Source organism: Marinilabilia salmonicolor JCM 21150 (assembly GCF_000259075.1).
GTDB lineage: Bacteria > Bacteroidota > Bacteroidia > Bacteroidales > Marinilabiliaceae > Marinilabilia > Marinilabilia salmonicolor.
The window spans coordinates 1-57,671 of record NZ_AJKI01000031.1 but is presented as its reverse complement, the minus strand read 5'-3'; the positions used below and the strand labels follow the sequence as shown (position 1 = coordinate 57,671).

Genomic DNA, 57,671 nt, shown 5'->3' with positions numbered 1-57,671 from the left:
TACAGCTCCAGGTGGGAAATTATAGAAGGTGTAAAAAAGATAGCCCTCGAAATTAAAGATAATAAATTGGATCCTTCCGAAATAAATTCTGATTTATTTGGTCAATATTTGGAAACTGCAAAGATGCCTGATCCCGAACTTCTAATCAGAACCAGTGGGGAGTTGCGCATTAGTAATTTCCTGCTTTGGCAAATTGCTTATTCAGAATTATATTTCTGTGATGTATTGTGGCCTGATTTTCGCAAGGAACATTTTTTCGAAGCGCTACTCGATTATCAGAGTAGAGAAAGACGCTTTGGGAAAATCAGTGATCAGGTAAAAAAATAAAAAAATAGTAATGATTAAACACTCGCTCGTACTTTTCTTCCTTCTGTTGATTTCTTTTATTGGTGTGAATGCTCAGGAGGGTGTTCCCGAAATATCCTATTCAGGGTCTCCTAAAGAATATATTATTGCAGAGATTAATGTCACAGGTGACCTTAATAATGATCCTGCGATTTTGGCAAATCTGTCAGGGCTCAGGGTTGGACAAACCATTTCGGTGCCGGGAGAAGATATCTCCGATGCAATTAAAAAATACTGGGAATACGGACTTTTTTCCGATGTAAAAATATCTGTGGATAAGATTGAAGGGAAAAACATCTGGCTGAATATTTATTTGCAGGAGCGACCCCGTCTTTCAGAAATCAATTTTTCAGGATTGAAAAAATCTGAAATTGAAGATATTTCAACAAAAATATCGATGATGAAGGGCTCCCAGGTTACTCCTTACCTGATCGACAGGGCCAAAAGATATATTAAACAGCATTTTGTAGATAAAGGATTTTTTAATGCAGAGGTGTCTATTGTGCAGCGTGATGATCAGGATAAGCCCAATCATGTTTTTCTGGATATTGATGTTGATAAAAAAGACAAGGTAAAGGTTAATTCCCTTGAATTTGAGGGAAACACCGTATTCTCTGATCATAAACTGAACCGGTTCACAAAGAAAACCAATGAAAAAGGGAAGATTCTGAACTTCTTCAGAACTAAAAAGTTTGTGAAGGATGAATATGAGGCAGACCTGGATCGAATCATAGAAAAGTACAATGAAGAGGGATACCGGGATGCTTATATTGTATCGGAGGATGTAAGTCGGAATGAAGATAACACTGTTGATATTAAGATTAACATCAGTGAAGGGAATAAATACTATTTCGGAAATATTTCATGGGTCGGAAATACAGTTTATCCGGGCCCTTATCTGAGTGAGAAACTGCGAATTGAAGAAGGTGATGTGTTTAATCAGACAAGGCTTGATGAGCGTCTGTTTGTCGATGACGATGCGGTGCATAATCTCTATATGAACAGTGGATATTTGTTTAGCAACATAGAACCTGTTGATGTTAAAATTCATAACGATACAGTGGATCTTGAAATGCGTGTTTACGAAGGGCAACAGGCTACCATAGATCAGGTGATCATCAAAGGAAATACAAAAACGCACGAGCATGTAGTTCGTCGTGAACTCAGAACCAAGCCGGGTGAGTTGTTTGATAAATCAGAGTTGATCCGTACAGTCCGGGAACTTTCACAGTTGGGGCATTTCGACCCGGAGAATATTAATCCCGTGCCATTGCCCGATCCCGAAAAAGGAACCGTGGATCTGGAATACAATCTGGTTGAGAAAGCCAATGACCAGGTAGAATTATCCGGTGGTTGGGGCGGCGGAATGTTCGTCGGCTCCCTGGGATTGAAATTTACCAATTTCTCAGTACGGAATATTTTTAATAAGGAGGCATGGAGACCTCTTCCCACAGGAGATGGACAAACACTTTCACTGAGAGCTCAGACCAACGGGAAATACTACCAGTCGTATAGCTTTTCATTTACCGAGCCCTGGTTGGGCGGAAGGAAACCTAATTCATTAAGTGTATCAGTGTATCATTCTATTCAGACCGGAACCAATAGCAGTTATTACTATGGTAGTAATCCATACAGTAGTTATGGTAGCTACGGCAGCTATGGCGGTTACGGCGGTTATGGCTATGGGTATCAGCCACTCGAAGAGGATCCTGATGAACACCTCAAAGTAACAGGTCTTTCTGTTGGTTTTGGAAAACGCTTGCGTTGGCCAGATGACTATTTTCAGTTTTATACCCAGTTGAGTTACCAGCGTTACGATCTTAAAAACTGGGCCTACTTTCTGATGGAAAATGGTAACAGTAATAACCTTAACTTTAAGGTGATGTTCTCTCGTAACTCTATTGACAATCCGCTTTATACCCGAAACGGATCTAATTTTAGTCTTGGTTTGGAGTTCACACCTCCCTACTCTTATTTTGATGATTTAAACTATTCGGACGAAGAAATGCCGGATGAAGAGCGTTACAAATGGGTGGAATACCATAAATGGACATTTAAGGGAAATATGTTTAAGTCCCTTGATAATGTTGGTAAACTGGTCATGATGACTAAAGTGGAAGGTGGATTCCTGGGATACTTTGATGAGAATAAGAAATCACCTTTTGAGAAGTTTGTGCTGGGAGGAGATGGCATGTCAGGTTATAGTTATTATGGTAGCGAAACCATTGGTTTGCGGGGTTATGAAAATGCCTCTCTTACTCCATACAGTCCGGAAGGCCGTCAGGATGGTAATATATACAATAAACTTGCCCTTGAGTTGAGGTATCCTTTAACGCTTCAGCCATCTGCTACAGTTTATGGATTGGTATTTGCCGAAGCAGGTAATTCATGGTCAGAGTTCAGAGATTATAACCCGTTTGGGTTGAAGCGGTCCGCAGGTTTTGGCGTTCGGATATTCCTTCCGATTTTCGGATTGATGGGAATCGATTGGGGATATGGATTTGATGAAGTTTCCGGACGTCCTAATGCCAATGGAAGTAACTTCCATTTTGTGATTGGACAGAATTTCTAATTAGTTTCTGTCCATAAAGTACCACTTGCGTCGTTACGCTTACCGCCAAAATACTCATTTACGATTAGTAAACTCCGTTTTTGGCGGCTTCGCAAGCCTAGCAATTGGCACTTTCTGACCAGAAACAGGACTAAAAGCAGACTTTACTTAGTTTATCCGGTTACAAAAACGCAAAAAATAAAAATGGTTTGGTTTTTGTGTGTTCTGTATAAAGAACTTAATTAAGGACTTAAAATTGAGAGCAATGAAGAAGTATTTTGTTATATTCGTGGCTGTTGCAGCTATATTTTTTAGCTCGGCCAATGTTTCGGCTCAACGTTATGCCTTTGTTGATATGGAATACATTATGTCCAATATTCCTGCTTATGAGGCTGCTCAGGAACAATTAAACCAGGCCTCGGAACAGTGGGAGCAGGAAATACAATCGGTTTATGCCGAAGTTGAAAAACTGTATAAAAATTACCAGAAAGAGAGCGTATTTCTTTCGGGCGAAATGAAGACCCAGCGTGAAAATGAAATTATCGGATTGGAAAACCGGGCCAAACAGCTTCAAAGGCAATATTTTGGACCTGAAGGAGAACTGGTAAAGCGTCAGGAAGCATTGTTGCAGCCCATTCAGGAAAAGATAAATGAAGCCATCCGCAGTGTTGCTGACAGGGATAATCTGGATGCAGTCTTTGATATGGCCGGTAATATGGGAATTCTGTATGTGAAGCCAAGACAGAACATCAGTGATGAAATCCTTAGGGAACTTGGTTTCAGTAATTAAAAATGTCAGTATTAAAAATCAAAATAGAAAAGTAAAGAAAAGTTTATTATGAAAAAAGTTACAACTACATCTCTAATAACCGTACTCCTTTTTCTGAGCATCGGACTGAATGCACAAAATCTGAAATTTGGCCATGTGAATGTTCAGGAAGTGATGCAGGTAATGCCTGAGTTTAAGCAGATGCAGCAGGATTTGGAAGGAGAATATGACCGTTTGGAGAATCAACTTGCCACGATGCAGGAGGATTATAAAAAGATGGAACAGGAATATATGGAAACTGCCGAATCACTCAGCGCTGTTGTTCGTCAGCAAAAAGAGCAGCAACTGATGGAGACTTCACAAAAGATTCAGGCTTTTTACCAGTCCACACAACAGCAGCTTTCCCAAAAGCAACAACAACTGCAACAGCCTATTATGGAAAAATTGCAGAAGGCCATTGGTGAAGTGGGCGATGAAGGCGGATTTATTTATATATTTGCTGCCAACTCAGGAGCTACTGTTTATCAATCTGAACAGAGCGTGGATGTAACCTCACAGGTGAAAACCAAACTGGGTATTAATTAGTGTCCGTCTATAAACTAAGCAAAATTTGTTTCTAGTCATGTGTTTGTCAAGAAAGAATCAGTTACAAGGCTTGCGAAGCCCGAAAATACGCAGTTTACTTGAGTAAATGAGGAATTTTCGGGCAAGCGTAACGCAGTAAATGGTTCTTTATGGACAAACACTAATTAATTATATTAAACAGAATTAATCGAAATAAGATGAAGGTATTTAAACTATTTGCCCTTGTATTGCTTGTTGCTCTGTCTTCGGCTACGTCTTCTGCACAGGATTTGAAATTTGGTCATTTGAATGTTCAAAAACTGATTACCGAACTTCCGGAGAAGCAAACTGCTGATAAAGAATTGCAGGCAGAAGCAAAAAAACTGCAAAGCCAGTTGCAGGTAATGAGTCAGGAACTTGATGATAAATATTCAAATTATATGGCTCAGCGTGACTCACTGTCACAATTGATTCGTTCTACCCGCGAAAAGGAAATTCAGGACTATGATCAGCGTATCCAGAATTTCAATAAGTTGGCGCAACAATCATTGTCCCAAAAAGAGCAGGAGTTGCTTCAGCCAATTATTGAAAAGGTTGAAAAAGCGATACAGGCAGTGGGCGAAGAGCAGGGATTTATCTATATCTTTGATGTTAGCTCACAGGTGATTCTTTACAATTCCGACCAAAGTGTGGATTGTGAGGAGCTTGTTAAATCTAAACTGGCAACGATGTAATTGTTGTTTTGAAAAATATTCAGAAGACCGGTAAATTTTATTGCCGGTCTTTTTTTGTGCTTTAGCCTGATTAATTCATAAATTATCTGTTGCTATGTTCAACCAACGGCAAAATACTGGTGTGCTCAAGAAAATTGACTTGCAAATAATTGATTATTTCCTCTCTTTATTGGTTGCGTCGCGACCAATAAAGAGAAGGGGCGTGGGGGATAACTCTAAACCCTGGGCTATTGCTCTCCGGCTTTCAGCTTTCAGCCTGTTTACGCCTTACCTGTTTTATGTATAAGGTAGAATAGAATTAGTGTAAAACTTATTTTATAACTTTATGCATTGGTCAACGGTTAGAATGATTAAAAATCCGGTGTTGAATTCGGCCTTTTTATTCAGGTTGATCCACAGCATATATTTATCAAAAGAAAGATTTAAACAGCAGTATGGAATTAAATAAAGGTCCTGTAGGCGTTTTTGATTCAGGGTACGGAGGATTAACCATATTAAATGAGTTTCTCCGTGAGTTTCCTGATTATGATTTCATTTATTTGGGAGATAATGCACGTACCCCATACGGAACCAGATCGTTTGAAATGGTTTATCAATATACACGGCAGTCGGTGATGCGTCTGTTCGAAATGGGTTGTCAGTTGGTAATTCTTGCCTGTAATACTGCTTCGGCAAAAGCTTTGAGAACCATACAACAGAAAGATTTGCCTGCTTTCGACTCTTCACGTCGGGTGCTCGGGGTGGTAAGGCCCAGTGTTGAAAAAATAGGGGAGGTTTCCCGGAATGGTCATGTGGGGGTTGTTGGTACTTCAGGAACTGTACAATCTATGTCTTACCCTCTGGAAATACAAAAATTATTTCCCGGAACGGTGGTGTCTCAGCAAGCCTGTCCCATGTGGGTACCTTTGGTGGAAAATGATGAAAGAAATACTCCGGGGGCAGATTTTTTTGTAAAAAGAGATCTGAACAAGCTCTTTGAGCAGGATTCCTCGATTGATACGGTGATTCTCGGATGTACGCATTATCCACTTTTAACGCCCGTTATTGAGCGTTTTTTGCCGGCAGATGTAAGGGTGATGTCTCAGGGGCAGATTGTCGCCAAAAGCCTGCAGGATTATCTTCAACGACATCCCGAAATGGACCAAAGATGCACCCGCAATGCCACATGTGAATTTTTCACTACTGAAGATCCTGCAAAATTTGATGAGGCTTCTGCCGTATTTCTTAACCAACCGGTTGCTTCCCGGAGAATAGATTTGTAGTGTAATGAACCTTAATTTGTCGAACTATAATTTTTGATGATATTTTTGCTTTTTCAAGTCAAGCTTTACAGCCATAGTGAACTGCGGTGAAAAATCTTAACGCAGGAAAAATAAAACGGCACAAAAATTAGTTTGGGAAATTAGGAGGCTTTACACTAGTGGCAAGTCAAGTGAAAAATGTCGGGTAAGCCGCCGCTATTTTTCATCTTGTGCAAATCAACAAAAAAGTAAGCATAGCCATAGCTCCGTGAGTCTTTTTTTTGAGAAGCACAACGTAGAAAGAGCAAGGTTTGGCCCGTCAGACTATGCTTGACTTGACACTAGGCTTACTCTTCTTTATACCAACCCGAATACATCAGGTAATTGTTGGCAATCTTGTTAATCATTTCACTGGTTTGTTCGGGCTCAATATCTTTTACTTTTTTTGCAGGAACACCGGCATAGACGCTGTTGGGCTCTACTTTGGTGCCCGAAAGGATCAATGAATTGGCAGCAATGATCGAGTTGGAACCGATAACGGCGTGATCCAGAATGGTCGCACCCATGCCTACCAGTACATTATCTTCAATTTTGGCTCCATGAATGGTGACATTGTGCCCCACAGATACGTTGTCTCCAATTTCAATGGTTGATTTCTGATATAGCGTATGTAGCACAGAGCCATCCTGAATATTCACTTTATTGCCAATGCGAATACTGTTGACATCGCCTCTTAGCACTGCGTTGAACCAAACACTGCAATCGTCACCCATCTCCACATCGCCTACTACAGTTGCGTTATCTGCTAAAAAAACGTTTTTCCCGATCTTAGGGGTGAATCCTCTGACTGATTTTATTAATGCCATGATTTATGATTATTGTAATAAGATTAAACTTAAAGTTGTAAAAAAATGCTAACTTGTAAGGTGTATTTCCGTTTGGAGTGCAAATATAAATCAACTGTTGAAAAACACCTCAGAATGGTAAAAAATCTGATTAAAATCAACTTCATGTAATCATATACTCTATAACTTTACTTGAAATTTACTAGTTAAACCCCGGGACACGATGAAAGGTTCTGGTGTTTTTTTTATTTAACACTTCCTTTTTATCCTGTAGTTTTTTCAGGAGGAAAAGGAGGAAATCCGAAACGTACTTTGTTATGGCAAAGAGATCAAAAGTAATTGAAAGAGAAGAGGTTGTTGTCCGGTTTTCGGGCGACTCCGGCGATGGGATGCAGCTGACCGGTTCACTGTTTTCCTTTTCTTCCGCAATTTATGGTAACGATATATCCACTTTCCCGGATTTTCCCGCGGAAATCAGAGCTCCTCAGGGCACCATCGGAGGGGTATCCGGTTTTCAGGTGCATTTTGGGCACAGTGAGGTATATACGCCGGGTGACAATGCCGATGTGCTGGTGGCGATGAATCCGGCAGCATTGAAAGCCAATCTTGAATGGTTGAAGCCCGGTGCTACCATTGTTATCGATGTGGACAGTTTTGACGATAAGAATCTTGCCAAAGCAGGCTATAAAAGCAATGACCCCATTGAGGAGGATAATTTGTCGGGCTACAATATCATTAAGGCGCCCATTACCGCAATGACTAAAAACAGCCTCAAAGATATGGGGCTCGACAATAAAACCATTCTGCGCAGTAAAAACATGTATGCTTTGGGGTTGGTGTTTTGGTTGTTTAACCGTCCGCTGGAGAATACTGAAAAGATTCTGAGGGAGAAATTCAGTAAAAATCCGGAGGTAGCCGAAGCCAATATTAAGGTTTTGGAAGCAGGCTATAATTACGGTGTAATTATTCAGGCAGGTACCCCTTCTTATCATATTTCGCCTGCTGATATTCGCAAAGGAACCTACCGAAATCTGAATGGAAATAAAGCCATTGCCTGGGGTTTTTTGCTGGCAGCTGAAAAGAGCGGGCTGGAATTGTTTCTGGGCTCTTATCCCATTACTCCGGCCACAGAGATCTTGCAGGAACTTTCGGCCAGAAAAGATTTGGGCGTGAAAGTTTTTCAGGCTGAAGATGAAATTGCCGGAATATCTACTGCCATTGGTGCCAGTTTTGCCGGCGACCTGGCTATAACTACCACCTCTGGTCCCGGCCTGGCACTTAAAGGCGAGGCATTGGGATTGGCGGTAATGGCCGAATTGCCGTTGGTTGTCGTGAATGTTCAGCGCGGGGGGCCAAGTACAGGACTTCCCACCAAAACGGAACAATCGGATCTGATGCAGGCGCTATATGGAAGAAACGGCGAGAGTCCGCTGGTTGTGATGGCTGCCAGTTCGCCTGTCAATTGTTTTGATTATGCTTTTTATGCGGCAAAGGTTGCCATTGAGCATATGACTCCCGTAATCTTGTTGTCTGACGGATTTTTGGCCAACGGAACGCAGCCCTGGAGAATACCAGAAGAGGGAGAGTTTCCCGAGATCAAACCTCCTTTTGTGGAGAAGCCTGCTGAAGAGTGGAATGTTTATGAGCGGGATCCTGAAAAACTTAACCGTTATTGGGCTTTGCCGGGAAATCCGGGGTATCAGCACCGCATAGGCGGCCTGGAGAAGGATTTTCTTACCGGAGCTGTTTCTTACGATCACCATAATCACGACAAAATGGTGAAAATGAGAAAGGAGAAAGTTGACCGGATTGCTGATTTTATACCTCCTCTGGAGATTCTTGGCGATGAAGATGCCGATTTGTTGATTGTTGGATGGGGCGGAACTTTCGGACATTTATATACTGCTCTTGAAGCCTTGCATGATGAGGGGAAAAAAGTTGCTCTTGCTCACTTTAGCTACATTAGTCCGCTTCCCAGGAACAGCTATGAGGTGTTGAAAAAGTATTCCAAAATTGTGGTTTGTGAATTGAATCTTGGTCAGTTTGCATCCTATTTGAGAAGTCAGTTTCCCGATGTCGTGTTGCATCAATACGACAAAGTAGAAGGACTGCCATTTACCGTGGCGGAGTTAAAAGATCATTTCAATAAACTATTGGAGGAATAAATCATGGCTGAAAACACAAAACAAGCTTTTCTACAATATAAGAGCGATCAAAATGTAAGATGGTGTCCGGGGTGTGGTGATCATGCGATACTAAATGCATTGCAGAAAACCATGGCCGAACTTGAGGTACCCAATGAAGATCTTGCGGTTATATCAGGAATCGGATGCTCGTCGCGTTTGCCTTATTATATGAATACCTATGGGTTTCATACCATCCATGGTCGTGCTTCGGCAATGGCATCAGGCGTGAAAGTTGCTAATCCAAAGTTGCAGGTTTGGCAGATTACCGGGGATGGTGATGCTTTGGCCATTGGAGGAAATCACTTTATCCATGCCATTCGTCGCAATATCGATCTGAATGTCATACTCTTTAACAATCAAATATACGGTTTAACCAAGGGGCAGTACTCACCCACATCCAAGCGGGGCTTTATATCTAAAACTTCTCCTTTTGGAACTATTGAATATCCTTTTCGTCCCGGAGAGTTGACCATTGGTGCGCGTGGGTATTTCTTTGCCCGTACCATTGATAAGGAGATAAAACTTTCGGTACAAGTGATGAAGGCTGCTGCCAAACACAAAGGGACTTCCATTGTAGAGGTTTTACAGAATTGTGTCATTTACAATAACAATACTCATCAGGAAATAACTGATAAAAAGTACAAAGACGACCGTACTATTGTATTGGAACATGGGAAACCCATGATTTTCGGAAAAGAACGGAATAAAGGGCTGATGCTGGATGGAATTACCTTAAAGGTGGTGACTATTGGTGACAATGGGATAACCGAAAAAGACATTCTTGTTCACGATGCGCATTGTGAAGATCCTACGATCCATCTGAAACTGGCAGATATGGAATATCCCGATTTCCCCGTTGCGCTGGGGGTTATTCGTGATGCTGCGGCTCCGGTTTATGATGAGTGTGCTCAACAGCAGATTGAAGAGATTAAAGAAAAGTCGAAAATAAAATCATTCCACGATCTGGTAACTACCGGTGATGTGTGGGAGGTGAAATAAATGTTTATTCCCTGGAAGCGGCGTTGCTCTTGAAAGGCACGCCGCTTTTCTTTTGGCATCAATTAGTATCTGTCCATAAAGTCACGTTTGCTTCGTTACGCCATTCCCGAAAAGTACTCATTTACTCAGGTAAACTCCGCATTTTCGGGAATGCCAGGCCCCCGAAGAAAAATCGGGGCAGGCTTTGCAAACGCAACTTTCTGAACCGACACAACTCCAATTACCATTTTCCCCGACTCTATAGACGGACTCTAATTACTGCTCTGTGATTTCTTTAATTGTTTCTCAAAAAGATTTACAGCATGAGCAATTTGATCCTGTTTTCCCAATACATAAACAATGTCGTCTTTACAAACTTCCGTTTGTGGTCCGGGATGGTCGATGAGTTTGTCACTGCGTTTGATGGCTACAACTGTGACGCCGAAGGTGGATCTGAAGTCCATTTCGGAGAGGGAGTGGCCTGCTATAGGCGATTCTTCCGCTACCCGCAGGGCTGAAATTTCCAGATTGGGGAGTTGGCTGAGGATAGATTTTCGTGGACGTTTTTTCAGGTCCCGCACCAGACCGTAATTGTTTTTTCTGATTTCTCCAATCGTTACTTCTATATCATCTTTAGGCATCAGGAATTTGTTCAATACCCGTTCAAACATTTCAATGGCCGTTTCAAACTCTTCCGGCAGTACCTGGGTGGCACCTGCTTTGTACAAATCATCCGCATCATCAATTTGCTTGGTTCTTACAATAATCGGAGCACGTCGATTCAGGTGTCTTACTTTTTCTGTAATAGAAAGTGCGGTAACCAGATCGCCAACGGATATTACGATCACGCCTGCAGTGTCTGCATGAGCTTTTTCGAGAATGGGGAGATTCTGAGCATCTCCGTAAATTACCTTTTCGCCTTTTTGTTGCCTTTCTTTGACAATTGCCGGATCAAAAATCACTGACAGATAAGGTATCTTTACATGTCGGGCCATTACGGACATACTCAACACTCTGGGATCTTTACCAATAAGTAATAAATGATTTTTCAGATTGGGGATTTCAATTTGTTTTAAGGGGAAGAGACCTTCCACAAATCTTTTGGGCAGCGGAAGTTTCATCACGGCACTGGATAGCGGTCGGGCTACCATTATCAGAAAAGGAGAAAAGCTCATGGTAACTACTGCAACAGCGAGAAAGAGCTGGTAGTAATATTCTGAGATCAGGTTGTAGCTGTCTCCCATTTTTACCAGGATAAAGGAGAATTCACCCACCTGAGCCAGTGCCAATCCTACAAGAACAACGCCCCGAAGGGTGTGTCCCAATATAAAAGCGGTTCCGCTGGCGATGATCATTTTTATAAGTATTACAATCAGTACTGTTGAAAGTACGATGGGGAGATTATCCATTACAAATTGCAGATCAAGCAACATTCCGATGGAAACAAAAAAGAAAGAAGAGAATGTGTCTTTGAATGGAATAATGTGCCCAAAAGCATTGTGACTGTATTCTGACTCTGAAATCATCAGGCCGGCCAGAAAGGCTCCAAAGGCGAGTGACATTCCCAGTTCCGCTGTGAGAAAAGCAACGGAAAGACAAATGAGCAGAATACTCATTAAGAAAAGCTCCTGGTTTTTTGTCATTGCAATGGCATGAAGGAGACGATTCATAAACCATTTATTGCCAAAAATGACGAAAAGAATGATTCCCAGAGACTTTATACCCATCCAGAAAATTTCATTCAGAATATTGGTGGATTCACCTCCGATAATAGGGGTGAATAATAACAATGGCACCAGGATTAGATCCTGAAAAATAAGCACTCCCAAGACGGTTCGGCCATAATTGGAAGTAATCTCTGATCGGTCCTGTAAAATTTTTAAAACAACGGCAGTACTGCTCAGGGCTGTGAGGAATCCAACGAACAGGGCGCCCTTTAGGTCGAGATCGTACATCCTGGCAATGACCATGACCAGCAGCGTAGTGAGTGAAAACTGAACCAGTCCTCCCCAGAAAACTGTTTTTCTGATTTTAATGAGATGTTTGAGCGAGAATTCCAATCCAATGGTAAATAGCAGCAAAACCACACCAATTTCCGCCAAGACTTCAATGTTCTCAACACTGCTTATAACTCCCGTCAGATGTGGGCCGGCCAAAACACCGGTCAGCAGATATCCGACGATGGAAGGAATTTTGATTTTTGTAAAAACATAATTTACCAGTGTGGAGAGTGCAAAAATGATGAGTATGTCCTTGAGTATCGTGAATTCCATATGCCTTAACTGAGTAGTTTTTGCCGGTATTCTGGAAGCCCCGCGGTGATGTGGCCCTTGTGTCGGAAATGCGATGCGTTGATCCTGTCCTGCCGGATTATGAACAAAGATATTGATTTTGTGAATTCCGGGGGCATCAAAAATGAATAAAAAAAGGTTGCTCCAAACCGGGGCAACCTTTTATCTCCTCACAAAAGGCTTTATTATGCTTTAAAATTGAACTTCAGACCTTTGGCGATCTCTGTGGCCAATTCTTTGTCGGCTTTGGCAAAATGCCCCAGCTGCCTGTTGATGATTTCATCACGTTTCGGGCCGTTAATCTGACTCATTGCACCTACAATGTTTGAGATGGTGTTTTTCTTTTCCTGGTCGTTCATTACCTCTCGGAACAAAAGCCCCGGTTGGGTGTAATGATCGTCATCATTCTCATTGCGGTCGTAAAAGTCTGCAATGTCTGATTCCAGTTTCATAGGAGGTACTTTGTATGATTTATCGGCTTCAATATCATCAAAACTGTTGGGATGATAATTGGGGGCGCTTCCATGGTTCCCATTTACCGTCATTGCGCCGTCCCGCTGGTAGTTGTGAACGGGGCAGATAGGCCGGTTAACCGGTATCTGTTCGTAGTTGGCACCCAGTCGGTATCTGTGGGCGTCAGGATAGGACAGAAGTCGTCCCTGCAGCATTTTGTCGGGCGATACATCCAATCCGTCAATCAGGTTGGAGGGGTTGAAGGCTGCCTGTTCCACCTCTGCAAAATAGTTGTCGGGAACTTTATTGAGTTCCATAACCCCCACGTCAATAAGTGGATACTCTCCATGTGGCCATACTTTGGTGAGGTCAAATGGATTCCACCTGAATGATTTTGACTGTTCTTCAGTCATTACCTGAATTTTAAGGGCCCATTTGGGGAAGTCACCGCTGTCGATGGCATTTATCAGATCCCGTTGTGCGTAATCCGGATCTTTGCCTTTTAATTCCTCGGCTTGCTGTTCGTTGAGGGTATGATTACCCTGTAGTGTTTTGAAATGATATTTTACCCAAACCCGCTCATTTATATCATTAACCATAGAGAAGGTATGACTGCCATAACCATTCATTTTTCGGTAACCGTCAGGAGTTCCGCGGTCACTAAAGAGAGTCATTAGCTGATGCAGACTTTCGGGGTTCAGACTCCAGTAGTCCCATCGCATTGTTTGACTTTGCATATTTGTGCGTGGATCCCGCTTTTGGGTATGTATGAAATCTGCAAACTTCTTGGGATCTTTGATGAAGAAAACCGGAGTGTTGTTTCCTACCAGGTCCCAGTTGCCGTCTTCGGTATAGAATTTTACTGCAAAGCCACGCGGATCTCTTTCTGTGTCTGCACTTCCTTTTTCTCCTCCTACCGTTGAGAAACGAGCTAAAACTTTACATTCATTTCCGACTTTGCTGAAAAGTTTTGCGCGCGTGTATTTTGAGATGTCATTGGTTACTTTAAAAGTTCCAAAAGCACCGGATCCATTGGCATGAACCACGCGTTCCGGAATTCTTTCACGGTTAAAGTGTGCCATTTGTTCATGAAGAAAATAATCCTGAAGTAATATCGGACCTCTCGGACCTACGGTCATACTGTCCTGCTTTTCACTGTATGGACGACCGGAAGCAGTGGTAAGTTTTTTCTTTGCCATAGTAATGGTTTTTCAAAAAATTAAACTTCTAAGTTAATTGTATAAAATACATGTTTATAAATTTAAAATCAATTTAAATTATTAATAATCACGGATATCTAAAAGGTTTTGCACTGCAGGTATATAGCAGGATGTGAGTTGATTGTTCTTTTTTGTGTTGGAGGTGATGGTTGGTGGAAGATGATTTTTAATGGGGAATTTTGGTAAATTTAACAATTATTAAGAATGTCCTGAAAAACTCATTGTCCTGAAAAAGTATGTTTTGTTTCTATTGTCTTTGTTTATTGTTTTTTCTGCGTGTGAAGATGAAGAGCAACGGCCGATTAATCCATTGCCTTCTGAATTGAGCGATGCAGGCTGGGTCGTACAGGCATCAAGGCCTGTGGGTCAGCAAAGTTGGAAAGAATTTAATTATGTTTCTATTTGGGCCGGGAGTGAGTATTATACACTCGAGCAAGCTGATGGCCTGGTATCTGAAGGTAGCTTTAACTGGTATGTGGATGACGGAGTGCAAAAGCTTAAGCTTCAAAGTAACGACCGGGATTTTGATATGGAGTTTGAGGTTATTAGATATGACCAACACCATTTAATTGCCCGAACAGATTGGGGCGGAACTTATGAGGAGTGGATTTTTTATAGTCGTCAGGAAAATCTTGGGGGACTGGTTGTAGATCAAAGAACGGCTGAGCCTTTGCAGGATGTACTAATATTAGTGAAATCCCATGATGATGTAAATGGTCAGCTTAGGACAGATGAGTTTGGGTATTTTGGAATGGAACGTTATGAGTTTGTGGGGAGCGGAATGAACGAGGTGAACAAACTTCAAATTTTAAAGACAGAATTTGAGGACATTGATGAGTATGTAGGCTTTGGCCAGTTTTACTTCTTCGAAATGCAGCAGGGAGAAAGTGGGTTGAATTTCGCCACTATTTCCGGACGGGTTACTGATGAAAAAACCGGAGCGGGGATTCCCGGGGCTGAGGTTTCTTTTGGCGAAGCAGGAAATGTAGTGACTGATTATGACGGCTATTATGAAATCAGCGTACCCATTGATGAAACAGAATTGGCAGCCCTTGCAGAAGGGTATGATCCGGTGTCTCAATCTGTAACTCTTGAAGGAATGCAGGAATACAGTCTTGATTTTATATTGCCTTTGTCCGGAGTTGTGTTGGGAGGTGGAATTGATGTTGTTGGGGGCGGAAATGCTACAGGTGCAACCCTGAGCCTGTTGGATGAGAATCAGCAGGAAGCCGGCTCAATGGTGGTAGATGTCAATGGTAATTTTTCTATGGAAGGAGTGCCCGATGGGCTTTATGTTGTTTCTCCATCACTTGCGGGGATGCAGTTCGTCCCCTCTCAGCAGTTTGTTCAGGTTTCAGGAGATGATGTTTCAGATATACATTTTCTTGCAATGGCAGAAGGGAAAACCGGAATTGGCGGGCAGGTTACTCAATGGGAGAATGATGAAGTTCCCCTAAGCGGTGTTGTAGTGACTTGTGGTGACCAGACATTTACTACCGGGGCTGATGGTTATTATCTAATGGAGCTAAACTCAGCGGGTAGTGTCACTGTGAAAGGAGAGAAAGAGGGACGTATTGATCGTTATAAGGATGTAACAATTCATGATGGAAATCTTGTTGAACAGGATTTGTCAATGGCGACTTTTGATGAAGGTACTCAATTGACCATTACCGGTAATGTATCTGCAAATGGAGAACCGGTCGCTAATGCAGTTGTTGGTGTTTCAAACAATGAAGAAACCAACACGGATGTGAATGGTGATTACAGTCTGACCATTACTGTATATAATGAGACCATTATTCAATATGTAGAGTTGTATTGTGAAAAACCGGGTTATAGTTCGGAATCAGTATTTTTAAGCTTTTATCCTGAAATTCCTGCCAGTCATGATTTTTGGCTGAAAGCGGAATAACCTTTTGAGAACAAAACTTTTTAGCCCGCATTACGTATGGATGTAATGCGGGTTTTTTCTGAAGGATGTGTTATTATTTTGCTGGTCGTTGAATAACATTATGATGACAAAGAATGAATTTGGTTTAGGCGTTAATGGTAATGATTAGTCCTGTAAAAGTTATTCTGCGTTTCATTATTGTCCATTTATCAAAATGTAAGGTAATTCTTTTTTGTTTACATCTGTTTTTTGCAGACAATGTTTAACTTAACGGCAAATTTCAAAGGGCCTTGCGGATTGTAAAGTGATAAACAGGAAGTTTAAGCTGATGTTTTTGTTTTATTGCTCCGGGAGTGATGAGGCAAAAATTAGCTTTAAAATATGAATCATTATCAGGTGGATTCCATTTGGTATGATTAAAAGAATTGATTAACCAAACCTGGCTGAATGAAAAATTATTTACTATTTGTCACCCTTTTAGTGTTCCTTTTTTCGGGATGCGGAAAAGATGATTCAGAGCCTAATGCTGCTTTACGGGAGAGTTTTAAAGGAAAAGAACTCCGGTTGATGGCTTCACGGGAGTCGGGGAACTCTGAGTGGACCGCTAAGTCCGGTTTGTCGGTCTCCATAGGTGATGATGGATTACTTTATACTTTATATCGGGACGAGGCAAATTTGTGTGGAGGAACTGTTGATTGGCGTTCGGAAAATGGGAAAAAGAAGGCCTATTTTAAGAGTGACAGTGCTGCCTGTTCATTTAATATTACCATTTTTAATTATGATTCCGAACACCTTACCGGGGAACTTCTATGGGAAGATGACCTGCAAGAATGGTTGATGGTAGCCACTTCGGATAAATTGAAGGGATTGGTGGTTGACCGCGACGGAAATCCCTTGTCCGGCGCCAGTGTGGTTGTGAAGTCCTTTCATGATCAGGTGGGTGTGATGGAAACTGATGAATATGGTTATTTTGGTATTAATGCGGAAGCTGGCGGTTTTGTGAATTTGCAGGATGCAAACAATATAGTTGTTTACAAAGAAGGATATGAAGACCTAAGCAGAGAGGTCTCTCCCGGAGGGGACTATTTTATTGTCCTTGATGAAGGGGAGAGTGGCTTGGATGAAGGCACTGTTTATGGTTATGCAACCGATGCGGGGAGTGGAAAACCACTGGAAGGAATTACCGTTTCCTACGGCAATGGGAGTGAGTTGGTTTATACAGATTCACAAGGGTATTATGAACTTTCGGTTCCCACATCAGAGAGTTCGGTGTACGCGTTTGGGGAGTACCATGAAAAAAAAGCAGTAAATGTTACTATTGCAGAGTTTACCGATGTTCGGGTGGATTTTTCACTGACTCCTTCTGGGTACTCTCTGAGAGGAAATGTCTTAGATATTTATGATGCCGCTGTTCCTGATGTTCAGGTGATTTGTAAAGATAAGAATGGAGTCATTGTTGACACTTATACTACTTCATCCGATGGCGCTTTTATATTCGAGCATTTGGAAAATGAGGTTTTTCTGGTATCCGTATCTGTAGCCGGGATGCAGTTTTTCCCGGCACACCAACTGGTGCCAATGCTTGGTGCAGATGTTTCAGGCGTTTCGTTTACCGGTATTGCCAATGGGACTACCGGAATAGCAGGAAATATCACCAGTTCGGACACCGGGTCTCCGCTGGAGGGTGTCCTGATAGTTTGTGGAGGCTCTTCCACCTTCACTGAATCAAATGGTTATTTTGTTATGGAAGTTGATGGGGCCGGCAGTATGTCGGTATCTTTGGCTAAAGATGGTTTTGAGTCTCGTTATTTGCAAGTCCCCATAACTTCCGGCCAGGTGGTTTATATAACCGTCTCACTGACTCCCTCTCCATAAAGACACTGAGAACACTGCCTTTTAACTCTTGGTTTTCGTTTAATTTTCTTATCTTTGGGTGAAACGAGCATGGCAACGACTGGTTCGAAAGAGAATGTTAATATTTAACCATGCGAGTTCCATCAGACAAATAACTTAGATGAGTTATTTATTGATGAAACACGACAAATTTGAAGAAAAAATAATCTTAAAAATTAAGAGTTATGTCAAATTATCATGAACCGGCAGAAGAACTGTCGCAAGAGGCAAGGAATTTTTCCAGAGCTTTGAATAGTTTGAAAGAGGAAGTGGAAGCTGTTGATTGGTATCATCAGCGTGTTGATCTGACTGAAGATGAGTCGTTAAAGAAAATAATGGCACATAACAGAGATGAAGAGATCGAGCACGCATGTATGACCATTGAATGGTTGCGACGCAATATGCCCGGATGGGACGAGGAACTCCGTACTTATCTTTTTACCGAAGGTGATATCACTGAACTTGAAGAGGGTGAAGAAGGTGAATCCGGAGGTGGTTCAGATTCTTTAGGTATTGGTAAAATTAAAAAATAGAGGATTATCATGGATATATTAAGAAAATCGATGGCTCCTGTTTGCGATAAGGCATGGGAGGAGATTAACGATAGTGCCGTGGAAGTGTTAACGTCTGTGCTTTCGGCACGGAAGTTTGTGGATGTAGATGGTCCTAAAGGATGGGATTTTCCTGCTTTATCTCTTGGTCGGGTGGAAGTGCCCAAACAACAGAACGGAGACGTGCAATATGGAATTCATCAGGTACTGCCTTTGATTGAAACACGGGTTCCTTTTGAGTTGAATATCTGGGAACTTGATAATATTGCCAGGGGAGCGAAAGACATTGATCTTGACAATATGGAGGAGGCTGCCCGTAAACTGGCTAAGTTTGAGGAGGATGCCATATATAACGGTTTTAAGGCAGGAAATATTAAAGGAATTAAGGATTGTTCGGACCATGATGCGCTGACACTTCCCGATAACGATGACGAGATTATTGGTGTAATATCAGAAGCTATTGCAAAATTGAAAGCTGCATCTGTTGAGGGACCTTACACGTTGGTGTTGAATACTGAATTGTGGCAGCGTTTCAATTCATCAGGACAGGGGTATCCGTTGCGTAAACGGATTGAAAGCCTGCTTGGTGGATCTATCATTATGGCCCCCTACATCAAAGATGCTTATCTGGTATCAGAGCGCGGAGGAGATTTTGAAATGGTGATTGGCCAGGATATTTCAATCGGATATGAATCGCATAATCAGAAAACAGTTCAGCTTTACTTTACTGAGTCATTCACGTTCCAGTGCGTGGATCCGGCTGCTGTGGTGGTGCTGAAATAGGTTATATACTCAAAAACAGAAAGAACCGGAAAATGCTCTCAAAAGAGAATTTCCGGTTCTTTTTTATTTTAATATTCATGGGAGGGCGGTAAAAAGATGAGATTGCTTACTACGTATGCAATGACGGAACTTTGCAGGATATTGAGTGTTTACAGGGGTTGATTTTCGGCTTTGCCGCAATCAACCCCTGTCAATACTTTTAATAATCTGTAATGGTCTGCGGTTGAGGGTGAAGAGAATAAATCTCATTAAAAAATAGTTTTACCGGACAATAATGATTAAGATTTTTTACATCGGTTACCTTTTGTGTTTGGGCGTTATTTGGCATGACCAATGGTGTGCGCCAGAATAACTTTATGTAACGGGGAGAGCTCAAGAGCCTTTGCAAAAGCTTCTTTATCTATCCAGGCACGAACCACACAAATAAGTCCTTCTGAGGCACAAGCCAGGTAAGTATTTTGTGCAATGAATCCGGTATTGGCATGTGATGTGGCAATCTGCGCGGGACTGATCTCCTCCGGTTTGTTGACCCCGGCTTTTTTCATATTGGCTACATAGACAAAATTGACCGGAGCTATGGACACAAAGTCCTGGCTTCCGCAATAAGACCGCAGGTCACCCTTTTTGATCAGGTCGAGCTGATGTTTCTCTGCATTGTAGAGATATGCACCATTTTTAAGTACTACATAAAGTTCCATCTCTTGTTTGTTCATAGATGAGGGAGCGGTTCGTTTTTTAAATTCTTTTCGATTATATCCCCATGCTGCCCAGCAAAGATTTGAAAGCTGTTGTCTGGTTAACTCTTCTGAACTGAAGTCCCGACTGCTGCTGCGTTGGTTAAGAGCTTCCATTAATGGTAAGCCGCCGGTTTTTTCAGGTTCCGGTAGTTCAAGAGACTGTGCGTTGAGCATTGAAGAAATGCTGAAAAAGGATAAAAAGACCAGTAAAAGTTGATTTTTCATACGTTTAAAGTTTTTAATTGTCCTATATAGAGCTAATCGAAGATTTGGGAGCGAATGGAACCGCTTCCCTCTCGTACAATACGTTTATTGTGGTTTTTGACTGTTTCTTAGCTTTTCTTATGTATAAGGCAGGTAAGGTGTAAGCAGGCTGAAAGTCTGAGGGCAATAGCCCAGGGCGTTGCCCCAGGCGATTGCTTAAAGACCTTCGGCCTTTTAAAATACAACAACACTAATTAGTGTTTGTCCATAAAGTCCAACTTCTGCGTTGTTGCTCAAAATCTAAATCCTCAAATACTTTAGTATTCTGCGGTTTAGATTTTTCACACGCCTTGAATTTGAACTTTCTATCTCAAACACGTGAAAAACGCTTAGTTTCTGACCAGACACATGACTAAAAACAAACTTAACTTAGTCTATAGACTGAATCTTTCCGGAAAAGTTAATAAAAAAAACCGGGACAAATGCTTGCCCCGGTTATAAAGTCTAAAGAAACTATGATGTCATGGTTTTTGGTGTATTCAGAGTTTCAAATCCTTTTTAGAAAGGTAGAAATCAATCCGGTCGATTCCGGTTTCTTTGTTACGCTTATCCATCTCTTCCAATGTTTTTGGCGGAGGAACAATTACCTGCTCGCCCGGCTTCCAGTCGAGAGGAAGAGCAACTTTGTGCTGATCAGAAACCTGAAGTGCCTTCAAAGCCCTGAGGATTTCGTCCATGTTACGTCCCACATTTAAGGGATAGTACATTACGAGACGAATTTTCTTTTTGGGGTCAATGAAGAAAACGGCGCGTACAGCAGCCGTTTCAGCTTCGTTGGGCTGCAACATTCCGTATTTTTTTGATACGGACATATCAAGGTCGGCGATGATCGGGAAATCAAAATAAACACCGGTTTTTTCTTTCACATTAGATACCCATCCAAGGTGGGCGTGAATACTGTCAATACTCAACCCGAGCAGTTCGGTATTCAGGTCGTCAAACTCTTTTTTGCGTTGTGCAAAACCACTCATTTCGGTAGTACACACCGGAGTGAAGTCGGCAGGATGTGAGAAAAACACAATCCACTTGTCTTTTGCAAAGTCTGAAAGAGTAACCTGACCCTTGGTGGTAGTGGCTGTGAAATCAGGTGCCTGATCTCCAATGCGGGGCATTGAATAAACTTCTTGTTGAATTTCTTGATTTTCCATCTTTATTACTTTTATGGGTTTTTGAATAATGATTTAATTATTTGATGAAACAAATGTAAGTGAACAAAAGTTCGTTATCAAATCGATTATCTCAATGCAATATAGATGGAGGGTATATTATTGATCAAACCCGAACAGGTACATCATTTTGTGGAAAATATCGGTATTTTTCATAACACCGGTGAAATGTTCTGCTCCCGGACCGGTGGCGAATACGGGAACCATAATGCCCGTGTGATTTCCGGTGGTATATTTTGCATGAATTTCCCCATTTTCAAAGTCTCCTGATTCGATGGACATGCCACCTGTTTCGTGGTCGGCTGTGACAATAATCAGGGTTTCTCCATCACCGGCGGCCAACTCGATGGCCTTTCCAACAGCTTTATCGAAATCCAGCAATTCCTTTACAATGTAAGCCGTGTTGTTCTCATGCCCCCCCCAGTCAATTTGAGAGCCTTCAACCATCAGGAAATAGCCATTGTCCTGTTTATCCAGGATTTTTATTGCCTTGGCAGTTCCTTCCTGCACCAGATCTCCACGCTCAGGATAGGTCGGGTTATGTTTGGAGGCGGTAAGAACAGCCATGGGGAGTTGGTGATAGTTGGCTGCCTGATAAATGGAGTCGAAGATGCGATAGTTTTTTTCTTCAAGTTCTTTAAGCAAATTGCGTCCGTCTTTACGGTCTTCAAAAAAACTTTTTCCACCTCCGATAAAAATATCGATGTCGGTTTTCAGAAAATCTGCAGCGATCTCTTCATAGTTGTTTCTCGACACATTGTGCGCGATGAAAGATGCAGGAGTTGCGTGCGTGATGGCAGAGGAAGAGACCAGTCCTGTTGCTTTTCCATGTTTTTCAGCAATCTCGAGGATTGTAGGAATTGGGTTTTTATTGACATCTACACCAATGGCTCCGTTGTAGGTCCTTTGACCAGTAGAGAGTGCGGTTCCTCCTGCGGCGGAGTCGGTGGTATAATTATCTGCACTTTGAGTGGTTGAAAATCCGGAGTAAGGGAGGTTTGTGATATTGAGCATGCCTCCGTTGGTTGTATAAGCAGCAAAGAGTTGTGCGGTTCCCATGCCGTCTCCAATCATCAGGATGATGTTGCGGGGCTTTGCACCAATGGGTATTTCCTTTTCGGGAAGTTTCGTCACTTCATGTTTTTCCGTATTGGTGAAATGTTCTTTTAAGTTTCTCTTGTCTTTGTAATCTTCCTGAGCTGTTACTACAATACTTAGCGCAAAGAATGCTAAAAGAAATGTTATTGTTGATTTCATGTTCCTGTTATTTTTAAGTTGATGGTAATTTAAAAAAATGAGTCTTTGGATGATTTTTAATAAATTGATTTACAGAATTTAATTCCCGTATGATTTGCGTAATCTCCGGGAAATTAATTACTGTAAAATTGCCGTTTTTCTTTGGTAAAAACAAAAGATGTGCCTTAAAGGTTTGTTAATAAATTGCGAACAAAGTTCAAATGCACTTGTTTTTTATTTTAAGGTTGCTTAAAATTGCTACTAAAATAATTTAAAGCATGTCTGTTTCTATTGATAATTTTTTGAAGAACATATATCTGTTGAATCAGGAAACGGCAGGTGCGGTTACCAGCAGCAATCTTGCCGGCCGGCTCGAAATATCGGTGGCTGCAGTAACAGATATGGCCCGGAAACTTGGCAAGCAGGGGGTTGTTGATTATAAACCCTACAAGGCATTGCAGCTAACCCGCCAGGGTGATGAGCAGGCCCTGAAGATTATTCGAAAACACCGGTTGTGGGAATTGTTTCTGCACGAGGTACTGGGTCTGGATTTGTTGAGTGTTCATCAGGAGGCAGAACGGCTGGAGCATCATACTTCCGATGACTTGATGAATCATATTAGTCGTTTTTTGGGGCATCCTGATTTTGATCCGCACGGAGATCCCATCCCCGGAATAGGTGGTCATATCCCGTCCGAAAAGGGAGTGATTCCTTTGACTGAGATTTTGGAAAATCAGCGATGCATGATAAAAAAGTTGCGTTACCGAAATGCAGAAACATCAGATCTGTATGATCGGTATGGTTTGAAAACCGGGCTTGTTTTAAAAGTTATGAAAGTTTTTTCCTTTGATGGAAGTATTGAGGTGAAACTCCCCGATGGAAAGAAGGAGGTGCTTTCGGGGAAACTTGCTGCCAATGTTTTTTGTATTCGGAAGTAGACTTCTGGGAGAAAGTGTTTTTTAAAGAGATAAAAACAAATTAAGTATGGATTGGAGTAATATTGGGTTCGCTTTTGGATTAACCCTTTTTGCAGGTTTGTCAACCGGTATCGGGAGTGCCATGGCATTTTTTGCAAAACGGACGAATACACGATTTTTATCCATAAGTCTTGGCTTTTCTGCCGGAGTAATGATTTATGTCTCCTTCGTAGAGATTTTCGCCAAAGCCAAAGAGTCTTTATCTGCAGCTCTGGGACATGAAGAGGGCACCTGGCTCACGGTTGGAGCATTTTTTCTGGGCATTATCTTTATTGCGTTGATTGACCGGTTTATTCCTAAGGGAGAAAACCCACACGAAATGGAAATGATTGAAAACATGAATGCAGGGCAACGCAAAGCCAATAAGGACAGACGATTAATGCGTATGGGAGCATTTACTGCGTTGGCCATTGGAATTCACAATTTTCCGGAAGGGTTGGCAACATTTACGGCAGCTATGAACGATCCTAACCTGGGTATAGCCATTGCAGTGGCCATTGCCATTCACAATATTCCGGAGGGAATTGCTGTTTCTGTTCCCGTTTATTATGCTACAGGAAATAAGAAAAAAGCTTTTACCCTGAGTTTTCTTTCAGGATTGTCGGAACCTATTGGAGCCATTATCGGATACATTCTCCTTATGCAGTTTATGAGTCCATTGGTTTTTGGGATTGTTTTTGCGGCTGTGGCCGGAATTATGGTTTTTATAAGTATTGATGAGTTATTGCCGGCTGCTCAGGAATATGGAGAACACCACTTGTCCATTTATGGGTTGATTGCCGGGATGGGAGTGATGGCTTTGAGTTTGTTGATGTTTATTTAATTATTAAAGAATGAGAAGGGAAGAACGCTTTAAACACATAATCGAATGGTTTCAGGAAAATATGCCTGTAGCCGAAACAGAACTCCATTATTCAAATCCTTTTGAACTATTGGTTGCCGTAATTTTGTCGGCACAATGTACCGATAAGAGAGTGAATATAATTACTCCGGCGATTTTTGAGCAATGGCCTACAGAAAATGAATTGGCGGACACAACACCGGAAGCGGTTTTCGAAGTCATCAGGAGTTGCAGCTACCCTAATAATAAGAGTAAACATCTTGTGGGGATGGCGCGTATGTTACGGGATGATTTTGGAGGTGTGGTCCCTGATGATATTAAAGAACTTCAGAAGCTTCCGGGAGTGGGACGTAAAACTGCCAATGTAATTGCCTCTGTGGTTTATCAGAAGCCTGCTATGGCTGTTGATACGCATGTTTTCCGGGTTTCCGAAAGAATTGGGTTAACCGTGAAAGCCAAAAATCCGTTGGATGCAGAGATGCAACTGGTGAAATATCTGCCCGAAGAATTGTTGCCTATTGCCCATCACTGGCTGATACTGCATGGCCGTTATGTCTGTCTGGCCCGGAAACCCAAATGTGAAAAATGCGGTCTGAAACTTTGGTGTAAGTATTATTTAAAAAATAATGCGGCAAAAGAAATCGAATAAATGTAATTTTGAAATAGACTAAGGTTGAGGTTAAGATAAAGAGGATTGATTTTAACTCATTTCTCCGCCTTAACCTCAGCCTTAAGCTTCTTGCCGGTGTAGCTCAGTTGGTCAGAGCAGCTGTTTCGTAAACAGCAGGTCGGCGGTTCAAATCCGCCCATCGGCTCCTTTTATTATTTTTCTTTTGACAGGCTTTGAGATTTAAAGAAAGAGATAAGTTTCTTGAGTTGTTTTGCCTGCTCAGACAATTCATCTGCACTGGAAGCCAGCTCTTCACTGGAGGCTGCGTTTTGTTGTGAGATGTCATTGAATTGCTGCATGGCTTCGTTAACCTGGCCTACACCAGAGCTTTGCTCTGATCCTGCGGCGTTAATTTCCTGCACCATACGGGTGGATTGCTCTATTTTGGGAATTACTTCTTCCAATAGGCCCCCTGCTTCGTTGGCCAGTCCCAGGTTGTTGCTGCTCAATTGTGCAATTTCGGTGGCCGCCAGTTTGCTTTTTTCTGCCAATTTTCTTACTTCGGCTGCCACTACCGCAAAACCTTTTCCATGTTCTCCTGCACTGGAGGCTTCCACTGCAGCATTAAGCGCAAGGATATTGGTTTGAAAGGCAATGTCGTTGATAATGTTAATCCTCTCTGCGATTTCTGCACTGGCTTTTACGGTCTCTTTTGATTTCTCTCCCACTTCACTAATCATACGTGCTGTTTCAGATGTGATTTGCTCTGTTTTTTGGGAATTAAAGGCGTTCTGGTCAATATTAGCCGATATCTCTTCCATGGTTGATGATACTTCTTCTACAGAACTAGCCTGTTCTGTCGCTCCCTGCGATAGCTGTTCTGAAGAACTGGTTAACTGTTGACTTGCCGAGAGTAGTGAGGTGGAGTTGGTGTCAATCTGGGTTATTATTCTTTTCAGATTGGATGAAAGTTGAAAGATGGCATTGTTGATTTGCCCCAGTTCGTCTTTGGAATTGGTTTGTTCCACTTCAGTGTCCAGATCCCCTTCGGATATTTTGCCGAGCTGGCTGATGGCTTTTTCCAGTGGTTTGCGCAATGTCCGGTTGATGTTCCAGAATACGACCGTTCCCAACAGCACATTAAGTGGGGTGACAAAGGCGGCCATGGTGTTGCTCATCATGCTTTCGATGGACGAAATGAATGCAATGAATATCATTAGCAGTACGATGGGAAGGCTGATTTTAAACATGATGGAACGGCCAAAAATGTATCTTAGCAGTACTACTGCAATGGGGATGACTACAATACTTGTCAGGACTTCTTTCAATAGATCGTTCATAACTAAATTTTATTGTCTTTTGTATGGTGAATTACAGTTAGGTGTAGGAGAAGCACATTCTATAACAGAGGAATGAACATTTTTCCAGAAACAGAATGATGGAGTTGTTTACGAGAATTTCGGATGCAAAGTTATTCCTGTTTGTTGGAATTTTAGTCGAACAGAGGACAATTCTTGTTAAAGATATGGAATTTTCATGAAAGAAAAACGGTCGTTATGACTTGAATTTTAGGTTGCTTTGTGTTTTGGGGGTTTGGGTTCTTAATTTGAATACTTTTTGAACGAAAATAATAATTATTTAAAAAGGTTCAGTCGATTGAACCGTGAAAGCATACTTTTCAATTTTCCGTATTGTTAAACTTTCTCTCTTTGATCATGTTCTAATATTTTACCCGGGTTATTTATCAATTATCTCTTGCGATGTTTAATTACCGGCTAAACATAGGCGTCCTCAAGAAAATTGACTTGAAAATAATTGATTATTCACTTCATCAATTTCTTTGCGGTTGCTCGCATTTATTGGCATTTGAACATTTCATAGCGATTATTCATGAATCGAAGATCGACGAAGTCAATAAATCAGACTAGATTGGAATAATTATGGAGCATATTAGATATTTTTCAATTTTTTTTGTTCTCCTGTTTTTCTCCGGTTGTTCTCGTAAAACATCCGAAGTTCTTTTTCCTGATGATTCGTTGGAGAAATTCTCCCAATCAGGGGAGATGGAAATTCCTGTCCGTTGGTGGGAGGTCTTTGATGATAAAAGGCTCAATGGTTTGGTTGATAGTGCGCTCAAAGCCAATTATGATCTACAGACTGCCTGGTATCGCTTGCGTGAAGCAGAAGCTTTGGAAAGACAGGTGCGGTCCTCCTTGTTCCCCCGTATAGATGCTTCAGGGAGTGGGCAAATTGTCGATTCTGATATCAGTGGGCAAACAGATCATTTTGAACTGGGACTTTCGGCCAGTTATGAATTGGATTTGTGGGGGAAGATTCGTTCGGAGGCCAGGGCACAAAGTTACCGACAGCGCGCTTCCTTTTATGATTTTCAAGCTACTGCTTTAATGCTTTCGGGGCAGGTTGTTAAAGGATGGTTTGATCTTTTGGAAGCCCGGCAGCAGGTCCTGCTTGCCCGTGAACAGAGGCAAACGAATGAAAAAATGCTGGAGTTACTTCAGACCCGTTTTGAGAATGGTCAAGGCAATCTGGCTGATGTTTTACGGCAACAGCAGTTGATGGAATCCACCAAAGAGCAGGAAGTTATTGCCGAAACCAGGCTCCAGGTTTTACAAAACAGACTGTCCGTTTTACTTGGTGAGCAACCTCAAAAGCAGAAAATTATTGGTTCCGGGAATTTGACTTTTCCTGATTTGCCTCCACTTCCTGATGCCGGAATGCCTGCAGAACTGATCCATCGTCGCCCGGATGTTCAACGGTCACTGGCTTTACTTAAAGCATCCGATCAGGACCTTGCTTCGTCTATCAGCAATCTTTTTCCCAGATTTTCGATTTCTGCTTCACTTTCTTCCGAAGCTCCTGATGCAGAAGATTTATTTGATAACTGGGTACGTTCTCTGGCGGGAAATGTGTTGGCTCCTGTTTTTTATGGCAACCGGCTACAGGCAGAAAAGAAGCAGGCTGAAGCAGTTCGAAATCAGCGGATTTATGAATATGGGCAGGCAGTACTGTCCGCCTTTCAGGATGTGGAAGATGCTTTGGTAAAGGAAATGCAGCAGCAGCGTCGACTTCAAAGCATTGAAAAACAGTATGAACTTGCCAGAGGTACGACAGATCAGGTGCGGTCTGCTTATTTCAGCGGGGTGGGAAACTATCTGGATGTACTTGATGCGATGAATGCGCAGCAAAGTCTGAGAAGGCAATATTTGTCGGAAACGCTCAATTTGTTAGGATACAGAATTGATCTTTATCAGGCACTGGCTGGTGGTTTTGATTCAGGTTTTTCCGATGAAGATGATCCTAAACTTAACATGCAATAAACCCGATAATCGGATTAAACAGGATAAAGATGAACAAAAAGAAGACATTTATAATATCAGGATTGATTCTTTTAGCAGCCGCTGTTTTGGTCGCTGTGGTATTTCTTAACGAACCTACAGCTCAAAGAGAGAGCGCTACACGTGAGACTGCCATGCTTGTGGATGTAATCCTTGTGGAGCGGGGAAGTTACCGGCCTGTTATCCGGACTACCGGAACTGTGGAGCCGGTTCGGGAAATATCTCTGAGTCCGAGGGTGAGTGGTGAAATTGTGCGAAGAGCGGGAGTTTTTGATCCGGGGCAGTCAGTAAGGGCAGGAACTTTACTGTTGAAGGTTGATGATGCGGATTACCAGAATACTTATGCCTTGCGAAAGGGTGATCTGGAAGAGGCCCGAGCCAACCTGACACTTGAAAAAGGAAGGCAGGATGTGGCCCGAAGAGATTTTGAACAATCTGAATTGACGTTGTCTGATGAGCGAAAGGCACTTGTTCTCAGAGAACCCCAGCTCAAAACTGCAGAGGCTGCTGTTATGGCTGCTGAATCGGCTCTTGATCAGGCGGCACTTGATTTGCAGCGTACATCTGTAGTTGCTCCTTTTGATGCCTTGATACTGGAGCGAAATGTGGATGTAGGGTCATTGGTTTCACCGGGGCAGGAACTGGGGCGTTTGGTGGGAACAGAAAATTTTTGGGTTGTCGCTGCAGTGCCCCAGTCCAGGCTTAGGTGGCTCGTTTTTTCTGAAGACAGGAGCGTGGAGAATGGAGCTGAAGTGAAAATTTATAATAGCAGTGCATGGGGGGCTGATGGCTACCGAACCGGAGTGTTGCAAAAGATGGTGGGTGAACTTGAAGAATCCACGCGCCTGGTGAAAGTGCTGATTTCAGTGCCTGACCCTCTGGGAATAAAAGAAAGCCGGGAATATTTACCTGAATTGCTGATTGGTTCATTTGTGGAAGTTGAAATCGAAGGTCGTGAAATTGAAGATGTTGTCAGATTGAGTCGCGATTATCTGCGAAATCAGAATACGGTTTGGGTAATGGAAGATGAGAAGTTGAAAATCAGGAAGGTGGATGTGGTGTTGACAGATGCCGGAAATGCCTACATCAAAAACGGACTGGAGGATGGAGATCATGTGGTTACCACCAATTTGGCGACCGTGGTGGAAGATGCTCCGCTAAGGGTTGAAGAGATGACTGAATAAGCATTTTTAAGAAAATTCAGATTTTAGATCAGATGTCAAAAAACAGGTCAGAGAAATATACTGGAGGGAAAGGGCTGATTGCCTATATGGCGCGAAATTCAGTGGCGGCCAATTTGCTGATGATCGTTCTACTTGGAGGGGGGCTTTGGACGATGTCAACCATTCAGAAAGAGGTTTTTCCTCAGTTTCAGCTGGATATAGTGGAGGTGAGTGTGGCTTATCCCGGTGCCGCCCCTGCCGAAGTAGAGTTTGGGATATTGATGCCTGTGGAGGAAGCCATTCGTGGTGTACAGGGAATCAAAGAAATCACTTCAACGGCTTATGAAGGTTCAGGGCGTGTTTCGATTGAATTGGTGCCCGGAACCGAGCGAATGAAGGCTTTTCAGGATATTGAGCAGGCTGTGAGCCGGATCCGTACATTCCCTGATGACATAGAAGAACCTGAAGTTCGCTTGCAGTCACGTCAAAGAGATGTGATGGAAATTGGTATCTACGGTGACGTGGATATCTGGACCCTGCGCAATCTCGCCGAGCGGCTGCGTGACAGGTTGTTGACCAATGAAGCGATTACGCAGGTGGAGATAGGAAACGTTCCGGATATGTTTACCCATGTGGAGATCCCCCGATACCGGTTGCGTGAATACGGGCTGACCCTTGATGAGGTGGCCAATATTATTGCACGTTCCAGTGAAGATATACCTGCCGGCGCATTGGAAACGGGGAGTGGCGAAATATTGCTGAGAATGAAGGAGCGGAAACAGTGGGCGCGGGAATTTGAGAAAATTGAGATCATCCCTTCTCAATATGGAGGTGCGGTAACATTGGGCGATATCGCCGAGGTGACAGATGGCTTTGAAGAGACCGGATTTCATGGTGAGTTTAATGAGCAGCCCACCGTGGATTTGCAGATTTACCGGATAGGTGATCAATCGCCCTTGGAAATAGCAAGAGTAGTGGAGAATGAACTGACCGGCTTTGAAGAGACGCTTCCACCCGGAGTGCAATACCGGATCGACAGCAACCGGGCTGAAGACTATCGCGAAAGGTTATCATTGTTGACCGAAAATGGTTTGATGGCAGTGGTGATTGTTTTACTGATCTTATCACTTTTTCTGGAATACCGGTTGTCTTTTTGGGTGATGATGGGTATGACCATCTCTTTTATTGGGGGAATTGCATTCTTACCTATGATTGGTATCAGCATCAATATGATTTCCATGTTTGGATTTTTGGTGGCTCTTGGAATTGTCGTGGATGATGCCATTGTGGTAGGAGAAAATGTTTATGAATACCGGCAGCGTGGCATGGGATTTCTTGAAGCTGCCATCAAAGGAAGTAAGGAGATCGCCCGACCGGTGGTTTTTAGTATTCTTACCAATATCATCGCTTTTATTCCGCTGCTGTTTATGCCCGGCGAAACCGGTAAGTTCTGGTGGCCTCTTCCGGCAGTGGTGATCACCGTGCTTGCCATATCGTTGTTTGAAGCATTACTTATTCTGCCGGCTCATTTGGCCCATCCAACGGAGAAGTCGCGTTGGAAAGCCGGGCAGTATATCGAAAAAATCAGAGATGCTTTTGGGCATCGTTTCGAGCGTTTTGTGGAAAACCGTTACACTCCTTTTCTGGATAGGGCACTGAAACACCGTTACATAACGCTGAGTATTGCCATCGGTCTTTTTGTGGTCGTGGGAGGATATGCCTACAGTGATCATATGGGGATTATTATGATGCCCGAGGTGGCTGCTGATGAAATTGAGGCAGGAGTCAGCCTTCCGGTGGGAACAACTCCCAAACAGGCAGCTAAAGTGGCACGGGATATTACACGCTCTACCCGTCAGATGTTTGACGAGCACAATCTCTATCAGGTGGCTGAAGGGATCAAAACCAATGTGCGCGGCCAGAGCTTTATCGATGTGGAGATTGTAATGAAAGATCCGGATGAACGTGACATGTCGGCGGCAGAGGTGATCGCTTTGTGGCGTGATGAAATTGGTGATATTGAAGGTGTGGATCAGATTACTTTTGAAGCTGAACGGGGCCCTGGTGGCTGGGCTCAGGATATAAGTGTAGATCTGAGTCATTCCAGTATCGATGTGCTGGAAAAAGCCAGCATGGCTTTTCTGGAAGAAGCAGAAGCTTTTGAAGTGACTCGTGACGTAAATGACAATTACAATGCCGGCAAAATGCAGTTCGATTTCAGATTGCTGCCGGAAGGACGACGACTGGGATTGACACCTACAGAAGTGGGGCGCCAGATTCGTGCTGCCTTTTATGGTTCCCTGGCCATGCGGCAATTGAGAGGAACCAACGAGGTTGAAATGCGTGTGAAACTCCCTTATCATCAAAGGGCAGATATACATCATCTGGAAGATTTTCTTATTCGAACATCCACAGGAGTTGAAGTTCCGTTGCTGGATGTGGTTAGTCTGGAAGAAGGAGAAGCCTTTACCAGCATCAACCGAAGGGATGGAAGACGGGTTGTTTCTGTGGGTATGGATGTGGAACCCAAAAGCGCGGTTTCGCAGGTGATGAAATCACTCAATGCGGAGGTGCTTCCCCGTTTGCGCGCCGATTATCCAGGAATTACCTGGAGCTTTGAAGGCAGTCAGGCCGATATGCGCGAATCGACCCAGGTGCTATGGAGTGGATTCTCTATGGCCATGTTGATAATCTATGCCTTGCTGGCTGTTGCATTTAACAACTACGTTCAGCCTTTGATCGTCATGTTTGCCATCCCTTTTGGAATTGTGGGAGCGGTAATCGGACACATCCTTCTGGGACATGACCTGTCACTGGTAAGTCTTATGGGAATTATTGCACTTTCGGGGGTGGTGGTGAACGACTCTCTTATTATGGTTGATTATGCCAACCGTAAGCGGGCAGGAGTGAGTGCTTTTGAAGCAATTCATGAAGCAGGTGTACGACGTTTTCGACCTATTATTCTTACAACTTTCACCACTTTTGGTGGATTGACACCCATTATACTGGAAACATCCAAGCAGGCTTACCACCTAATACCGATGGCCATCTCTCTGGGCTTCGGAATCCTGTTTGCCACTTCCATTATACTGGTTATTGTTCCCTGTCTTTATATGGTAATGGAGGATTTTAAGCGAGTGAGCGGTAATTTGGTGAGGAATGGTTGAGTATTTAAACTCTTGCCAGATTATTCACGAACAATAGTGTCCTAAATATTTCCCAAAAGGGATTTCATCCCTTAAACCCTGATTCCGATTATGGTTTTGTATGGTTTTGGTTTTCCAGAACCAACAAAAACCTATATCGGGACAAAGAAAATATTTTAAGATTATTGCTGCGTTCGGCATTATCCAAGCGAGCTTGGCTACTGCACTCACTTATCGCAATATTTATTTACATGATTATTGCTACACTCGACAATTTTCAAGCAAGCTTGATATTGTTCTCGCTAGTCGCAATAATCCAAGACTGAGTCAGCTTTCGATCTAAAAATTACGGTTCTTTAATCGTAATCGTCAAAACTCACCTCGCTTGCTGCGCGCATGAGATTCAAACAAAGACGATTTTACGATAAAACAACCTTGTTTTTAGGCTTACCTGCCAGGGTCAGTTCCCGTCAAGCCAGCCAGTATGTTCAAAATGTTTATTTAGGACAAGGTTAATTCACGAATACAAAAGGGTTGTTCTTCATATTCTCCGAAAAACAACCCTTTTGTATATAATGGTTTGAATAAAATTACCAAAGTTTTGCAGGGTATTCACCCTTCTCAATAAGTTTGTTGAGGCTTTCCTCAACAATTGGTTTGTCTTCCTGATAAGTAACTCCAAACCATTTGGCATCGGTGTCAATAACTTTTGTGGAGGCTTCGCCGGCTTTTATAAGTTCATCGGCCTTAACGTTAAAATAGTATTCAGATTTCATCTCCTGACCTTTTTCTGCCAGAAACTTGTTGAACCCTTTCTCCAGTTCACCAAAGAAAGCCGGTTTGAAGATCCAGAAGTTCATGGAGACGGGCTCATTGCCGGTTAATTCAGTTTTACTATCACCTTCGTAAAAGAATACCTTACCGTCTTCCCAGCCTATTTTGGTGCGTTCGGTAACTTCCTGCAGGTATCCGTTGCTGTCGGTCTCGCAAACACCTCTAGAAACTGTTCCATGTTCCGAAAGAGTGTTTTTAAGTGCATAACCAATCATGGCATACTCATTTTCTTTCGGATTATTATTGATGAAGTCCACCGCACTTTTATAGGCTTCATGTCCGTAAAAGTCATCGGCATTGATGATGGCAAATGGTTCATTGATAACCTCTTTAGCCATAAGCATGGCATGACCGGTTCCCCAGGGTTTCTCGCGCCCTTCGGGAATGGAGAATTCTGAAGGGATATTTTCCAGTTCCTGAAAAACGTATTCGGTCTCAATTTTCCCTTTCAGGCGGCTTTCAAAACGCTCCTTAAAAGCATCCGCAAAAGAGGGACGGATGACAAAAACCACTTTCCCAAATCCGGCGCGTATGGCATCAAAGACCGAGTAGTCGATGATGGATTCTCCATTAGGGCCTAATTCGTCCATTTGTTTCAGGCCGCCATAGCGACTGCCCATTCCTGCTGCCAGAATTAATAATGTTGGCTTCATAATTTGAAATTCTTTAAATGGTGAATTACAAAAATAGTAAAAATATGGTGGAGGTTCTTTATGGAGCTTGTATTTGGTCGCATTCCTCAGGTTTAAAACGGAAGAGATGAATCATACATTGTTTCATCAGTAAATAATTTGGCTTAAGTTTATAGATTGCTTCGGGCTGAGCCCTCGCAATGAACGTTTTTTTCTGTTAGATGGAAGATGTTGGCAGACTTTGTCATTGCGAGGGCCTTGCCCGAAGCAATCTCTAATTTCAAAAAACCTATTTTAAACTTTAGCCAATAATTTGTTTAAGTTATTGGTCTGATGGAACAAGCATGATTGATTATCTACATTCTCTTGTGCCTCCCATTGGCCGCCAAAGGCTTGCCGACGGCGCGGCGCTAAAGCTTCAGCGACACGCGGTTTGTGACAATCGTTGCCATGCTTGTTTCATTTGATCAAGGGTCTTCAAATATTCCCGGGCGGGTAGTGCATCTCCAGATTCCGGGTTTTGGATATTGAACTTCATATTGGCTGGTTACACGCACAGCCGGGCGTTTCCTCAAGTGTGGCTCAGTAAACTCAAAACCCCAAACCAAACTCAGAACTCAAAACTCTAATCAAAGATCGCCCCACACGCGAGCCATGGAAAACCCGGGTGCTTCCATATCCAGATCCAGAAAAAACCCGAATGGCGTTTGGCTGGCGGTATAGTCTCCATTATTTAGTCGTTTCCGTGTGGCATCAAACAGTTGAGCGGTAAATTTCAGGGAAGCTTTTGATGCGGAGAGGTGAGCGAAGGAGTGCAAAAGGATATCCGAGCAGTTATTTTTTCTGGCTACCCATTTCAGGTGATTGGCCAGTTTTTTCTCCCTGCTCTTCAGGTCTCGTTCTTCATCCTCAGCTTCCACCTGAATGAAAGCAGTGATGCAATCTTTGTGCTCTTCCTGATGTTTAATAACCGCTGTGTCGGGATAAAAAACCTTCAGATCTTCATCGGGCAGGTTTTGTTCCGCTGTTTTGTATGCAAATCGTTTGGTGTAAAATACAAGAACCTTCATTTTATTTTATCGTTAACAATCTTCATTATTGATTCTTCTTCATTCAGGGCTTGTTCCTCAATGGCTTTCCCTTCGTTGATCAGTGCCCCGGCAAGTGTTTTATCGGCAAGTCCACCTGCATTGATGAGCACATTGAGCATGGCGCCTCGCACAGCTGCCCGTGCACATAAAGCGCCCACTCCGGCGTCACTCACCGAGTTGGGGTTGCCGTTTTCTGCCATGTTTTTGAGCAGGGCGAAGCTTTCGAAGGCAGTTTTCATAACCTTTAGGGGAATCCGAGTGGCATTTTCGGTTGCTTTTTGAATGGCTTTGGTTCTGGCAGCTTTTTCGTCTTCATTGTTTTTGGGAAGTGAAAACGCATCCATTATTTTATTAAAAGCGTCAGTGTCTTCATCTACGAGGAGCAGGAGTTTTTGTTGGATATGCATTCCTTTCTCAGCTTCTGCAGAAAACGCTTCCCACCGGTGATCCCAACCTCGTTTGTGAGCGGATAAATTGGCTACCATTGTTCCTAAAGCGGCTCCTAAAGCGCCTGTATATGCTGCAATAGAACCTCCTCCTGGAGCAGGTGATTCGGAAGCTGTTTCATCTGCAAAAGATTTCAGCGTCCGGTCGGTAAGCTTTTTTATGCTTTTATCTTTAAGGATATACTCAATGATTTTTTTGTCGGGTTCGAATGGATACAATTCATCCAGTCCCATTGATTTTACTGCAATTCTGATTATTTCTTCTTCAGGAAGTCCTGTGGAGCGACGCTGTTTTTTCAGAAAGTATCTTCCAGCCTCCAGCATGGCCTCCAGCGGCACTACCCCTACTAACTCGGAACCCGTCACCCTTAAGCCTCTGGCTGCAGCTCGTTCGCTGGTAACATCAAAAGCATTATGTAGAGATGTTACAGATATGTCTGTGAGATTCATGGAAATTTGAGCAATGCCGTATTCTTCAATAAACCAGCCGATTCCTTTGACAGATTTAAGTAATCCCGGTTCCCAGACTTTATTCCCTTTTTCATCGGTTACTACTTTTCCGGTAATGGGATCTCCCTCTTTTTTAACCCGACCTCTTTCGCGAACATCGAAAGCCACGGAGTTGGCTCGTCTTACGGAAGTGGTGTTGAGGTTTACATTGTAGGCAATCAGGAAGTTTCTGGCACCAATGGCTGTGGCTCCTGTCTTTGCCGTGTTGTGATTCCAGGTAGCGGGGCCGTAATCGGGTTTCCATTCGGTCGATGAAAGTCTTTTTTCCAGGGCTTCGTATTCCCCTTCCCGGCAGTTGGCCAGATTTTTTCTTTTCTCTTCGTTGGCTGCAGCTTCGTAGCAAAAGGCAGGAATCTCCAGTTCTTCTCCAACCCTTCGGGCCAGTTCGTTGGCCATTTTTGCCGTTTCTTCCATGGAGATGCCTGATACCGGAACCAGTGGACAAACATCGGTGGCTCCAAAACGAGGGTGGGCACCCTTATGATGGCGCATGTCAATAAGCTGAGATGCTTTTTTGATGGCCATGAAAGCTGCTTCCATAACTGGTTTGGGCTCTCCGACAAAAGTAACTACTGTACGGTTGGTAGCTTTTCCGGGATCCACATCCACCAGTTGAATTCCTTTGACTGATTCTATTTCATCGGTAATTTGTTTTATGATTTCCATATCCCGTCCTTCCGAGAAATTGGGGACGCATTCTATGAGTTGTTGCATGATGGTTATTTTTTTTGGAAGTTGAATGTAATACTAGACTTTATTTTTAATTGGAGATTCTTCCGGTTATTGGATGACTCCGTTCAGGATGGTCTGTTCCACCTTGTTTTCTCCATAGGCGTATGGAATGTATTCTATGCTGGGGATGGCTTTGGTAATGATGAGGTTGGCTTTCTTTCCTTTTGTGATGGTTCCCAGTTCATTTTGTAAGCCCATGGCGTAGGCCCCATTGATGGTAACTGCATTGATGGCTTCACGGGGCAACATTTTATACAGAATGCTGGCCATGGAGATGATTAATTGCATATTGCCGGAGGGGGAAGAACCCGGGTTAAAATCTGTTGCAAGCGTGAGGGGCAATCCCGCATCAATAATTTCTCTGGCCGGGGCATATTTTAGATTTAGGAAGAAGGCTGCTCCGGGAAGAATAACGGGCATGGTATCGGAGTTTAGCAAGGCTCTTATTTCCTCCTCTCCTGTATATTCAAGGTGGTCAACCGACAGTGCTTTGTGCTTGATTCCGGTCTGGATGCCACCTGAGAAATCCAGTTCGTTGGCGTGGATTTTGGGTTGCAGACCATATTTAGTTGCGGCGTCAAGAATTCTGTCTGTTTGATTGACGGAGAAAAAGCCACGATCGCAAAATACATCCACAAAATCGGCCAATTGTTCTTCTGCCACCGCCGGCAACATCTCATTGATAACCAGATCCACATATTTGTCTGGATTTCCTTTGAATTGAGCCGGTACGGCATGAGCCCCCAGAAAAGTGGACCGGATGGTTACGGGACTCTCGTTTTTCAGACGTTTGATGACCCTGAGCATTTTTAATTCGGTTTCGGTGGTAAGTCCATAACCGCTTTTTATCTCAACGGCACCGGTTCCCCAGCGAACTATTTCCTGAAGACGAATCATGGCATCTTTAAAAAGTTGCTCTTCATCGGCTTCCTGCATCATTTTTGCAGAATTGAGAATCCCGCCACCTCGTTTGGCTATTTCTTCATAACTGAGACCTCTTATTTTATCGGTATATTCGATCTCGCGCGATTTCGCAAAAACCAGGTGGGTGTGGGAATCGCACCATGCGGGCAATACAAAACGGTCGGACGCATCAATGATTTCCCCGTTCCCGGGATGAGGTATTTCACTCATTGGGCCAAAGTTCCTGATAATCCCGTCTTGGATCAGGAGCCAGGCATTTTCGATGACAGGGATTTCCTGCATCGTTTTGCCGGCTGCTTTATCAGGAGGAGTATTGCTTGCTGAAACCAGCTGTTTGATGTTTTTTATAAGTAGTGTGCTCATCAGGATTGTTTTTTAGACTGCATTTAAAGATACAAAATTTGATTCTTTAAAGGTTGAATCCTGATGCTGAGTTTCCTCATGCTTTTTGGTTACTAGAGTCTGTCCATAAAGTACCACTTGCTGCGTTATGCTTGCCGCCAAAATACTCATTTACCCAAGTAAACTCCGTTTTTGGCGGCTTGCGCCACCGCTAAAGCTTTAGGCGGCACGCGGTCGCAAGCCTTGCAACTGGCACTTTCTGATCAGACACATGACTTTTTACAAACTTTCCCGACTTTATAGACGCGCACTATTAAGGCAATGAATCAAAAAAAGCAGCTCTCTCAATACATTGAGAAGGCTGCTTTTTTTGATTTTTGTAGTTTAGAAGTTGGTGATTTCAAAGTCAAACCTGACTGTTCACTACCGGCTATTCACTACAAACTATTTTTTCTATTCTCTGACAATCGTCTGTTCTCTGTCGGGGCCCACCGATACGATGGTAATGGGAACTTCCAGTTCATCTTCCAGGAACTTAATGTAATCCTTCAGTTGCTGAGGGAATTCATCCTCCGACTTCAGACTTGTCAGGTCACAGTTCCAACCGGGCAGTTCCTTATACACAGGCTCCAGGTTTTCCGGAAGCTCAAATGGGAATTCTTCTGTAACTGTGTCACCTATTTTGTAAGCAGTGGCAATTTTGATTGTTTCGAAACATCCAAGCACATCACTCTTCATCATAATCAATTTGGTAACACCGTTCACCATAACACTGTACTTAAGCGCTACCAGATCGAGCCATCCGCAACGACGCGGCCGGCCCGTGGTACTGCCAAATTCATGACCGTGTTCACGCATTTTGTCACCATCTTCGTCGAACAGTTCGGTCGGGAAGGGGCCGGATCCCACTCGTGTGCAGTAGGCTTTAAAGATACCGTAAACTTCTCCGATGCTTCGGGGGGATATTCCCATTCCGATACAGGCTCCTGCACAAACAGTATTGGAGGAGGTTACAAACGGATAAGAACCAAAGTCAATATCCAGCAACGTTCCCTGTGCTCCTTCGGCCAAGATGGACTGGCCTCCCTTGAGGTATCGGTTGAGTTCATGTTCACTGTCAATGAGCGTAAATTCTTTCAGGGCTTCAATGCCTTCTTTTAAGCCTTCTTCATAATCTGCCAGATTGTATTCGAAGCCATACATCTTAATCAGTTGCTCATGCTTTTCTTTCAGTGCAGCATATTTCTCTTCAAAGTTGGACAGAATGTCGCCTACGCGAATGCCGTTTCGTCCTGTTTTGTCCATATAAGTGGGGCCGATTCCTTTCAGGGTTGAACCAATCTTGGTTTTTCCTTTAGAGGCCTCTGAGGCAGCGTCCAGAATTCGATGTGTGGGCAAAATCAGGTGGGCTTTTTTGGAAATGAAAAGCGAATTGGTCAGGTCAATGCCCTGGGCTTTGAGGTCGTCAATCTCTTGTTTAAAGATGATAGGATCCAGTACAACACCATTTCCAATGACGTTAATTTTGTCGCCCTGGAAAATCCCCGATGGGATGTTGTGAAGAACAAATTTCTTGTTGTCAAATTCGAGGGTGTGACCGGCGTTTGGGCCGCCCTGAAATCGGGTAATAACATCATATTCCGGGGTTAGAACGTCCACGACTTTTCCTTTCCCTTCGTCGCCCCATTGTAATCCTAATAGAACATCAACCTTCATTATTCCAAGTGTTTGTGATAGTTTGTATTTTGGTCCGGGTTGCCAGACTTTCGTGCAATAAAAATCGGAAGGCCTACCTGTTAGGTTGACATTCCGATGCGTAAAAGTAAACATTAAAAATCGTAAAACCTTGAATTGTCAGGAATTTTTGTTTTGATTCTTTTCCTGTTTTTCCCGACACTCCTTGCACGTACCGTAAACATAGAGAGAATGATGTGCAACGGTGAACTCCAGATTTTTGGATGCATTGTCCAGTACAATTTGAATACTTGGATCACAGAATTCAGTTACTTTGCCACAATTGGTGCAAATAAGATGGTCGTGCTGCTTGGATTCAAAGGCCTTTTCGAACTGAGCAATGTTTTTTCCAAACTGGTGTTTAATCACCAACTTGCAATCCAGTAAAAGGTCAATTGTATTGTACAATGTGGCCCTGCTTACCCGGTAATTTTTGTTTTTCATGAAAATGTATAACGACTCAATGTCGAAATGCCCTTCACGAGAATATATTTCATCCAGGATGGCATAACGTTCCGGGGTTTTGCGGTGACCGTTTTTTTGCAGATACTCTGTGAATATTTGTTTGACCGTTTCTTTGTTTGATGGCCTGCTCATAGCATGTTTCTGTTAATTAAAATGTAACAAATTGACCCTTTGTCATGCAAAGATAAAAATTTTATTTAGAATAAAACCAAATTGAATTAACGAGGCGGTAAGTTGTCAGATTTTGAGTTTCGGTATCCGGGTTTTGGGATGTTCGGAGATGTTTGGGGGCTGTTTAGATCTTTGATGAAGAGATTGGAATGCGATGTATCTGTCCCTGTGTTATCCAGGAAAAAAATCGCATAAAATTAATAATCGACACACTGATAACTTCACGAATCTCAACCCGTGATGGAAATGGTTTGACCTCCTCTATTAGTCATAGGGCGTTGCCCTATACTATTGCTCTCAGGCCGTTGGCCTGTTTGGAATGGCTTCAAAATGGATATATCACTAGTTTCCGTGAATTCTTTCCTGACGGGTGACGTTGTGCAATCCCTTTATTCTCATTAGATTGAATATCAGGTTGTTGAGGTCTTCCGTGTTGTGAATGTATATATAGATGGTTCCTTCAAAAATGCCATCATGACTCTCTACATGGATAGATCGCATATTAACGGTCTGATCTTCCGAAATGACTTTGGTAATTTTACTGACGATGCCAATCTGATCGATGCCTGACAGGTTGATGACAGCCAGAAATGATAAAATTTTATGTGACTCCCATTCGGCTGATACGATGCGATTTCCCTGGCTTGACATCAGGCGGATGGCTACCGGGCACTTACGGCTGTGCAGAATCAGCTTATCGTCCTGATCGAGGTATCCTACCACATCGTCACCCGGAATGGGATTGCAACACGGAGCGATGATGTATTCTTCTGTTTCCATATCGTCGGAGACCACCATCTGTGTTTTTTTACTCTCCTTGCCGATGTTCTTCTTTCCGCCTTTCAGGTTGTTTTTTCCGAAAGATAAACGCCAGTAGCGAATCCATTTATTGGCTGTTTTATCGCTGAGGATTTTATTCAGGTTTTCGAGGTTGATGACCCCTTTTCCTATTTTAAAATAGAGCTCTTCTTTATTTGGGAGATTGTAATAGGTCTGAAGTTTTTTCAGGATCTTGGCATTGGTTGTCAGTTTCTTCTCATTCAGTGCCTCTTCCAGTTTTTGTTCTCCTCTGTGTATGATGCCCTTTCTCTCTTTTTTAAAGGCGTCTTTAATTCTTGTTTTTGCTTTTGCTGTGGTCACAAAATTTATCCAGTCGTATTTTGGTTTTTGTTTCTCAGAAGTAAGAATCTCCACCTGGTCACCACTTTTCAGCTCATAACTGATTGGAACCAGCTTGTAATTAACTTTTGCGCCGATACACTTGTATCCCAGTTCGGTGTGAATCTCAAACGCCAGGTCGAGAGCTGTGGCTCCTTTGGGCATCACTTTTACGTCACCTTTTGGAGTGAACAGCATTATTTCCTGGGTGAAGAGATTCAGTTTAAAATCGTCCAGAAATTCCAGCGAGTCGGAATCCGGATTGTCGAGCACCTCACGAATGCGTTGCAACCAATTGTCCAATTCGGATTCTTTTTCATTGGCCCCTTTGTATTTCCAATGCGCAGCAAATCCTTTTTCGGCAATTTCGTCCATTCGTTCGGTGCGAATCTGAATTTCTATCCAGTTACCTTCAGGGCCCATCAGAGTTGCATGAAGCGCTTCATATCCGTTTGCTTTCGGAGTACTTACCCAATCGCGCAGCCGATCGGGTTTTGGTTTGTAAATATCGGTTATCAGCGAATAAATGGTCCAGCATTGTGCTTTTTCCGGTATTCCCTCTTTGGGCGTAAAAACAATTCGAATGGCCAGCAAATCATAAATCTCCTCGAACGGAATTTGTTTGCGTTGCATTTTCCGCCAGATGGAATAGATGGATTTGGGTCGTCCTTTCAGGTCAAAGTCATATCCTTCTCTCGACAGACGCTCAATGATGGGGAGCGAGAATCTGGTGATCAGGTGTTGGGTTTTGTCCTTGTAATCTTCCAGTTTGGCTGAAATCTCTTCAAATATCTTCGGGTGTTCATATTTGAACGCCAGATCTTCCAGTTCCGATTTTATGGAGTAAAGTCCCAGCCGGTGAGCCAGGGGGGCATACATGTAGAGGGTTTCGCCGGCAATTTTCAGGCGTTTGTGCTCAGGCATGGAATCCAGAGTACGCATATTGTGAAGCCTGTCCGCCAGCTTGATAAGGATAACCCTGATGTCCTCCACCATGGTCAGGAGCAATTTTCGGAAATTCTCTGCCTGTTTCGACTGCGTCTGGTCAAAAACCCCTTCCAGTTTAGTCAGGCCGTCCACGATATCGGCAACTTTTTTACCAAAAATACCTTCAATGTCTTCAAGGGTGTAATCGGTATCTTCGACTACATCGTGCAGCAATGCAGCAGCAACACCTTTTGCTCCCAGTCCAATTTCATCAGCAACAATACGGGCCACTGCCAGCGGATGAAGAATGTATAATTCTCCCGACTTTCGTCTTACCCCTCGGTGGGCTTCGTTAGCCAGTTCAAACGCTTTTTGGATAAGTCGTTTTGCCTCAGCGCTCTGGCACCGGGGGCACAATTCCAGCAGCTCGTTGAACTGTTGCTTAATCTCTTGTTCTTCTGATATTTTTGGTTGTTCACTCATATCGGCTGTTTACCTGTCGGGCCTAAAATAATGAATATAATGGTAAAATAGTATTTGAATGAGAGGTATTTTTATCCGAAAAATTATATGCCTGCTGTTACGATCCTGAAATCTTCCGGCTTCAGGTATTTGGTTGCCAAATCTTTTATTTGGGAAGATGAAATATTTCGTATTGTTGAAATCATCTTTTCATAAAACCCGAAATCCATGTCATATTCCTGAAGTGTGCGGTAAATATCTGCTGTAGAAAATGGGCCGTCGAAATTGCGCAGCAGTTCTCCCATCATATAACGTTTTACCATATTGAGCTCATCATCCGGGACCAGATGCGTTTGCAGTATTCTGAACTCTTCAAAGATGGCATCGATGGCCTTTTCCCGACTTTCGCCGGCCACTTCGCTGCTTATACCCCAGATGCCGCTTTGCTTCAGAGGCATGATAAAAGAACCAATTCCATAGGTAAGTCCTTTTTCTTCACGTACAGAGGTCATCAGTCGTGAGCCAAAATAACCGCCCAGCAGGGTGTTGAGGATTTGAAGAGGAATAAAGTCGGGATGATGATTGTTGAAAAGAGGCCGTCCGATGCGAATGGCTGTTTGCATGGCTCCCTCTTTTTTGAGGTGTAATGTTTTGTCGGTTAAGGGGCTTACTTCCGGGATCTGTGGCTCCGCTTCGATATGTTTCTGAGGGGTTTGCCCGAAATAGTTGTTAAGTAAAGGGATGAGCTTATCACCCGGTAGACCTGCCACAAAAATCCGCGCCATTTCCGGACGATAGTGACTGGAATGAAACTCTCTGAGTTGTGAAAGACTGATGGTGTCGAAGTGCTCCTTTTTCAGTTGCTTCCCGTAAGGATGCTCTGCTCCAAAAATGGTTTCACTAAATGCCCGGGAGGCGATGGTTTTAACTTTTTCTCCCTCAAAAACAAACTCTTCATATTTTTTTTGAAGATAAAGGTCGTATTCATGTTCCGGGAACGATGGCCGGGTAATGATTTCATGCACAATTTCCAGCATTTGTGGCAGGTGACGTGTAAGGCACAGAAGAGTAAATACGGTATTGTGATGATAGGTCTGTGAGTTGAGATAAGCCCCCAAAAAATCAATCTTCTCAGATATTTCCACAGACGACTTGGTTAAAGTCCCTTCCTGCATCAGGTTGGCGGTGGTGGAGGCAATCAACGGGATGCCTGCCTGGATGGCCCCGGCTGGGAATTCGATGTCTATCTTGGTGACTTCCTGGCTCCCGGCTCTGAGTATGGAAACAGGCACCCCGTTGTTTAATTGGTGCTGCTCAACAGGCAGAAAATCAATTTTCTCGATGTCTCTAAATTCAGGGGCACTGGTTGTGATTGATGCCATATGGGATGTTGTTCTTTAAGTGATTGTTAATTTGAGGCTGAGGTTAAGGTTGAAAGGGTGTTAAAATGTTGATTATATACATTTTAAGTTGAAGTGCTGTTTGGATAGAAAAGAGAACTTTTTTAAGACTCCGGTTCTCTTAACCTCATCCTTAACCTTAGTGCTTTTGAAAAGAGGTTGCCTCTATCATTCTTTTTTCCTGGGTAAATAATAAAGTGTTGAGCAGTTTTCCGGAGCAAATACCTTTTTGGCAACTGTTTTTATATCCTCTACGGTCACTGCCCGGTAATGTTCAGGTTCTCTATTGATCTCCTCTGCATCGCCCAATAATTCAAATTGTGACAGATTCATGGCTTTATTGAGGTAGTGGATTTCACCGAACACCAGGTTCGATTCTATTTTGTTTTTAACTTTTTGTAATTCATAATCCCCCGGACCTTCATTGGCCAGAATGGTTAGTTCATGTAAGATGGCATTTTCGGCCTTTTCCATGGAAACCTCAGGCATCAGGCGTCCTGTGACGGTAAACAATCCGGGGTCGCGGTCGCCTGCAATGTAGGCATTCACATCCGAGAAAAGCCGCTGTTCTTTGATTAGGGATTGGAATAACCGTGCCGACGGGCCATTGGAGAGAATGTCGGACAACAAATCGTTTGCATAAAAATCCTGATCGGTTCTGCGCCCGTTGTGAAATACCATATGAACCATGGGGGCGGGTACATCTCTTTCTACGGTGAGGTGTCTGGCCTGTGTCTGAGGTGGTTCCTGAGGCAGGTCTCTTTTCTGAATATGTCGGGATTTCAGAGGCCCAAACCATTTCTCTGCAAGTCGGAATGCCTCCTGGGGAGTTACATTGCCGGCCACCGATAAAACAGCATTGTTTGGGGCGTAGTGTTTGTAGAAGAACTCCTTTACATCCTCCAGCGTTGCCTGTTCAATGTGTTTAATGTCCTTTCCGATGGTTGGCCATCGGTAGGGGTGAACTTTATATGCCAGGTCTCTGATTAAAAGAGGAATGTCTCCGTAAGGTTGATTCAGATACCGCTGCTTGAACTCTTCGATGACCACTTTACGCTGAACTTCCAGACTTTTTTCGGAGAAATCGAGTTCATTCATGCGGTCGGCTTCCAGCCAAAATGCCGTTTCCAGATTGGTGGCCGGAAGGGTCACATAATAGTTGGTGAAATCGTTGCTGGTCCATGCGTTGTTTTCTCCCCCCACATTTTGCACCGGGGTGTCGTACGACGGGATACTATGCGTGCCGCCAAACATCAGATGCTCAAAAAGGTGGGCAAATCCGGTTTTGTCGGGAGCTTCATCTCTGGCTCCAACGTCGTACAGGAGGTTAACCGCTACCATTGGGGTGGTATTGTCGGGGTGCACCACAACACGCAAGCCGTTGGAAAGTGTATGTTTAAAATATTCTATCATCTACAGATTCTTTTTTTTGTGTCCTGAAATTCTTCAAGCAGCGATGTCATAATCCGGCTTACCGGCTTTATCTCTTTTACAAGAGCTGCCACCTGACCAATCTCCAGTTCTCCTTCGTTCAGTTCTCCTTCAAAGATTCCTTTTTTAGCCCGTCCCCGTCCCAATAATTCTTTCAGTTCTTCGGGGGAGGCGCCTCTGTGTTGTGCTTCTTCTACCAGTTTAAAAAAGTGGTTTTTTAGAAGTCGTACAGGTGCCAGCTGTTTTAGGGTGAGCATGGTATCTCCTTCTTTGGAATTTACAGCAGTCTCTTTAAATGCAGTGTGAGCGGAGGATTCTTCCGATAGTGCAAAGAGGGAGCCTATCTGAACTGCATCTGCTCCAAGAGCCATGGCGGCCATTATTTGCTGTCCGCTCCCGATTCCTCCTGCGGCTATTAGTGGGAGGGAGGTAACCTTTCGTGCCAGAGGAATCAGATTCATGGTTGTGGTTTCCTCACGGCCTTCATGCCCACCTGCTTCGAATCCTTCGGCAACAATGGCGTCCACTCCGGCATCTTCACATTTTTTTGCCAGTCGCGAATTGGCAATTACATGAGCCACTTTGATGCCGTGATCTTTCAGGAAGGGGGTCCATTTTGCCGGGCTACCTGCTGAGGTGAAGACTATTTTTACTTCTTCTTCCACGATGACCTGCATCAGTTGTTCAATATCGGGGTAGAGTAGGGGAACATTAACTCCCCAGGGCTTTTGTGTGGCCTTTTTCATTTTTTGTATGTGCTCTCTGAGAACTTCCGGGTACATACTGCCGGCTCCCAAGAGCCCCAATCCGCCATTGTTGCTCACAGCAGAGGCCAGCCGCCATCCGCTGCACCACACCATTCCTCCCTGAATCACAGGGATGTCGATGTTGAATAATTCATTTATACGGTTGTTCGAGAAAGTGTTTTGCATTTTATATGTTTTGTTTTACAAAAAACCTGTTGACTTGCATGCCAACAGGTTTTGTTTTATTCGGCATCTACTGCCTATTTGGTTTCTGTCCATAAAGTACCACTTGCGTCCCCGAAGGATCGGGGCAGGCTGTTACGCTTGCCGCCAAAATACTCATTTACGATTAGTAAACTCCGTTTTTGGCGGCTTCGCAAGCCTAGCAATTGGCACTTTCTGACCAGAAACAGGACTAGAAACAAGTTTTGCTTAATTTATGGACAGACTCAATTTAGTGCCTGTCTATAAACTTAGTAAAGTTTCTCAAGTTCGCTGTGTCTGTTCAGAAGGTTTCGTTTACAAGGCTTGCCATTAGCGGAAATGCGGAGTTTACTTGAGTAAATGAGCAATTTCCGCTTAAGTTGTAACGCAGTAAACGGGACTTTATGGACAGACACTTACTATTCACTATTCTTACTCCAAACCAATAACCCCGGGGCCTTGTTCAAAAACGATGTCCACGGGAATTCCGGCATTGTTGATTTTGTCCAGATCTTTCTGAAGCTCCGGTCCGGTTTGTCCCATTGTCTCAATCATGGTCAGCGCTTTGTTATAATCTCCGTTACCCTGAAGTACCAAAATCTCCTCAGAAAGTCGATTCATAGCCTGTTTCATCTTTTCAAAATCGATGCGGTAGGTTTCCGATTCACTGTCTTTGTCAAAGGCTCCCTGCTCCAGGAAATAATTGAAGCGAATCATATTGGCCTTTCCGTGGGCACTTCCGGCACCAAAACGGACCGACCGGAAAATTCCTGCCATAAAGGTTACGTAGTTGGTCATCAAGTCTTTATCTTTCAATTCCCCTGTCTCTGCTAGTTGTGTAACAATGTAAAGTCCGAGAATATCAGCCTTGCTTTCTTCAATGGCCGAAGCCGTTTCTTTGAGGGCTTCTCTTACTGTTCCTTTACCATTGATGGTTTCTTTAATGCCTAAGCCGTGGGCTACTTCATGAAACATGGTGTTTTCAAAAAAGGCATCAAAATCGATGTATTTTCTTTGAGAGGGATGAATGACAATATTGCTGATGGGAACCAGTATTTTTTCAAATTTGGCCTGCATACTGTTTTTAAGTTGCAGTTTGCGGCTTCCTTTTTTCATCTGGACGTCCGGGTCGTTGGGCAGATTGATGGCAATGGTTTTGCTGGCTGCATTGCAGTCGCCTGCGTAATAAATTGCATCATACACATTCAGATCCGACTCACTACCGGGTGTTTCGGTTTTGTATTCAGGGTCCGCAGGGAGGTTTTCCTGAAGTAGGGGCAACAGAGCTGCAAATCGCTCAAGTCGGGCCGACCAGGCAGTATCTTTAATCAGGATGTAGGCTTCAAAAGCTGTCTTCGTGCCTAAAAGACGGTCTTCATAAGTTTCTATGGGACCAACCACGAAATCGACGAGGTTATCTTTCATATCCATCCAGCACATATCGCTTTTGTAGTAATCGCCCGATAAGAGTGCATCGGCCCTTGCGTTCAGGTATTTCTGAAATGCCTCACTGTCGGCGAGAGTAGCAGCCTGGCGAAGATAATCGGCAGCAAGAGTAAGTTCTTTATTCCATTTTTTGTGATAGGGAACTACCATTAACTTTCCTATGCCATTCCGTTCAATGATGGTGTATTGGTTGGCTTTATCGTGATTGGGAAGTTGGTTGAACTCCTCCATGGTCATATCTTTGGGGTATAATTTTGAGCCCAGCGGTTTTGGTCCAATTCCCTTAATGAAAGGCTTATGGTTGTTTAGCCGGTCCCAGGGGCCGTAATTGATTTCGGTATATCTGCGCAAATCCGGATTGTCAATATTGCTGAGTAACGTTTCTTTGCCTCCCCAGGTCTGTTCCCAGAACAAATCGTCCATGATGTCGGCAGCTTTAAAAAGCAGGGGCAACATCTCTTTTTGGTTGGCAGATAAAATACTCAGATCGGTGGTGAGTGGGAAAGACTCGTAGGCATTTACTTTTTCAGCAACATTCGGAATGTTTGCTTCATACTTATTGTTTTGGCACGCAGCAAGAAGTGCGACAACCAAAAGAACCGGGATATACCGTTTCATTTGTTTCGGTTTTGAGGATTATGTAATGCGGCTCAAAGGTAAGCATATTTTGAGAATGAAACGAGCATGACCAGGCAATCCACAGAGAACATATATAGTATCCATTTATGCAGGTTCCATCCGACTTTAAATTAAAACCTTATTTCAAGTGTTTTTTCCCATTCTGCTTCGCCGGGGTTTTTAACCGTAACTACTGCTACGCTTTTCAAACCCCGTCTGGCATAAAGAAAAAAATTACATAAAATATAAGTAAACCAACTAAATAACTGACACACGAGAGCGAAGCGGTTTATTTTTCAATGTTGATATCCGCTGTTTTGTTATTGATGAGGTGTTTTAGACGTTCAATTTGTTGTTGTTTGTTTACTTCTCTGAGATTTTGAGCTGTTTTGGTGAAATACTGATGATTCCTGATAAACCTAAGCTGCATCTCATTCCATTCCTGCCATGAGCCAATCATCTCTCGTTCTCTCAACTCGCGGTAAAGGGTGTTGGATACGGGAATGAAATCGGTACGTCCCAGGTAATCCAGATCAGAATCACACATTACTTCTTCCATTTTATCCTGCGGGTTTGGAGGCAGCTTGGTGGCCATAATCAGCCGACAGATGGAGTTGATTCTTTCCTGAGAAAAATTGTACCGGGGCAATATTTGTTTAGCAAGCAGAGTGCCCTGATGTTCATGGTGTTTGTAATCCATTATATGACCGGCGTCGTGGAACAGGGCGGCAACTTTCAGAAGCAGGATTTCTTCCTCGTTTAATCCCTCTGCCCAACCGATGAGTTCCACCTCAGTCACCACATCTACTGTGTGTTTTACATTGTGATAAAAAAGGTTGGATGGTAAGTTTTTTTCGAGAAGGTCCAGTATTTTCTCCTGAATGTCCATGAATTGAATGTCTCCGTATTTGGTGTAAAAAGAGTCATTGGCTTCAAACGGGTTACCCTCTGCGCGCAGGTTTTCATTCAGTCCATTGATCAGAAACATATTCAGGGCACCTTTGTACTTTACCGGCATTGAGCCCAGGTGACTGATGTTAAAAAACTCTTTCACCAGTTCGTAAGTCATTTCTGACATGTTAATTTTCCCAGGAGGGCATGCTTCTCCCAGCCGGCATGTGACATTAATATTGTCGCCGCTGATGGAGGACGGATTGTGTTGCTTCTGTGCATCAATAGCCAGGACGGGGCCTGTGTGGATTCCCATTTTGACTTTCCAGAAAGGGGCTTCCTCTGTGGCGGGAGATAAATTGCTCACGGCTGCCTGCATTTTATTGGCAGCCAGTGTGATATTGATAGGATTGGTTCGGTATTCATTGTTTAAACCAGCAGCGAAGAGGATGTTGTCGCCAAAACTTTTAATTTTGGAAATATTATACTCTTCAGCCACTTTATCGATGGAAATGTATATTTCATCAAGAATGTCAATCAGTCCGGATTGATCCTGCATCTGGGACAGGTTTTCGAATCCGCCCACAGAGATGTACAAAAGAGAAACGGTACGCAGATGTTCAACTTTTTTTCCCTGCTTGCGGGCTATGATATCCCGTGAGGGAGCCTCACCTGTTTCATTGAAACGTGTGAGCAGTTCGTTGAACTTATCATTTTGTTGTTGGATCTGGGAATAGCGGCCCACAAGATTGTGAAGTTGGGCATTCAACTCTTTATTGCGGTTGGCCAGGTGCGTAATCCGATTGATATATTCGCTGATATTATCCATGCAGCTTCGCTGTTATTTATTTAAATAGTACAGTTGATGGACCCAAAAAGTTGCACTTAGGTGCGGTTTTTTTATGTCATCCAGTGAATTAAGTGGAGGGGATTTGTCTCTGTGTTTGTGCTGCAGGGTTTACGGCGAAAGGAATTAAAGGTGTTTTGATGTTTGATGAATGGTGTTTTTTTTCTGATATACGTATAACTTACTTTTGATTTGCGACTAATAAATTCAAAATGCTTTTCACGTTTTCATGAATATCATTTTTTGCATCAACCCAGTGTATTTTGTGGCCTTTTCGTTCCATGCCCCTGAACCAGGTCATTTGCCGCTTGGCAAATTGGTGAATGGCGATGTTCAGGCTTTCAAACATCTCCTTTTTTGAAATCAGGCCTGTTACATATCGGGTAACGAATTTGTATTCCAGACCATAATAAATCAGATCTTCCGGGTTGATCCCGTCTTGTATCAATTGCTCCACCTCTTCAATCATACCCTGCTCCAGTCGGTCTTTCAATCTTTTAGTGATTTTTTCACGTCTTAAATTCCGGTTGATGTTTACCCCGACAAGCAATGGATTTATTTTTGGAAGTTCCACCTCTATTTCCGGACGGTTTTGGTAATAGGTTTCAATCTCAATACTGCGAACAGCTCTTTTTACGGTATCAGTATCGGTGGTGTTGTGAAGTTTTTTGAAAGATGCCAGAATGGTGGAGAGTTCCTGCAGGCTTTTATTCTTTAGCTGCTCCCGAAGTTCGTGATTGGGAGGCACATGAACCATTTTGTATCGGTCCAGAACAGCCTGTATATACAATCCTGTTCCTCCGCACATTACAGGGAACTTATCCCGTTCTTTGATTTCTTCAAAGACACGAAAAAAGTCATTTTGATATTCATAAACATTGTATTTGTATCCGGGTTCCCGGATGTCAATGAGATGTGCAGGGATGCGCGTATTTTGTACAAGATAATCGTCATAATCTTTTCCAGTGCCCAAATCCATTTTGCGATAGACCTGTCTGCTGTCGGCACTGATAATTTCACCATCCAGTTCGCAGGCCAGCAGTGATGCAAGCCTGGTTTTTCCGCTGGCAGTGGGGCCGGTGATGACCACTAAATCGTATGCTGTGGATTTTCTCATGCATCAAAAATAGCAAAAAAAGAAATCAGGACTGTTTTTACCTGACCAAATCCAGAATTGTGTTATGGAATTTTATTTTTTTAATTTTGCAGAGTTGTACCAATAAAAATTTCGAATGGAAGCAAAACAACCGGTGAATACTATTCAGATGTACCGTAACCTGGGAGAGAGGATCAAGGGTTTGGTGGTGAGTCCGGGCGCTGAGTGGCAGAAAATTCACAGGGAGAGTACCACATTCAATGATATACTGGGAAATTTTGCCCTTCCTCTGATAGGCCTGGTTGCATTGGGGACTTTCTTGTCTCACATGATTAATCAGCAGGCTTTTATATTTGAATTTGCCCTGAAGAAAGCGATTATGATATTTACCGCTCTTTTTGGAGGTACTTTTCTTTCATGGTTTCTGGTTTATAAGCTGATGAAGTATTTCCGGATGGTTACTTCACGTGAACTGGCAGCCAAACTGACCATTTACAGTTCAGCACCATTATATGTGGTCTCGTTGGTTTCGGTACTGATACCTGAATTCTTTTTCGTGCACATTTTTGTGCTTTACAGTTTGTATCTTTGTTATATTGGAGTTCGTGGTCCGGCAGGTCCACCTCCTGAGCGGCAACTGGCATTTGCATTTTTTGTTTTTGTGGCACTGGTAATCATTCCCTACCTGCTTCGAATTGTATTGTTTTATCTGATAACTGTTTGAATATGTCGGCAACCCGAATAAATATAAAGAATAAAAGAGCATATTTTGATTACGAAATCATCGAAAAATATGTGGCCGGTATTCAGTTGTCCGGAACCGAGATTAAGTCTATTCGTGCCGGTCGTGCCGGTGTGGTGGATTCCTATTGTTATTTTGTACGGGGCGAATTGTGGGTGAAAGGAATCAATATTTCAGAATATTTCTATGGTACTTTCAACAACCATATGCCCACTCGTGAGCGTAAACTTCTTTTGAATAAAAAAGAGTTGTATAAGCTGGAGCGAAAAACCAAGGAGTCAGGGCTTACCATTATTCCTCTGCGGATGTTTGTGAATGATCGTGGTTTTGCAAAATTGGAAATAGGGCTGGCTAAAGGTAAAAAGCAGCATGATAAACGTGAAACTCTGAAGGCTAAAGACTCCAAAAGAGAATTGGACCGGGTGAAGAAGAGTTTTTAGAGGGCTTTCGCCCATGCAGGGCTCCGTTTTGACCGTTTTTTTAACATGGGGCGTTGCCCCATGCTGGTGCTTGTGCCCCTTCAGGGCGCATTCCCTACATCGTTACAAAACTATTTTTCATCGTGGTTTGAGATTCGTGAAGTCAAGAATTACATTTCCTTGTGGTAATAACCTTTTGAGGAATAATAAATATTTCCAAAATGAAACCATCCCAAACAGGCCAACGGCCTGGGAGCAATAGCCTAGGGCAACGCCCTATGGTTGATGGAGGTAATTAAATCGGAGCCCTGAAGGGGCGAAAGCTTCTCTTTGTAATAGTCGGTGAATTCCTCATCCGAAACAACTTTTTACCGTAATCCATTTTTCTCCTCACGCAACCTTTCCGTATTTATTTCATCTAAGGATCAATGAAGAGAATTGAGCGCACGCTCTTTCCTGTAATAGATTGATTGCATTAAATTTGTAAACAGTTTACAAACACTCTACATTTATCTGATAATCTGCAGATATTTGTTTTAGTTCAGAATTGCAGGGAAAATCAGAAAGTAATATTTGTGTCCGGACAACTTGATATATACGAAATAGTTGCAGCGTGCCAAAAAGGTGATAGGAGTGCTCAAAAGGCACTTTATGAACTTTTTGCATCCAAAATGATGGGGGTATGTATGCGGTATGCTTCCAACCGGGAATCAGCTGAAGATTTTTTACAGGATGGTTTTATCCGGGTTTTTGACAATATCGAAAAGTTTCGTTTCGAAGGTTCTTTTGAGGGTTGGATGCGAAGAGTGATTGTGAATATGATCATTGAATCTTTCCGGAAGAGAAGAATTGAAACAGAGCTTACGGATGAATTTCCTGACAACGAGGGGGAAGATCCGGGAGAGATTGCAGAAAATCAGGTCCCTTCGCTGGGGGATTTGCTGGCACTTGTTCAGCAGTTGCCAGAACGCTACCGGATGGTTTTTAACCTTTATGTCCTGGAGGAGAGAACCCATGAGCAGATTGCTGAAGAGTTGGAAATTTCTGTTGGTACCAGTAAGTCTAATTTATCGAGAGCCCGGAAATGGCTTCAGGAAAGGTTGAAAAATGCAAAGAAAATGGAGGCTGCCAAAATATGATGATGTCTGAAGAACATACAGATAATTTATTTAAAGAACTCGACCGGTTTGATATTCAGCCATCAGAGCAGGTGTGGGCCAATATTGATGCACGATTGGGTCAGAAGAAAAAAAGAGTGGTTCCCCTGTTTTGGCGATGGGGAATGGCTGCTTCAGTATTATTGCTTGCCGGCTTGTTTTTGTGGATGCCCGGGGAGGAGTTGCGTGAGACGGCCCACCTGACAGGTAATCAAAATGCATCAGAAAATAGAGCGTTGCAACCGTCGATGAAAAAGACCGAAGACCTCGAAAGTTCAGAAGAGGTTGTGGCGGCGTTATCAGGTCCGGAGAGTTATGAATTCCCGGAAGTGTCTGGCAAAACTGAAGAAAAAATAAAAAAATCTGACGAGCCCGTTGATGCTCAGCTTCTGTTGGCATTGTCTTCAGAACCGGTGCAGGTAGCTGAAGATGTATTATCCGTAGCTGAAGATCGGCAAAAAAGTGTATTGCAAAAGATTCGTTCCAATACATTTGTAAGACTTTCCGAATCGGCTGTGGAGCCGGGCGAATTAATGAAATTATCCGATAAAAACGTTCCGGAGTATTTTGGGTTAAGCTTGCCACAGCGGGAATTGCCAGAAAAATCCTCAGGAGGTATTGTCCTGAGTGGTGAGTATTCTCCTACCTATGCCTATCGGGATGTATCCGGATCTGCTGCCTCAGGAATGAATGAATCAGGCCTGATGACATCCGGAGGCGGTTTCAATATTGCTGTAAAAATGAATTCGCGCTGGCAAATTGAGACAGGTGTGAAATATGCTATGCTGGGCCAGGAGGTGACTCCGCAAACTGAGATGAGAAGTGTTTATGGGATGGCGGATTTTTCTGCGGAAAACAGTGTGACTTTGCAGGAAGTTCAACTCAATAACTCACTTGGTGTTATTGAGCGGGATGTTTCTCCTGCAATAAATTCTGATGTCAGGGAATTTCAAAATGTTTCCAATGCAATTGTGGAGATGAAATCAGAAACTTCTTTTGCTGATGAGTCTTCTGTTTTGGAGCAAAATCTCAGTTATTTGCAAGTTCCTTTTACCTTAAGATACCAATTACTTCAGCAGGGACCGGTTCTGTTATCACTTGCTGGAGGGGTAGGAGCCAACTGGCTGGTGGACAATGCCGCCTATCTGGAGATGGGGGGACAACGGCAAAATGTTGGACAAACCGGCGGTGTTGCGGGGTTAAGTTTTAGTACACATGCCGGAGTTGCTGTGTCCGTTCCGCTGTACAGAGGGTTGGGTATCAGGATGGAGCCGCGGGTGAACTATTTTTTGTCGGATATTAGTGAGGATGCACCCGGCAAATTCCGGCCCTATTCTTTCGGGGTGTTTACGGGGTTGTTTTATGAGTGGTAATGAGCTGATGAACTGATGAGGTAGTTGGTCAGTAAGTATCAGTTCTCATTTATTCCTTGATAATTGATCATTAATAACTGGTAATTGGTAACTGGTAATTGATCATTGGTAATTGATAATTAATCATTGCTTCAGCGATTCTACCATATTGTAAAATGTTCCTTCTTTCTGCAACAACTCCTCATAATGGCCCTCTTCCACAATCAGATGTCCATCGAGAACAATAATCCTGTCGGCCATTTTGATGGTGGAGAGTCGGTGACTGATGATGACAGCTGTTCGGTTTTCGGTAATGGTCTTGATGTATTTCAGCAGCTTGGCTTCCGAAAAAGCATCCAAGGCACTGGTAGGTTCATCCAGCAAAACAATTTGTGACTTGTTGAAGAAGGAGCGGGCAAGTGCTAATCGCTGCCATTGTCCGGGACTCAGTTGTTCGCTCTCTTCGAACAGGGTTCCAAGTGTTGTTTCGTAACCTTTATCAAATTCAGCAATAATGTCGTGGATTCCTGCCTGTCGTGCTGCATCCGTTATTTTATCGTCTGAGGATTCACGCCTTACATTTCCAAACCAGATATTTTCCCGGGCGGTAACGTTGTAAAGCATGAAATCCTGATAAATCACGCTGATGTTATCCACCCGTTCCTGCCATTTAATGCTGTCAATGGGGATCCCGTCAATCCGGATTTCTCCCTCAACCGGTTTGTAAAGCCCGCAAAGCAGTTTTACCAGAGTGGTTTTTCCTGCACCGTTGATACCTACCAATGCAACTGTTTCTCCGGCATTGACAGAAAAGGAGGCATTGCGCAATACCCATCGGTCATTTACCGGGTAGTGAAACCCCACATTATGAAAACTGACGCCTTCTTTCATGCGGGCAGGGAAGGGGAATCGTTCGTCTTTCCTTATTGGCGGACGGGATTCTCTCAAGTGCAGAAATTCAAACAGATTGTTCAGGAAAAGAGAATCCTCATACAACCCCGAGATACGTCCCAGAAACTCCTGAAGGTAAGCATAGCCCCGCTGCAAGGCCATGAAATAGAGCACCACATCTCCAATAGAGAGTTGTCCCTGAAATGCCCGGTAAGCAATCAGCCCGTAAACTGAAAATACAGCAATGGCCGCTAAAATCTGTACGGCAACCTCTCTGATGGTTTTGCTTTTCAGCATTCGGTACTGCTTCTGTCTCCATTCGTTTTTTTGTTTGTGGTAACGCTTCCTGAAAAGAGGACCAAGATCAAAAGTTCTCAGTTCTTTGGCATATTCTCTGGAAGTCAGCAATCGGTTGTAATAGTTGACCTTTCGCTCCCGATCGGTATTCTCTCTTTTGAAGTTAAAGAGAGACCGGGCATAGCGTAACCGGATAAAAGTAACCGGCAGCGTGACCACCAGTAGCACGATGGAGACTGACCAGTGAACCATCAGCAGAATGCCACCCATCACGATAAGGGTGATGAGGTTTTGTAGTAACCCGATGATGCCGTAAAAGATACGGGATGGTCGGAAAGAGGCTTCATTCAGCGCTCTGAAAAAGACATTCTGATATTTGGGATGTTCAAAAAAACCATAGTCGATGCGTGTGGTTTTGTTGTGGATGAGGTTGTCGAAATAGTCGGAAATCACAAAGGACTGTCGTTCACGAACCAGCGCTCCCAAAGAGGCTGTCAGTGCGTTAGCCAGAAATACTACAGCAGCGATAATCAGAAGTGTTATGAGATGATTTATTGCTTCTTCTCCGTCCGGGTTGGTGGCTACAACCTGGATTTCATCCACCAGTAGTTTTACCAGATAGAGTAATATCAGAGGTAAAATACCTCTCACAAGCAATAACAACCCGTTGAGTAGCGTCCATCCGGGAGAGCTTTTCCAGATGTAACGGAGTATGGTGATTATTTGGCGGTAGTTTTTGATGGTGATTGATTTTAAGACGAAGACGCATTGGCGCCATGGGTTGTTTTAGTTTTTTCAAACTATCCTTGTCCAAAATAATTAATTTAACAGAGCTGTCGGGCTTGTAGGGTGCTGACCTTGGCAGGTAAGCCTAAAAACAAGGTTGTTTTATCGTAAAATCGTCTCTGTTTGAAT

Annotated in this window: 43 protein-coding genes and 1 tRNA gene (1 of these 44 running past the window's edge); 23 read left to right on the top strand and 21 right to left on the bottom strand. The window is 43.2% G+C overall.

The genetic code is table 11. The features are described from left to right. From W7W_RS0114640 to murI, 6 genes are all read left to right on the top strand, one after another. On the top strand, nucleotides 1-327 hold the 3' portion of the coding sequence (locus W7W_RS0114640) for an isoprenyl transferase (RefSeq protein ID WP_010664462.1). 420 nt of this gene lie to the left of the window's left edge; 327 of the gene's 747 nt are visible here — the last part of the coding sequence; the start codon falls outside the window, past its left edge; it ends in the stop codon at nucleotides 325-327. Between the two features lie 10 nt (nucleotides 328-337). Beyond that, nucleotides 338-2,917 (top strand): outer membrane protein assembly factor BamA, encoded by a 2,580-nt coding sequence (bamA, locus tag W7W_RS0114635; protein ID WP_010664461.1) that lies wholly within the window; start codon nucleotides 338-340, stop codon nucleotides 2,915-2,917. Nucleotides 2,918-3,161: 244 nt separating this feature from the next. Further along, nucleotides 3,162-3,686, top strand: a complete 525-nt coding sequence (locus W7W_RS0114630; protein WP_010664460.1) for an OmpH family outer membrane protein — start codon at nucleotides 3,162-3,164, stop codon at nucleotides 3,684-3,686. A 48-nt stretch (nucleotides 3,687-3,734) separates the two neighbouring features. Further along, the gene (locus W7W_RS0114625; protein ID WP_010664459.1) at nucleotides 3,735-4,250 is read left to right on the top strand and encodes an OmpH family outer membrane protein; all 516 of its coding nucleotides are present in this window, start codon (nucleotides 3,735-3,737) and stop codon (nucleotides 4,248-4,250) included. Between the two features lie 197 nt (nucleotides 4,251-4,447). Next, nucleotides 4,448-4,963 (top strand): OmpH family outer membrane protein, encoded by a 516-nt coding sequence (locus tag W7W_RS0114620; protein ID WP_010664458.1) that lies wholly within the window; start codon nucleotides 4,448-4,450, stop codon nucleotides 4,961-4,963. A 434-nt stretch (nucleotides 4,964-5,397) separates the two neighbouring features. Then, nucleotides 5,398-6,225 (top strand): glutamate racemase, encoded by an 828-nt coding sequence (gene murI, locus W7W_RS0114610; protein WP_010664457.1) that lies wholly within the window; start codon nucleotides 5,398-5,400, stop codon nucleotides 6,223-6,225. A gap of 326 nt (nucleotides 6,226-6,551) precedes the next feature. Here murI and W7W_RS0114605 read toward each other — a convergent pair whose 3' ends face one another. Next, nucleotides 6,552-7,070: a gamma carbonic anhydrase family protein gene (locus W7W_RS0114605; protein ID WP_010664456.1), complete on the bottom strand. Its 519-nt coding sequence runs from the start codon at nucleotides 7,068-7,070 to the stop codon at nucleotides 6,552-6,554. 296 nt (nucleotides 7,071-7,366) lie between these two features. Here W7W_RS0114605 and W7W_RS0114600 point away from each other — a divergent pair, with 296 nt between their 5' ends. Then, nucleotides 7,367-9,214: a 2-oxoacid:acceptor oxidoreductase subunit alpha gene (locus W7W_RS0114600; RefSeq protein WP_010664455.1), complete on the top strand. Its 1,848-nt coding sequence runs from the start codon at nucleotides 7,367-7,369 to the stop codon at nucleotides 9,212-9,214. Between the two features lie 3 nt (nucleotides 9,215-9,217). Beyond that, on the top strand, nucleotides 9,218-10,234 hold the full coding sequence (locus tag W7W_RS0114595) for a 2-oxoacid:ferredoxin oxidoreductase subunit beta (RefSeq protein WP_010664454.1): 1,017 nt from the start codon (nucleotides 9,218-9,220) through the stop codon (nucleotides 10,232-10,234). 251 nt (nucleotides 10,235-10,485) lie between these two features. Here W7W_RS0114595 and W7W_RS0114585 read toward each other — a convergent pair whose 3' ends face one another. After that, nucleotides 10,486-12,486: a cation:proton antiporter domain-containing protein gene (locus tag W7W_RS0114585; protein WP_010664453.1), complete on the bottom strand. Its 2,001-nt coding sequence runs from the start codon at nucleotides 12,484-12,486 to the stop codon at nucleotides 10,486-10,488. Between the two features lie 203 nt (nucleotides 12,487-12,689). After that, the gene (locus W7W_RS0114580; protein WP_010664452.1) at nucleotides 12,690-14,156 is read right to left on the bottom strand and encodes a catalase; all 1,467 of its coding nucleotides are present in this window, start codon (nucleotides 14,154-14,156) and stop codon (nucleotides 12,690-12,692) included. Nucleotides 14,157-14,418: 262 nt separating this feature from the next. Here W7W_RS0114580 and W7W_RS0114575 point away from each other — a divergent pair, with 262 nt between their 5' ends. The 4 genes from W7W_RS0114575 to W7W_RS0114560 all read left to right on the top strand — a co-directional run bounded on the left by W7W_RS0114575 (nucleotide 14,419) and on the right by W7W_RS0114560 (nucleotide 19,295). Next, on the top strand, nucleotides 14,419-16,089 hold the full coding sequence (locus W7W_RS0114575; RefSeq protein WP_148660813.1) for a carboxypeptidase-like regulatory domain-containing protein: 1,671 nt from the start codon (nucleotides 14,419-14,421) through the stop codon (nucleotides 16,087-16,089). 426 nt (nucleotides 16,090-16,515) lie between these two features. Beyond that, nucleotides 16,516-17,943, top strand: a complete 1,428-nt coding sequence (locus W7W_RS0114570) for a carboxypeptidase regulatory-like domain-containing protein (protein WP_010664450.1) — start codon at nucleotides 16,516-16,518, stop codon at nucleotides 17,941-17,943. A gap of 203 nt (nucleotides 17,944-18,146) precedes the next feature. Continuing rightward, entirely contained in the window at nucleotides 18,147-18,494 is a 348-nt protein-coding gene (locus tag W7W_RS0114565) for an encapsulin-associated ferritin-like protein (RefSeq protein WP_010664449.1), read from the top strand. A gap of 9 nt (nucleotides 18,495-18,503) precedes the next feature. Then, the gene (locus W7W_RS0114560) at nucleotides 18,504-19,295 is read left to right on the top strand and encodes a family 1 encapsulin nanocompartment shell protein (RefSeq protein ID WP_010664448.1); all 792 of its coding nucleotides are present in this window, start codon (nucleotides 18,504-18,506) and stop codon (nucleotides 19,293-19,295) included. A gap of 317 nt (nucleotides 19,296-19,612) precedes the next feature. Here the strand turns inward: W7W_RS0114560 and W7W_RS0114555 are convergent, their stop codons facing one another. From W7W_RS0114555 to W7W_RS0114545, 3 genes are all read right to left on the bottom strand, one after another. After that, the gene (locus W7W_RS0114555) at nucleotides 19,613-20,257 is read right to left on the bottom strand and encodes a SagB/ThcOx family dehydrogenase (RefSeq protein WP_010664447.1); all 645 of its coding nucleotides are present in this window, start codon (nucleotides 20,255-20,257) and stop codon (nucleotides 19,613-19,615) included. Nucleotides 20,258-20,775: 518 nt separating this feature from the next. Beyond that, nucleotides 20,776-21,444 carry a peroxiredoxin gene (locus tag W7W_RS0114550; RefSeq protein ID WP_010664446.1) on the bottom strand — a complete coding sequence of 223 codons (669 nt, stop codon included), beginning with the start codon at nucleotides 21,442-21,444 and terminating at the stop codon, nucleotides 20,776-20,778. Between the two features lie 117 nt (nucleotides 21,445-21,561). Further along, complete coding sequence (locus W7W_RS0114545; protein WP_010664445.1) at nucleotides 21,562-22,719, bottom strand: alkaline phosphatase; 1,158 nt, start codon at nucleotides 22,717-22,719, stop codon at nucleotides 21,562-21,564. Between the two features lie 257 nt (nucleotides 22,720-22,976). Here W7W_RS0114545 and W7W_RS0114540 point away from each other — a divergent pair, with 257 nt between their 5' ends. The 4 genes from W7W_RS0114540 (at nucleotide 22,977) to W7W_RS0114525 (ending at nucleotide 25,331) form a co-directional block, all read left to right on the top strand. Further along, on the top strand, nucleotides 22,977-23,636 hold the full coding sequence (locus W7W_RS0114540) for a metal-dependent transcriptional regulator (protein WP_010664444.1): 660 nt from the start codon (nucleotides 22,977-22,979) through the stop codon (nucleotides 23,634-23,636). A gap of 46 nt (nucleotides 23,637-23,682) precedes the next feature. Next, a complete protein-coding gene (gene zupT, locus W7W_RS0114535; RefSeq protein WP_010664443.1) occupies nucleotides 23,683-24,498 on the top strand; it encodes a zinc transporter ZupT in 816 nt (271 codons plus the stop codon). 10 nt (nucleotides 24,499-24,508) lie between these two features. Then, complete coding sequence (nth, locus tag W7W_RS0114530) at nucleotides 24,509-25,165, top strand: endonuclease III (protein WP_010664442.1); 657 nt, start codon at nucleotides 24,509-24,511, stop codon at nucleotides 25,163-25,165. A gap of 92 nt (nucleotides 25,166-25,257) precedes the next feature. Continuing rightward, nucleotides 25,258-25,331: transfer RNA gene (locus tag W7W_RS0114525), tRNA-Thr, on the top strand. 7 nt (nucleotides 25,332-25,338) lie between these two features. Here W7W_RS0114525 and W7W_RS22305 read toward each other — a convergent pair. Continuing rightward, complete coding sequence (locus tag W7W_RS22305) at nucleotides 25,339-26,466, bottom strand: methyl-accepting chemotaxis protein (RefSeq protein ID WP_010664441.1); 1,128 nt, start codon at nucleotides 26,464-26,466, stop codon at nucleotides 25,339-25,341. A 600-nt stretch (nucleotides 26,467-27,066) separates the two neighbouring features. Here W7W_RS22305 and W7W_RS22300 point away from each other — a divergent pair. Genes W7W_RS22300 through W7W_RS0114505 form a run of 3 tightly spaced genes read left to right on the top strand, consistent with a single transcriptional unit; the run spans nucleotide 27,067 to nucleotide 32,812 of the window. Further along, nucleotides 27,067-28,464 carry a TolC family protein gene (locus W7W_RS22300; protein WP_010664440.1) on the top strand — a complete coding sequence of 466 codons (1,398 nt, stop codon included), beginning with the start codon at nucleotides 27,067-27,069 and terminating at the stop codon, nucleotides 28,462-28,464. A 29-nt stretch (nucleotides 28,465-28,493) separates the two neighbouring features. After that, nucleotides 28,494-29,666 carry an efflux RND transporter periplasmic adaptor subunit gene (locus W7W_RS0114510; RefSeq protein WP_010664439.1) on the top strand — a complete coding sequence of 391 codons (1,173 nt, stop codon included), beginning with the start codon at nucleotides 28,494-28,496 and terminating at the stop codon, nucleotides 29,664-29,666. Between the two features lie 32 nt (nucleotides 29,667-29,698). Further along, on the top strand, nucleotides 29,699-32,812 hold the full coding sequence (locus W7W_RS0114505; RefSeq protein ID WP_010664438.1) for an efflux RND transporter permease subunit: 3,114 nt from the start codon (nucleotides 29,699-29,701) through the stop codon (nucleotides 32,810-32,812). A 569-nt stretch (nucleotides 32,813-33,381) separates the two neighbouring features. Here the strand turns inward: W7W_RS0114505 and W7W_RS0114500 are convergent. The 13 genes from W7W_RS0114500 to miaA form a co-directional block, all read right to left on the bottom strand. Next, nucleotides 33,382-34,278, bottom strand: coding sequence for a nucleotidyltransferase family protein (locus tag W7W_RS0114500; RefSeq protein WP_010664437.1), 897 nt, complete (start codon nucleotides 34,276-34,278; stop codon nucleotides 33,382-33,384). A gap of 608 nt (nucleotides 34,279-34,886) precedes the next feature. Further along, nucleotides 34,887-35,327, bottom strand: a complete 441-nt coding sequence (locus W7W_RS0114495; RefSeq protein WP_010664436.1) for a threonyl-tRNA synthetase editing domain-containing protein — start codon at nucleotides 35,325-35,327, stop codon at nucleotides 34,887-34,889. After that, entirely contained in the window at nucleotides 35,324-37,018 is a 1,695-nt protein-coding gene (ftcD, locus tag W7W_RS0114490) for a glutamate formimidoyltransferase (protein ID WP_010664435.1), read from the bottom strand. The genes W7W_RS0114495 and ftcD overlap by 4 nt, the downstream gene beginning before the upstream one ends. Before the next feature lie 66 nt (nucleotides 37,019-37,084). Next, nucleotides 37,085-38,323 (bottom strand): imidazolonepropionase, encoded by a 1,239-nt coding sequence (gene hutI / locus W7W_RS0114485; RefSeq protein ID WP_010664434.1) that lies wholly within the window; start codon nucleotides 38,321-38,323, stop codon nucleotides 37,085-37,087. A gap of 432 nt (nucleotides 38,324-38,755) precedes the next feature. Continuing rightward, complete coding sequence (locus W7W_RS0114475) at nucleotides 38,756-40,018, bottom strand: adenylosuccinate synthase (RefSeq protein ID WP_010664433.1); 1,263 nt, start codon at nucleotides 40,016-40,018, stop codon at nucleotides 38,756-38,758. A 138-nt stretch (nucleotides 40,019-40,156) separates the two neighbouring features. Then, complete coding sequence (locus W7W_RS0114470) at nucleotides 40,157-40,633, bottom strand: Fur family transcriptional regulator (RefSeq protein ID WP_010664432.1); 477 nt, start codon at nucleotides 40,631-40,633, stop codon at nucleotides 40,157-40,159. Between the two features lie 381 nt (nucleotides 40,634-41,014). Further along, on the bottom strand, nucleotides 41,015-43,240 hold the full coding sequence (locus W7W_RS0114465; protein ID WP_010664431.1) for a RelA/SpoT family protein: 2,226 nt from the start codon (nucleotides 43,238-43,240) through the stop codon (nucleotides 41,015-41,017). An 83-nt stretch (nucleotides 43,241-43,323) separates the two neighbouring features. Then, nucleotides 43,324-44,601: a M16 family metallopeptidase gene (locus W7W_RS0114460; RefSeq protein WP_010664430.1), complete on the bottom strand. Its 1,278-nt coding sequence runs from the start codon at nucleotides 44,599-44,601 to the stop codon at nucleotides 43,324-43,326. A gap of 186 nt (nucleotides 44,602-44,787) precedes the next feature. Next, nucleotides 44,788-46,032: a M16 family metallopeptidase gene (locus W7W_RS0114455; protein ID WP_010664429.1), complete on the bottom strand. Its 1,245-nt coding sequence runs from the start codon at nucleotides 46,030-46,032 to the stop codon at nucleotides 44,788-44,790. Continuing rightward, nucleotides 46,029-46,982 (bottom strand): NAD(P)H-dependent flavin oxidoreductase, encoded by a 954-nt coding sequence (locus W7W_RS0114450; protein WP_010664428.1) that lies wholly within the window; start codon nucleotides 46,980-46,982, stop codon nucleotides 46,029-46,031. Before W7W_RS0114450 ends, W7W_RS0114455 begins: the two co-directional genes overlap by 4 nt. 450 nt (nucleotides 46,983-47,432) lie before the next feature. After that, nucleotides 47,433-49,064 carry a dipeptidyl-peptidase 3 family protein gene (locus W7W_RS0114445; protein ID WP_010664427.1) on the bottom strand — a complete coding sequence of 544 codons (1,632 nt, stop codon included), beginning with the start codon at nucleotides 49,062-49,064 and terminating at the stop codon, nucleotides 47,433-47,435. Between the two features lie 289 nt (nucleotides 49,065-49,353). After that, complete coding sequence (locus W7W_RS0114440; protein ID WP_010664426.1) at nucleotides 49,354-50,784, bottom strand: adenylate/guanylate cyclase domain-containing protein; 1,431 nt, start codon at nucleotides 50,782-50,784, stop codon at nucleotides 49,354-49,356. A gap of 199 nt (nucleotides 50,785-50,983) precedes the next feature. Next, nucleotides 50,984-51,919, bottom strand: a complete 936-nt coding sequence (gene miaA / locus W7W_RS0114435; protein ID WP_025006742.1) for a tRNA (adenosine(37)-N6)-dimethylallyltransferase MiaA — start codon at nucleotides 51,917-51,919, stop codon at nucleotides 50,984-50,986. 115 nt (nucleotides 51,920-52,034) lie between these two features. Here miaA and W7W_RS0114430 point away from each other — a divergent pair, with 115 nt between their 5' ends. The 4 genes from W7W_RS0114430 to W7W_RS0114415 all read left to right on the top strand — a co-directional run bounded on the left by W7W_RS0114430 (nucleotide 52,035) and on the right by W7W_RS0114415 (nucleotide 55,589). Further along, a complete protein-coding gene (locus W7W_RS0114430; protein WP_010664424.1) occupies nucleotides 52,035-52,622 on the top strand; it encodes a Yip1 family protein in 588 nt (195 codons plus the stop codon). 2 nt (nucleotides 52,623-52,624) lie between these two features. Beyond that, the gene (smpB, locus tag W7W_RS0114425) at nucleotides 52,625-53,080 is read left to right on the top strand and encodes an SsrA-binding protein SmpB (protein WP_010664423.1); all 456 of its coding nucleotides are present in this window, start codon (nucleotides 52,625-52,627) and stop codon (nucleotides 53,078-53,080) included. A gap of 554 nt (nucleotides 53,081-53,634) precedes the next feature. After that, a complete protein-coding gene (locus tag W7W_RS0114420; protein ID WP_010664422.1) occupies nucleotides 53,635-54,198 on the top strand; it encodes an RNA polymerase sigma factor in 564 nt (187 codons plus the stop codon). Further along, nucleotides 54,195-55,589: a hypothetical protein gene (locus W7W_RS0114415; protein WP_025006743.1), complete on the top strand. Its 1,395-nt coding sequence runs from the start codon at nucleotides 54,195-54,197 to the stop codon at nucleotides 55,587-55,589. Before W7W_RS0114420 ends, W7W_RS0114415 begins: the two co-directional genes overlap by 4 nt. A gap of 123 nt (nucleotides 55,590-55,712) precedes the next feature. Here W7W_RS0114415 and W7W_RS0114410 read toward each other — a convergent pair whose 3' ends face one another. After that, entirely contained in the window at nucleotides 55,713-57,419 is a 1,707-nt protein-coding gene (locus W7W_RS0114410) for an ABC transporter ATP-binding protein (protein ID WP_262492831.1), read from the bottom strand. Nucleotides 57,420-57,671 lie beyond the last annotated feature (252 nt).

Coding starts and splice junctions, on each gene's coding strand:
- bamA (WP_010664461.1), top strand. CDS start 338: ATGATTAAACACTCGCTCGTACTTTTCTTCCTTCTGTTGATTTCTTTT.
- W7W_RS0114630 (WP_010664460.1), top strand. CDS start 3,162: ATGAAGAAGTATTTTGTTATATTCGTGGCTGTTGCAGCTATATTTTTT.
- W7W_RS0114625 (WP_010664459.1), top strand. CDS start 3,735: ATGAAAAAAGTTACAACTACATCTCTAATAACCGTACTCCTTTTTCTG.
- W7W_RS0114620 (WP_010664458.1), top strand. CDS start 4,448: ATGAAGGTATTTAAACTATTTGCCCTTGTATTGCTTGTTGCTCTGTCT.
- murI (WP_010664457.1), top strand. CDS start 5,398: ATGGAATTAAATAAAGGTCCTGTAGGCGTTTTTGATTCAGGGTACGGA.
- W7W_RS0114605 (WP_010664456.1), bottom strand. CDS start 7,070: ATGGCATTAATAAAATCAGTCAGAGGATTCACCCCTAAGATCGGGAAA.
- W7W_RS0114600 (WP_010664455.1), top strand. CDS start 7,367: ATGGCAAAGAGATCAAAAGTAATTGAAAGAGAAGAGGTTGTTGTCCGG.
- W7W_RS0114595 (WP_010664454.1), top strand. CDS start 9,218: ATGGCTGAAAACACAAAACAAGCTTTTCTACAATATAAGAGCGATCAA.
- W7W_RS0114585 (WP_010664453.1), bottom strand. CDS start 12,486: ATGGAATTCACGATACTCAAGGACATACTCATCATTTTTGCACTCTCC.
- W7W_RS0114580 (WP_010664452.1), bottom strand. CDS start 14,156: ATGGCAAAGAAAAAACTTACCACTGCTTCCGGTCGTCCATACAGTGAA.
- W7W_RS0114570 (WP_010664450.1), top strand. CDS start 16,516: ATGAAAAATTATTTACTATTTGTCACCCTTTTAGTGTTCCTTTTTTCG.
- W7W_RS0114565 (WP_010664449.1), top strand. CDS start 18,147: ATGTCAAATTATCATGAACCGGCAGAAGAACTGTCGCAAGAGGCAAGG.
- W7W_RS0114560 (WP_010664448.1), top strand. CDS start 18,504: ATGGATATATTAAGAAAATCGATGGCTCCTGTTTGCGATAAGGCATGG.
- W7W_RS0114555 (WP_010664447.1), bottom strand. CDS start 20,257: ATGAAAAATCAACTTTTACTGGTCTTTTTATCCTTTTTCAGCATTTCT.
- W7W_RS0114550 (WP_010664446.1), bottom strand. CDS start 21,444: ATGGAAAATCAAGAAATTCAACAAGAAGTTTATTCAATGCCCCGCATT.
- W7W_RS0114545 (WP_010664445.1), bottom strand. CDS start 22,719: ATGAAATCAACAATAACATTTCTTTTAGCATTCTTTGCGCTAAGTATT.
- W7W_RS0114540 (WP_010664444.1), top strand. CDS start 22,977: ATGTCTGTTTCTATTGATAATTTTTTGAAGAACATATATCTGTTGAAT.
- zupT (WP_010664443.1), top strand. CDS start 23,683: ATGGATTGGAGTAATATTGGGTTCGCTTTTGGATTAACCCTTTTTGCA.
- nth (WP_010664442.1), top strand. CDS start 24,509: ATGAGAAGGGAAGAACGCTTTAAACACATAATCGAATGGTTTCAGGAA.
- W7W_RS22305 (WP_010664441.1), bottom strand. CDS start 26,466: ATGAACGATCTATTGAAAGAAGTCCTGACAAGTATTGTAGTCATCCCC.
- W7W_RS22300 (WP_010664440.1), top strand. CDS start 27,067: ATGGAGCATATTAGATATTTTTCAATTTTTTTTGTTCTCCTGTTTTTC.
- W7W_RS0114510 (WP_010664439.1), top strand. CDS start 28,494: ATGAACAAAAAGAAGACATTTATAATATCAGGATTGATTCTTTTAGCA.
- W7W_RS0114505 (WP_010664438.1), top strand. CDS start 29,699: ATGTCAAAAAACAGGTCAGAGAAATATACTGGAGGGAAAGGGCTGATT.
- W7W_RS0114500 (WP_010664437.1), bottom strand. CDS start 34,278: ATGAAGCCAACATTATTAATTCTGGCAGCAGGAATGGGCAGTCGCTAT.
- W7W_RS0114495 (WP_010664436.1), bottom strand. CDS start 35,327: ATGAAGGTTCTTGTATTTTACACCAAACGATTTGCATACAAAACAGCG.
- ftcD (WP_010664435.1), bottom strand. CDS start 37,018: ATGCAACAACTCATAGAATGCGTCCCCAATTTCTCGGAAGGACGGGAT.
- hutI (WP_010664434.1), bottom strand. CDS start 38,323: ATGAGCACACTACTTATAAAAAACATCAAACAGCTGGTTTCAGCAAGC.
- W7W_RS0114475 (WP_010664433.1), bottom strand. CDS start 40,018: ATGAAGGTTGATGTTCTATTAGGATTACAATGGGGCGACGAAGGGAAA.
- W7W_RS0114470 (WP_010664432.1), bottom strand. CDS start 40,633: ATGAGCAGGCCATCAAACAAAGAAACGGTCAAACAAATATTCACAGAG.
- W7W_RS0114465 (WP_010664431.1), bottom strand. CDS start 43,240: ATGAGTGAACAACCAAAAATATCAGAAGAACAAGAGATTAAGCAACAG.
- W7W_RS0114460 (WP_010664430.1), bottom strand. CDS start 44,601: ATGGCATCAATCACAACCAGTGCCCCTGAATTTAGAGACATCGAGAAA.
- W7W_RS0114455 (WP_010664429.1), bottom strand. CDS start 46,032: ATGATAGAATATTTTAAACATACACTTTCCAACGGCTTGCGTGTTGTG.
- W7W_RS0114450 (WP_010664428.1), bottom strand. CDS start 46,982: ATGCAAAACACTTTCTCGAACAACCGTATAAATGAATTATTCAACATC.
- W7W_RS0114445 (WP_010664427.1), bottom strand. CDS start 49,064: ATGAAACGGTATATCCCGGTTCTTTTGGTTGTCGCACTTCTTGCTGCG.
- W7W_RS0114440 (WP_010664426.1), bottom strand. CDS start 50,784: ATGGATAATATCAGCGAATATATCAATCGGATTACGCACCTGGCCAAC.
- miaA (WP_025006742.1), bottom strand. CDS start 51,919: ATGAGAAAATCCACAGCATACGATTTAGTGGTCATCACCGGCCCCACT.
- W7W_RS0114430 (WP_010664424.1), top strand. CDS start 52,035: ATGGAAGCAAAACAACCGGTGAATACTATTCAGATGTACCGTAACCTG.
- smpB (WP_010664423.1), top strand. CDS start 52,625: ATGTCGGCAACCCGAATAAATATAAAGAATAAAAGAGCATATTTTGAT.
- W7W_RS0114415 (WP_025006743.1), top strand. CDS start 54,195: ATGATGATGTCTGAAGAACATACAGATAATTTATTTAAAGAACTCGAC.